The following is a 52133-nucleotide window of genomic DNA, read 5'->3' on the forward strand; positions in this document are numbered from 1 at the left end:
CTTGCCGCCTGCTCTTCACAGACAGCAAGCCCTTTCGGCTGCTTGAACAATTTTTACTTCAGAATATTGTCTAACTTTTTGGGGTCACTTCAATATTCAGCCGGACGTTTTTTCACTTGTCATTTTAGCAGTTCGTCGATCGCGCGGTAAAGCTCGGAGAGCGTCTCCTCGTCATTTTGCTGGATGGCGGCGGTGACGCAGGTCTCCATGTGGTTGCGCAAAATCTGGCGGCTGGTTGAGCGGATGGCGGACTCCACCGCGGCGAGCTGGATCAGCACCTCGGAGCAGTCACGGTCGTCCTCCACCATCTTTTTGATGGATTCGAGGTGCCCGATGGCGCGCGCAAGGCGGTTGCTGATCTTTTTCGTCTGCTCGGGGTCATGGACATGCCCGTGCACATGGGGGTGCCCGTGGCTGTGCTCATGGACGTGTTCGTGCTCGATCATGGCATTCTCCTTTAGAACTTCAGCGCGCCGACGCTCGCTTCCACGGTTCGGATATACGCGCGGTCGATGATCTGCTGGGCGACGGCCTCGAGATATGGCGTGAGGGGCATGTCGTTGTCCATCTCGGGCACCTTGCTGCGGAGCAGGTCGTAGATAGCCTGCGTGCCCTTGGCGCAGCGCTTATCCTCATAGCAGTCGAGCGCCTGACCGTCGCAGATGAGCTCGGCGGCGAGGATATACTTGGCGAGGTGCATCGAGTCATAGGCCTTCTTGGCGGCGTTGTAGCCCATGTTGACATAGTCCTCCTGGTTGGCGCAGGTGGTCAGGTTGTCGACCACGGCGGGGTGCGCAAGGATGAGCAGCTCGCCCTGAAGACCCGCGGAGGCGTACTGGATCATCATAAGGCCATTGTTGAAGTCGGCGTTCTTGTTGAGGAACGCCGGCAGCTCGCTCACCAAGCTGTTGAGCAGGCGGTCGATGCGGCTGTTGCTCATTTTGCACAGATCCGTGATCGCGATGCAGAGATTGTCGGACGCCATACCAGCATAGGTGCCGTCGGCATTGCAGCCCATCAGCGCGACCGCACCGCCGTCCTCTTCATCGAAGATGAGCGGGTTGTCGACGGACGAGTTGAGCTCGATAGCGAGCGTCGCCTGCGCGTCATAGATCGCAAGCGACGCGAACGCGGTGACGGACGTGGTGCCGGAGAGCAGGATAAGGCCTTCTTTGGAAGAAAGCACGACGGGCTTGAGGCCCGCGCGCTTGAGCGCCTCTGCGCCGTCAAGCGTTTCACCCTGATAGGTGGCCCTGCCCTCGCCGATCATCACCATGCCGATGTGGCCCTCGAGCGTCAGATAGCCGACGGAGCCATGACCGGGGACGATGGGGCTGATGCCCGCGTTGAGCATGTCGCGGATCAGCGCGAGCGTTTCAAGACGGATGCCCGTATGGCCGGAGCCGAAGTGGCAGAGCATGACAAACATCATCGCGCGCGTGCACTCCTCGGCGATGGGCTCGCCGACGGCGCAAGTGTGGGCGTAGATGTTGTTGCGCTGGATCGTTTCGCGGTCCTCTTCGGGGATGAACTTCTTCCAGTTGTCGCCAAGGCCCGTGGTCAGGCCATAGATGGCCTTGCCTTCGTGGCTGAAGCGGTCGACATGGGCGCGGCAGTGGTTGACGCGCTCTTCATATTCTTTGGAAAACGCGACCTTCGCGCCAAAGCGCGCGACACTGACGAGGTCGTTGATGGTGGCGGTGCCGCCAAGTGTAACAGTGTTCATATCGGATCGTACCTCTTGAAATGTGGGTTTCGCTCTCTTACAGGGAGTTGTCAGTCTTGTAGCCGTCTGCCTCGATGGCGATGTAGCGCACCTTTTTGCCCATCTCCATCTCGCCGTAGAACGCGACGTAGTACGGGCGGTAGAAGGGACGGTAGGATGCGACCTCCATCGAGGTGATGATGTGGCCCGAGTGGCGGCGCATGATGCGCATGGCGACGCGCTTGGCCTGGGCGATGATCTTCTCTTTGTCGAAGGTGGAATCCTGGCACATGTCGGGATCGAGGTCGGCTTCGTAAAGCGGGAGCGGCTGCTCGTGATAGCTCGCCGTGCAGCGCGTGCCCTCGACGATCATGCAGATCTTCTGCGAGTTGCCGCCCATCTGGCCCTTGCGGGTGAAAAAGCGCTCCACAAGGCCGGGCTTGAAATAGGCGTCGAACACGACTTCAAAGCTCTGCAAATAGAGCTGCTTCATCGTGATCTTGCCGCCGCCGTACATGGCCTTGCCAATCAGGTTGCCGCCGCCGCTGGCCTTGACAAAGGCCTCGGAGGCGGTCATTTTCTTTTGGGTGATTAAAACGTCCACTGTGCGGGAACTTCCTTGAAACGGAATGGGAGAGTAAAAAAAGCAAATACGAGAAAGACAGATTCCGCGGGGGAATCAGCCTACCTTTTCATCATACGCCAACGCTGGGGGAATGACAAGCCGCTTTTAGCGCGTTTTGTGGCAAAAACGAAAGAGTTTACACCTTTTTTCGGCAAGCGGAAACTGAAAAGCCGCTTTTTTGCGAAAGAAACAGCCACTTGCCGGTTCATGCCACTTTTGTGCATAACGCAGAAACGCATGACCGTTTGGCGTGAAAAGATTATACTAAGTTACCGTTGAAAAAAGCGTTGAATCCGTTGGGCGGCCCGCATGGCGAAGCGGGCGGCGATGCGCCGCGGATTCAACGATAATTCGTCGGCGAAGCATTATGATAAAATAAGAATGCTTCATAGCATCGTTGTATCAGTAGCTGCCAAACTCACTTACACGCTCTTCTTTCTCCAGAATGTGGCAGCCGAGCGGCACGGTAAGCGACGCGTCGTTGTCAACGTACTCGCTGCGCACAATAGGTTTTTCGAGGTTGCGGCTTGCTGTCCACATCTGCGTCCTCACAGGCCGCTGCTCTACGCTCTCCTTGGTGACGTAGCGGGCAAGCTGCTCGTAGTCATACGTCCCGATATACTCGAAGTCTACAACGTCGCCATACGGCCACAAACTACGTACCGTCTCCATATCGTCACCGGCAGCGTTTATCACGATATGGTGATGCAGCCGCCCTCCGCCGTGCTTGTCTTCGGTGGTGTATATGTACTTGAGTGTCTGCCCTCGCGCCTTCCTGTGCTCCCGCAAGTGCTTAAGAAAGTTGCGTACGTTCTTGATCGCACCGGCGCGCTTGGCTGGTAGATTCTCGTCACGGTAAGTCAGCGTCACAAAGAGATCGCGCGGGCCGAAGTTCGCGGCCAGTAGCATTTCCAGCTTCACGCGCGCCGCCTTGTCGTTCATGGCCTTCTGTGCTGCGGTCGTCATGCGTGACTTGACTGCACGCACGCGCAGGCCGTCCTGCGGCTCCGGCGCGGTGTATATGATCGTTTTGACGAGCCGCCCTGCGATGATCGTCTTTTTTCGTTTCGCCATATATGCCCTTTCAATGGAGATGGGAACGCCTCCGGCTGTTCGCCGGAGGCTTTTTCTATGCTGTTAAATCATCAATTTTCAATGCTGAACTCAGGCATTGCCTCGGAAGGAATACAAAAATCCTGCATCATGTCCGGCCCTCCTGCTGCGTCTTTGCGGGATGCTATTAAGTACGCTTGTGCAAGCACGGAGGGCGAAAACGACCACCCAAGAGCATCTGAGACCATCCGTGCATTTTCACCGTCGACTGTCTGCGGGCTATCCATGCCGCCAATGAAGAATCCCCACGGTTCGCCTGCTGGCAGATTGCGGCGGAACGCCGCGACTTTACGCGGGTCAAACGGCTTGTGACTGCCATAGGTCAAAACAGTATCCTCATAGGCGAAAACCGTGCGGTTGCGCTGCCATACGAAGCACAAGAGCTTTTCCATGCATGAGCTGACGAGGTTTGCGCCCTTTTCCGGTAGCTCGCTGGTCTCTGGCTCGCTCTTGGCTTTCTCGTGTTTCTTAAGCTGCGAGAGCAAGGCCTGCCGCTCCTTGTCGGTCATCTTCTCAATATATGCCATGATCTGTTCCGCGCGGCTGCTCATGCTGCGTTGCTCTCTTTCTCGGCGGCACATAGTGCCTGATATGCTATGTCGCCAAAGTCTGTGATCTCGTTCAGCAGCTTGCTGGCTGCGCGCATCAAGTTTTCAAGTCTGTGTACGTCGCCTTCGTAAAAGTCGGCATAGCAGCCCATCATCTCGCGCTTGATCGGGCTCAGCACCATTTCCGCGCGCATACAGTCCAGCAGCGTTTGCAGCGTCTCAGCGTTGGCGATGATCTCATCGACGGCGGACGACGCGCTGGTCTTCTTTTCAATCATGCCCCTACGCCTCCCTTCGCCTGCTGCGCGACCCACTCGCGCAGCCCTTCGGCCGAAATCACCGTGCGGTTACCGCACTTGAAGGCAGGAAACGACGGGGTACGGGACAGTTCATACACGCGCGAGGGGCAAAGACCCAGCAGCTCCGCCGCCTCCGGTACAGACAAAGCGAGCTTTTCCATTATCCTCGTGCCTCCTTTTCGCGCTGGCAGAACAGCAGAAAATCAAGATACTCACGAAATTTCTTTTTGTTCTCTGGCGTTAACTTGTCGTACATTCGCAGAATGTACTCGGTCGTTGTGTCTTTATTGGTATTCGTCATTGGGAACTCTCCTTTTGTTTTGATTTCGGCGGCGGTTATGCGCTGCGCGCGGGCGTGCCGCCTACGCCCCTGTGTGCCCGAATCGGGCACGGCCCGTGTTACTGCTGCACGAGATCGGCGACGGCGACGCCGAGGCCCGCCGCGAGCTTCTTCGCGGTATCGTTTGCACAACTCTTGCCGCTTTTGATCGCTGAAATGGTTACTCTGGATACGCCTGTGCGAATGGCTAACTCCTTTACACTTACATCTGCACGTGCAAGCTCTGTAGCAAACTTCACTTTATCGATTCTCATATCTTCCCTCCTTTTAATTAGCGCTCGCTATATTTATAAAATAGCTTAAGCTAATTCAAATGTCAATACTGTTTTCAGCTTTTGCTTGTTTTTTTCTTTTGCGTGTGCTATTGTAAAGACAATTCTAAGGATGAGGAGGGGTATTTTGACAGTAGGTGATAGGATCAAGGAACTTCGACGAGACAACGGCTTGACCCAAAAAGAACTTGCTAACGCTATGGGAGTTACCGCCTCAATGATAGGACAGTATGAAACTGGAATTAGAACTCCCAAATATGAAACTCTTGAGCGAATTGCTAAAGCATTATCTGTCTCTGTTCCTATGCTGATGGGTGAAGATACTACGGTAGATATATGTCTAATTGCTATCAATCTGTCGGAAAAGTACGGATTGTCTACCGGGGATGCTGAGAATATTGTCAACGACTGTATTCATTCCCTAAAGCCTCTTTTCAGAGGCGAAGACGGCGCAAGGTTTAATGCTCTGCTCAGCTATCTTAATGCTGAGGGCCGGAAAGTTGCCTACGAGCGAGTTCGAGAACTTACAGAAATCCCACGTTATCAAAAGCAACCCGTGCAAGAAGAATAAAAAATACCCGCCGAGGTACTGCGAATACCTCGGCGGGCGAATGCAAAGTTCCCAATGACGAATAAGGCGCTCTGCGTGTTTATTATAGCACGCAGGGCCGAAAAAGAAAAGAGGTTTTTTCATGGCAAAGCGTGCAAACGGCACCGGCACGGTGCGAAAGGTCACCCGCATGATCGGCGGGAAGAAATACGAATATTGGGAGGCCCGCTATACGGACGGAGTGGACCTCGGTACCGGCAAACAGCGGCGGCGCTCTATCTACGGCAAAACTCAGAAGGAGGTTATGCAGAAGCTCAAGGCCGCGACTGCCGCCATTGACAACGGCACCTATATCCAGCCGAACAAGCAGACGCTCGGTCAATGGCTCGATATCTGGGAAAAGACCTATCTCGGCGGCGTCAAGCCCCGCACGCGGGAGATTTACGCGGATAACATCCGGCTGCACATCAAGCCCGCGCCCGGCGCTGTGCGCCTTGAGGCGCTGAACACGCACGAGATACAGCAGTTCTATAATGCCCTCGGCGAGCCGAGCAAGACGCGCAGCATAGGCCTTTCCCCAAAGACAATCAAGGACATTCACGGCGTGCTGCACAAGGCGCTGCAGCAGGCCGTCGAGATCGGCTATCTACGATTTAACCCCGCTGACGCCTGCAAGCTGCCGCGTGTGGAGCGCAAGGAGCTTGCACCGTTGGACGATGCGCAGATTACCGCCTTTTTGCAGGAGATCCACGGCGCGCGCTTTGAAACGTTGCTGACGGTGACGCTTTTCACCGGCATGCGCAAGGGTGAAGTGCTCGGCCTGACGTGGGACAGCGTGGACTTCAAGTCCGGTACCATCACGATCAACAAGCAGGCGCTCCTTCACGAGCGCGACACGGGCGGCGGCTTCCGGCTCGGTAGTACGAAGAACGGCAAAAGCCGCACCATCGCGCCCGCCTCGGCGGTCATGGCGCTCCTGAAGCAGCACAAGACCGCGCAGGCCCAACAGCGTCTAAAGGTGGGGAGAATGTGGGAGAATACCGCCCTCGTCTTTACCGACGAGATCGGACGCCCGCTGACAAAAGCCACCGTATACCGCGCTTTCAAGCAGGCTGCGGCAGCAATCGGGCGGCCTGAAGCCCGCTTTCACGATCTCCGGCACTCCTACGCCGTCGCTGCCATCCGCTCCGGCGACGATATCAAGACGGTGCAGGGCAATCTGGGCCATGCCACAGCAGCCTTTACGCTTGATGTATACGGCCATGTCACCGAGCAGATGAAGCAGGCGAGCGCTGCACATATGGACGCTTATATCAAGACTGTTTCTAAATAAAGCAGCGCCCAGACGGTGTCCGATTCGGACATCCTCTGGGCGTTGCTATGCGAAGCCGAAAAGCGGCTTGCTTTTTGTCGGCTCTCATGTTATCCTGTCGGTGGCGCTGCACGAACGGCAGGCGGTTAGCACTTCCCTGAAGGGAGGTGATGTCTATGGTTACTTACGGTGAGCTTTTTGCTTACACGATGGTATTGATAGGCGTTGCAACTCTGGTTTTCCAGATTTGCAAAAGAAAATGACCGCCCCCGGCCAAGGTAAGCGGTCAAAATCTTTGACTAATTCCTGAGGCTAACCGCTTGTCGCAGCGCCTCTTTCTACGCTCATTATAGCAGGTCATACCGCCTTGTCAAGTCTCGGTTTACACCGAGGCTTTTTCTCTGCGCTCAGCGGCCGTTGTCGCGCTCCAGCGTCTCCGTAATTGCACGGTTGATAAAGGCGTTGACGCTTTCACCCCGCGCCTGTGCGTGGGCTTTCAGCTCCTCCTTGCGGCCCTTTGGAAACGTAACGTTGACGCGATCATAGTTTGCCTTGACATATTTATTTACAGCGCGCTGCTGCGCCTTGCTGACCTTGCTCTCCTCGCTCATGCGGCGGTTTCCTCCTTTGCGGGGGGCCGCAAAATATCGCGGCACCTCTCCTATTATGGCTAAATTATAGCGCATTATCTATTGGTGTCAATATATAATATGTACAAATATATTGATGCAAATATGTTTGCTCTGTCAATTGATATTGGTGTAAATATATGCTATATTATAATCACAGCAAGGGAGAAGAGATCAAGCGAAAGCGGACGGGAGTACCGAGAGGGAAAGCAAGAACGCGACGCAAGAGCCGGGACGGATTTGGAAGTAGCAGCGCAAAGCGCAGACGCCACAAAGCCACCGGCCGCTCGATCTCCACCAGAAAAAGGAGGAAACAAACATGAGCACCAACGAAATGGAATGCAAGGCCCGCGAGCTGCGGCAGCTTCAAGCCCTCATCGACGAGGCGACCGCCGAAGCCGAGGCCATCAAGGACGCGCTCAAGGCCGCGATGGGCGACGCTGAGAGCGTTCAGGCTGGCGAATACAAAATCACGTGGAAGGCCGTCACGAGCGCGAGAATTGACACAGGTGCGCTGCGTAAGGCGCTGCCGGACGTCGCCGCAGCTTTCACCAAGGAAAGCACCGTGCGCCGCTTCTGTGTGGCGTAGAACGCGCCGAGAGCGCACAGCGGGTAAATCCCCTCATCCCTCTCCTGCCGACGCGCTGCGAACGTTTCGGCGGGCTATGCAAGGCTCCCAATGACGAACACGGGCAAAGGACTGCAACACGAATTGTTAAAATCTTGGCAATCTCCGCCGAGGTGTGGGCGCATATACGCGCCCCGCTCGGCGGCTTTTTCGGCCCTCCGGCGTGCTGATTTTCCCCACCGTCGAGCGCGTAGGGGAAAAAATAGGGGAAAAAGGCATTTGCAGGGGAATAGGAAAAGCCTTGCAACCCTTGAGATTGCAAGACTTTTGCTCTGGAGGTGACACCCAGATTTGAACTGGGGAATGAGGGTTTTGCAGACCCTTGCCTTACCACTTGGCTATGTCACCGTATGGAAAAAGGAGCAAAATCATTGCTCCTTTTTCATTTGTGGAGCGGGCGACGAGGCTCGAACTCGCTACCTCCACCTTGGCAAGGTGGCGCTCTACCAGATGAGCTACGCCCGCGAATGGTGCCTCAGGCCAGAATCGAACTGGCGACACGCGGATTTTCAGTCCGCTGCTCTACCAACTGAGCTACCGAGGCATATCAAGCCGCTATTGCAGCCTGATGAATGGCGACCAGGAAGGGGTTCGAACCCTCGACCTCCGGCGTGACAGGCCGGCGTTCTAACCAGCTGAACTACCTGGCCGAATTTATGGTGGGAACAACAGGGCTCGAACCTGTGACCCTCTGCTTGTAAGGCAGATGCTCTCCCAGCTGAGCTATGCTCCCCACTCGAAATAATCGCTTCGGCGAACGACAAGGATTATTATACAGAATAACCCCTGCCGTGTCAACCTTATTTTTTGATTTTTTCAAAAAATTTTTTGAAAAGGGAAATGCATTACTTTCCCTGCTTTTTCAGATCGGCGATCATGGCGGTCAGATCCTCTTTTGTAAAGTTCTGCACCCTGTCACAGAACTGGCAGGTGAGTTCAGCAGAGCCCTGCTCGTCCACGATCTTTTCAAGCTCCTTTGACCCCAGCGACAGCAGCGCGCGCTCCGTGCGCTCGCGCGAGCAGTAGCAGCGGTATTCGATCGGATCGACGGAGAGGATCTCCATGTCAAAATCAGACAGCACCGTTTTGAGCAGCACCGCAGGATCAGGATTCTCCTTTAAGAGATTCGTCACGCTGGGAGCTGCGTAGATGCCGCCCTCGACCTTGGTGATGACGTCCTCGCCCGCGCCGGGGAGGAGCTGGATGAGATAGCCGCCCGCGGTGAGCACGCTGCGGTCGCGGTCGATGAGCACGCCCAGGCCGCAGGCCGACGGCACCTGCTCGGATTCGACATAGTAGGCGGCCACGTCCTCGGCAATCTCGCCGCCAAGCAGGTCGACCGTGCCGACGTAGGGCTCGCGCATGTTGAGGTCCTTGATGACCGTCAGCGTGCCGCTGCGGCCGACGGCGGTGCCGACGTCCAGCTTGCCGTCCTCGCGCAGGGCGAGATCGACGGCGGGGTTCTGCACGTAGCCGCGCACATTGCCCTCAGAGTCCGAAACGGTCAGGATGGTGCCGAGCGGGCCGTCGCCCTTGATCTGCATCGTGACGCTTGCGCCGTTATCCTTGAGTGCGTTGCCCATCATCGAACAGGCCGCGAGCGCGCGGCCAAGCGCCGCCGTGGCGACGGGAGAGGTGTGGTGGATCTGGCGGGCGCGTTCGGTCAGACCGCGCGTGTAGACCGCGACAGCGTTGACAAAGCCATCTTTCGAGATGGCGCGGACCAGACAGTCCTTCTGTGCTTCCATATATGGTTCCTCACTTTCTGATACAACTGAAGTAAATGCGGCCGTCGCGCTCGTTCGCGCGGCGCAGCTTGAGCTCGCCATGCGTGCGGATGGCCGTGAAACCGGCCTCTTCGAGCCACGCGGTCAATTCTTCGACCGTGTAGGCGCGCTGGTGGTGCTCTTCAAAGTCGCGCTCCCACGCGCCGTCCGGCTGGAGGCGGAAGAGGTCGACCTCGTAGTCGAGCATTTTGACGTTTTTGCGGTAGCGCGTGCGCCAGAGGCAGAACACGTCCTCGCGCTCGTCGAGCAGCACCTCGCCGTCGAGTTTTTCCATTTTCGAGACGGCGTGGATGTCGAACACCAGCGACCCGCCGGGGGCGATGGTGTCGTGCAGGCGGTTGAATGTGCGCTGCACGTCGCGCGGACGCGTCAAATAGTTGATGCTGTCGAGGCAGCAGATCGCGGCGTCGACGCTGTCAAGCAGTCGCAGCTGCGGCATCGACTGGCACAAAAGCAGCGGCGGGGAATTGATCGCGGCGAGCTTCTGCTGTGCCTGCGCGAGCATCTCGGGCGAATAGTCGACGCCCGTGACCGTGTAGCCGCGTCGGGCGAAGAGCACGGTCATCGTACCCGTGCCGCAGGCGAGGTCGAGCAGCGACTTGACAGGACGCTTTGCGCGCAGAAAGAGCTTTTCGACAAAGCTTGCGCGCTTTTCGTATTCCACGTCCTCGGTCAGCTCGTCGTAGGACGCGGCGAGAGCTTCGTAGCTGTCCATGCCCGTCGCCTTCCTTTCTGCAAATATCCCATATAGTTTAGCAGAGAGTGCGAAATTAGTAAAGTGCCGCGCCCGCATTTTCTCGCGCCGCACCGCTTTGGCCGCAGCGGCATAGACTGCCCCAAATGAAAAAACGGGGAGGAAGCGCATGAAGGAGCATCCGCGTTTGACGCTGGGAGAAGATTTTGCCCAGGAAAAAAGCTGGCAGTGGGAGGACATCACCGTCCTGACCGCCCGCTTGACGCTGCCGCAGACAAAAGGGGAGAGCCGGCGCGAGAAGCGCTTCGACCGCTATTACCGCGCACTCGCTGATGCCTATTTTGCCCGCTGCGAGCAGAAATTGCTGCCAGATGCCGCAAAGACCTGCCGCGCGGCGATGGCGCGCTCCGCCCCATGGCAGATGACGGCGGTGACGCTTACCTACCGCGTAAGCGCGCAGACGGAGGATGCGGTCGTTTTTACCTTCGAGGTAAATGACGGAGAAAGTGTCCTGCGCCGCTGGGAGGAGGGGTGGGAATGCAGCGCGTTCCTGCCGCTTTTTAAAGCGGAACGTGGTTCCGCGCTTGCAACATAAGCGCGCGAGCGCGGTTTTGGGCACCCGGCGGGCGCGGAAGGGGGAGCAGCCCGAAGGGGCTGCGTCTTTGGTTCTCCCGCAGCGTGCGGGAGTGCGCAGTAAGGGGGCCATTCTCTCACGTGAGAGAATGGCCCCCTTGAACCCCCAAGAGAACGCGAGGGGAGTCCCCCTCGACCCCCGACATTGGCAGCCCCAATCTCGAAGAGCTGCACGCGCTGCGCAATCAGGTGCGGTGTACATGGCTTCGCCATGAATCTTCTGCGATTCGTTACGTCTTGCAACCGCGCCTTACTATCGTGAGGCGCGAGTGACGGTAGAACGGCGGCAGACTGCTTACCGAATGCGGCATTGCTGGCGCTCGCCGCATTGATTAGCACTCCGGTAGACGGTGATTACTGCGCACTTCTACAAGATAGGCAGAGCGGCAGCGGATGATAGGAGCACATCAAGTCGTATAGCAACACCCAACGCGGCAACGCCGCGCGCAGGCAGTTGCATTCCGGAGGCATAAAAGTCATTCAAGCCCGAGACTGCCAATCAAAAGCCTTTCTCTTGGGGTTCCAAAGGGGCCATTCTCTTTTGCGAAAGAGAATGGCCCCTTTGCCCCCGCCGCCCGCAGGCGGCATATCCCTCCGCGCTGTGCGCGGAAAATATTGTGTTCCTGCTATCGCAGGAACCTTATTTTTCCTCAGGATTGAGCTTTGCCAGCATATCGATCGCCATAGTATAGCTCTCGAACCCGTGTCCGCGGATCTGGGCGATGCAGGCGGGGGCGGTGACGGACAGGTGGCGGAACTCCTCGCGCTTCTGGATGTCGGACATGTGGACCTCGACGGCGGGGATGCTGACGGCCTTGAGTGCATCGTGGATGGCGTAGCTGTAATGCGTGTAAGCGCCGGGGTTGATGACGATGCCGTCGAACGCCGTGTCGGCCTCCTGAATGGCGTCGATGATCGCGCCCTCGTGGTTGGACTGGAAGCACTCCACGGCCACACCGCGGCTCTGTGCGTGCTCATAGATGCGGGCGCAGAGGGCGGCGTAGTCCTCCTTGCCGTAGATGTCTGGCTCGCGGCGGCCGAGCATGTTCATGTTTGCGCCGTTGATGACTAAGATTTTCATATGAGTATTCCTCCTGTGCTTGCTTTACGCCTGTTTGGCGGCGTGGGCGCGGTATTCCTTGCTTTTTTCAAGATAGAGCGCGGCGTTGGCCAGAATGCTCGCCTTTTCCTTCTCCGTCAGCTCGCGCACGACCTTGGCCGGGGAGCCGAGGATCATCGAGCCGTCCGGCGCGTTCATCTTGCCCGTGACAAGAGCGCCCGCGCCGATGATGCAGTCGTTGCCGATGACAGCACCGTCGAGCACCGTCGCGCCCATGCCGACGATCACGCGGTCGCCGATGGTCGCGCCGTGGACGGTGGCGCAGTGGCCGACGGACACATCGTCGCCGATGGTGACCTTGTTGTGGATCAGGGCGAGGTCCTGAATGTTGCAGCGCTTGCCGATGCGCACGCTCTGCATCTCGCCGCGGCAAACACTGTTGTACCAGAACGCCGTGCCTTCACCCGCGACGACATCGCCGAGCACCTGCGCGCCCTCCATGATGAGAATTTTGTCATCGGTGGAAAGACGGTTAAAATTCATAGACATGGTTTTTCTCCTTTGTGAGCGGGCAAGCGCCCGCAGTATCATTTTTTACAGGGCAAAGTTGCCGTTGACGAACACGGGAATCTCGCGCCCGTCTTTCGTCGTGCCGATGATGGAAAGGTCAGCGGTGCCAACCATGAAGTCAACATGCGTGTTGGAATCATTCAGGCCCGCGGCCTTGAGCTCTTCCTTGCTCATGGCCTCGCCGCCCTTGACGCACTCGGGGTACGCCTCACCGAAGGCGAGGTGGCAGGCCGCGTTTTCGTCGAAGAGCGTGTTGTAGAAGAGAATCTTCTGGTTTGAAATGGGGCTGTCGTAGGGCACGAGCGCGACCTCGCCGAAGTACGACGCGCCCTCGTCCTCGGCGATGGCGGCTTTTAGGATGTCCTCGCCCTTTTCCGCGTGCGCCTCGACGATTTTGCCGTCCTTGATGACGAAGTGGAAGTTTTCAATGATGTTGCCGTTGTGCACGAGCGGCAGGGCTGCGTAAACGACGCCGTCGATGCCGTCTCTGAGCGGGGCGGTGAAGACCTCCTCCGTCGGCATATTGGCGACGAACGGAAAGCCTGTGCGGCTGGTGTTGTCGCCGCCGGCCCAGACGTGCGTCTCGGGAAGCTTGATGTTGAGGCTCGTGCCGAGGGAGTTCTGGTAATAGAGCGAGGTGAAGTGCAGATCGTTGAGCTTTGCGATGCGGCTTTTGAGCAGCGCCACATGCTCATGCCAGCGCGCGACGGCGTCACCCTTGCCGCTGATGCGGACGGAGGTGAAGATCGCGTCCCAGAGCTTGTCCATCGCCTCCTGCTCGGGGAGGCCGGGGAAGACCTTCTTCGCCCAGCTCGGAATGGGGACGGATGCGACGCACCAGGGGCAGGCATTGGACATTACGGCGCTTACGTAAGGCTGGATGGCCGTCTCGCTGCGGCTCGCGCGCGTCAGGCGGTCGGGGTCTACGCCGAGCAGCGCCTCAGGATCACGGGCGGAGATATTGAGAAATGCTGCGCCCTCGTCAGCATAGCCGTTGAGCATTTCTGCCTGCCAGGCGGGAAAGACGTCGAACACGGAGTCATCCGCGCGCAGAAAGCGCTCGCGTTCAAGAAAATCATCCGACCAGCGCATCACGACTTCGCGGCAGCCGACGTTATAGGCAGCGGCGGCGCACAGGCGTGCAAAATACGCGCACTCGACCGGGCAGCGGATCACGACGGCCTGGCCCTTCTGCACATTCAGACCGACTTCGATGAGGAGTTTTGCATATTCTCTGAGCTTTTCTTCCATGAATGACCTCCAAAAAAGAAGGCGGCTGTGCGTGGCACAGCCGCCTTTTCCTATCGTACGATGCCATACAACATGCATCATAACACAGTTCATGCGCGATTGAAAAGAGTTTTTCGTATTTTTATCAGATTCCGAGAAGAAGCGAGGCAAAGTTGAAGTAGATCATCAGCGAGATGGCGTCCACGACCGTCGTGATGAACGGCGAAGCCATGACCGCGGGGTCGAAGCCGATCGTCTTGGCGAGCAGCGGCAGCGTGCAGCCCACGACCTTGGCCGCAAACACCGTGACCACGAGCGTCAGGCAGATGACGAGCGCGACCGTGATGGTGATGGGATTGCCGAAGATCATCTTGTCGACGAGCATGAGCTTGACGAAATTCGCTGCGGCAAGCGTGGCGCCGCAGACGACCGCCACGCGGATCTCCTTCCAGATGACGCGGAAGAGGTCGGAAAATTCGATCTCGTCGAGCGAGATACCGCGGATGACCGTGACGCTCGCCTGTGAGCCGCAGTTACCGCCCGTGTCCATCAACATCGGGATATAAGCCGTCAGAATGGCGAACGCGCTGAGCGCGTCTTCAAAGCGGGCGATGATCTGGCCGGTGAATGTGGCCGAGACCATCAGAAGCAGCAGCCAGGGGATACGGGACTTGTACGTCTCCCAGACGCTCGTCTTGAGGTATGGCTTATCCGTCGGCAGCATAGCCGCCATCTTTTCGATATCCTCGGTCGTCTCCTCTTCCATGACGTCGATGGCGTCGTCGACCGTGATGATGCCGACGAGGCGGTCTTCCTTGTCGACGACCGGAAGGGCGATGAAGTTGTACTTCGAGAAGGTCTGCGCAACGTCCTCTTTATCCTCGAGCGTGGAGACAGAGATGACGTGCGTCTCCATGATCTCGTCGATGGTGTCGTCCTCGTCGGAGAGGAGAATCGTTCGCAGCGAGACGATACCCTGCAGCTTGCGCGCCGGATCGACGACATAGCAGACGTTGATGGTCTCTTTGTCCGTACCGGTGCGGCGGATACGCTTGAGCGCGTCCTCGACGGTCATATCGCGCTTTAAGTCGACAAACTCCGTCGTCATCAGTGCGCCCGCGCTGTCGTCGGGGTATTTGAGAATTTCATTGATGCTCTTGCGCGTGTCGGGGTCCGCGTGCTTTAAGATGCGCTTGACGACGTTCGCGGGCATTTCCTCCACGATGTCGACCGCATCGTCCAGATACAGCTCGTCAAGGACCTCTTTGAGCTCGGTGTTCGAAAAGCCGCGGATCAGCATCTCCTGCGCGTCGGGATCGAGCTCGACGAACACCTCTGCCGCGGGCTCTTTGGGAAGGAGCCGGAACAAAAGGGGAATGCTGTCCTCGTCCAAATCTTCAAAAAGCGAGGCGATATCCGCGGGCTCCAGGTCTGCAAGCAGGTCGCGCAGCGCGGTATATTGTTTTCGCTTGAGCAGATCCTCGATTCTTTCCAGCAGTTCGTCGCGCATTTCTTCAAAGCCGACCATACCGACTCCTCCTTTCTGAAGATAGTGCCAAATCAAAGTGTTCAGGTGAATTTTGCGATAAAAAAATCCCCCATATCCTGCGTCCGGCGACGCGGCTATGGGAGCGACAATCAAGAAACACCCGCCCCTGGCGAGAAGTTTCCTTACCGTTCAAGCTTTAGCATCACGAGGCGGTGAAACTGCATTAGATGGCACCTTGCTTTCGATGCAACCTGTTCAAACCCTCTCATAGTGTCTCCACTACTCCGCGGCAGCAGTCCGTATCCTTGTGGTAGCCTTACCTACCGGACGATGTATGAACTTAACGGTACTATATTATGCACATTTTCCCGTGCTGTCAACCCCTTTTCCGGCTTTATTTCTGTAAAAAGTATGTCATGGTGCGCTTTTGTGCTTCCCTTTCGTAATGGGCTGTGCTATACTACATAAATTAAAGAGAAATCGACTTTTGAGGAGGTGAGCATCGCCCTTGCAGCAGTATCTTGACCGGCACCGCTTTTTGAAAGGCATCTACCTGATGGTCAGGCGGTACTTCGATCATCATGTCGGCCGCGATAGTGCGGCGCTCACATACTACCTTTTGTTTGCGCTTTTCCCGCTTTTGATCTTTTTGAGCAACTTAGTCGGCATCATGTCCGTGGATATCAGCGGCTTTCTGTATGAAATTCGCGCATTCATCCCGCAGGAGGCGCTCGAGATCATCGAGCAGTATTTCACTTATGTCAGCCGCGATTCAAGTCCACGGCTTTTGTGGTTCTCACTGATTTTTTCCATTTACTTTCCTTACCGCGCGGCAAGCTCGCTTCTGGGCTCTGTCCGTCGGGCCTACGGCGAGCACCGGCCCACGCAGTTTTTGCGCTATCAGTTCAAGCTCCTGCTTTATACGCTGAGCCTGATTTTAATGGTCGTTTTGTCCATCGGACTGTCCGTTGTCGGCGGGCGGGTGCTGAACTACGTGTCGAGCCACCTGTCGGCCTATATCACGCTGAGCGACGGCTTCATCCACCTGTGGTCGAGCCTGCGCTTTGTTATCATCGGCGGCATCGTATTCTTCCCCATCGCGATGATGTACGGCCTTGCGCAGGAGTCGCACCGGATGAACCGCATCTGGCCGGGCGCGGTGTTCTCGCTCCTGATGTGGCTCGTATTGTCATTCCTTTTTTCGTATTATGTTGAAAACATCGCGCGCTACTCCGTCATTTACGGCACGCTCGGCGCGGTGATCGTATTGCTTTTGTGGCTGTATCTCGCCTCGGTCATGCTGATCATGGGGGCGGAATTCAACAGCGTTTTGATGGTGCTGCGTAAGCAGCACACGGCGGAAGCTGAAGAGAATTTAGGAGAAACACAGAGATGAAAATCATCATTGTCGGTATCGGTAAGGTCGGCTACGCCATCGCCGAGCAGATGACGGGCGAAAACCACGATCTGGTCGTCATCGACCGCAACAGCGCCGTGCTCGACCACGTTGACTCCATGCTCGACGTCATGTGTGTGGAGGGCAACGGCGCGAGCGCCAGCGCCCTTTTGGAGGCGGGCGTGCGCGAGGCGGACCTTCTCATCGCCGTTTCGGAAAACGACGAGGTCAACCTCATCTGCTGCCTGATGGCGAAAAAGCTCGGCGCGAAGCACACGGTCGCCCGCGTACGCAACCCCGAGTATTTCCGCGATGCACAGATCCTGCGCCGCGAGATCGGGCTTGATATGATCATCAACCCCGAAAATGCCGCCGCGCAGGAAATTTCGCGCATTCTGCGCGTGCCGTCTGCGTTCAGCGTGGAGACGTTTGCCAGCGGACTTGTCGAGCTCATCGGCTTTCAGACCGAAGAGAGCGACAGCCTTGTCGGCAAGTCCCTCATCGACTACAACCGCGAAAATCCCAACAGCATCCTCATGTGCGCGGCCAAGCGCGGGGAAGAGGTCATCGTGCCGAACGGCTCGTTCGTCCCGCAGACGGGAGACCGCGTGTACGTCATCGGCACGCCCGCGGAGACGACGCGCGTGCTGCGCTCGATGGGCAGGGCCATGGCGCCCATCCGCCGCGTGAGCATCCTTGGCGGCAGCCGCATCGCACAGTACCTTGCCTGGGTGCTCACCGATGTCGGCACGCACGTGACGATCGTGGAAAAGGACGAGGCCAAATGTCTCACGCTCGCGGAAAAGCTGCCGAAAGTCACCGTCATCCACGGCGACGGCACGAATCACGACCTGCTTGAGTCCGAGGGCATTTTCCACTGCGACGCGTTCATCGCCGTGACGGACCGCGATGAGGAAAACCTCCTTATGGCGCTCACGGCGAAGCGCTACGGCGTGAAGAAGGTCGTGCCGAAGATGTCGCGCATGGGGTATCTCGACATCGTGAACCTCACGGGACTCGACACGGTCATTTCGCCCAAGGCCATCATTGCAAGCCAGATCTCAAGTTACGTCCGCGGCCTTGCCAACTCGCAGGGCAGCGCGGTGGAAAGCCTGCACTATATCCTCGGCGGCGCGATCGAGGCCGTCGAGTTCACCGCGACGAGTGCCACGCACTTTCTCGACCGGCCGCTCAGCGACCTGCATTTTCGAAACGGCCTGCTCGTTGCGGCCATCGTGCACAACGGCCGGATGGAGATCCCGAACGGCCATTCCCAGATCCATGCGGGCGACCGCGTGATCGTGGTGGCGAAAAAGCTCTTTTTGCAGGACCTCAACGATATTCTCGGTTGATGTGACGGCTGCTTGCGGCAAGGAAGTTTCATTATGAACCAAAATCTTATTCTCAGAATCGTGGGCGTTATCCTCTGCATTGAGGCGCTTTGTATGATCCCGCCGCTGCTGTTGAGCGTGTTCGGCGGAGGGCCGGATCAGCGGGCGTTCCTGTATGCGCTGCTGATCTGTGGCGGCGTGGGAGTGCTGCTTTCGCTCATCCGCGCGGACAACACAAGACTTCAGACGCGCGACGGCTTTGTCTGCGTGGCGCTGTGCTGGATCGCGCTGAGCGTGTTCGGCGCGCTGCCGTACTTTTTCAGCGGCAGTTGTAGCTTTATCGACGCCATTTTCGAGACCGTCTCCGGCCTGACGACGACGGGCGCGTCCATTTTCGCTTCGCCTGCGTCGCTGCCGCGGGGCATCCAATTCTGGCGCGCGCTCACGCAGTGGATGGGCGGCATGGGCATCCTCGTTTTGATGCTGGCGCTGCTGCCCAAGCTCAGCGAGGGCAGCGTGAACCTGATGAAAGCGGAATCCCCAGGCCCCATCAGCACAAAGCTCCGCCCCCGCACGGGTGAGACGGCGCGCATCCTGTACCGCATCTACATCGCGCTCACCGTGGCGGAGGCGCTGTTGCTGCGCATTGCGGGCCTCCCGCTGTTCGATGCGATCACCACGGCGCTGACGACGATCTCTACCGGCGGCTTTTCCATCCGGGATGCGAGCATCGCGTATTATCAGTCGCATCTTGTCAACTGGATCCTCATTTTCTTCATGTTTGCCGCAAGCGTGAACTTTACGCTCCTCTACCTCTGCGTGACGCGCCGCTTCCGCGAGGCGCTCAAGAGCGAGGAGCTGCGCGTTTACTCGCTGGTCGTGGTCGGCGCGTCGGCGATGATCGCGGCGGACCTGATCGTGCGCACGGGGCGCGACATCGGCTCGGCCATCGAGAATGCAGCCTTTCAGGTAACAACGCTCATTTCAACGACCGGCTACTGCACGGAGGATTTTGACCTCTGGCCGCAGTTCTGCCGCTGTATCCTCGTGCTGGTGATGTTTTTCGGCGGCTGCGCGGGCTCTACGGCGGGCGGCGTCAAGGCCTCGCGCATCGTGCTTTTGTGCAAGGCGCTGCGGCGTGATCTGCGGCGCGTGATGCACTCGCGCGAGGTGCGCCCCATCACGCTCGACGGACATCGCGTGACGGAGGAGACTGTCTCGTCCGTTTCGGTCTTCTTCTTCGCCTATATCGCGATCATGCTGCTCGGCACGCTGATTTTGTCGCTTGACAACATCGACTTTACCGCGGCGTTCACCGCCTCGCTCACGGCCATCAGCAACGTGGGCCCGGGCCTTGGCGCAGTGGGACCGACGTGCAACTTCGGCTTCCTCTCCGGCATCAGCAAGCTCACGATGAGCGCCATCATGCTGCTCGGCCGTCTTGAGATCATGCCGCTGCTTGTCCTCTTAATGCCCTCTGTCTGGCGCAGAAAATAAAAGAAAATCAAAAAGAGTGGATCGCAATTTTGCAATCCACTCTTTTTGAAAAGGATTCGCTGCGCTTCGTGCTTTGCCGCCCGCAGCGCGGCTGCGACACACGCTCCGCGCAAAGAGTAAATTCCGACGCGCCTGTCGTCGGAATTTACGATCAAACAGATTTCGCGTCTGCGGACGCGAAACTCTGCGAGGCGGTTTGCCTCCATTTTAGCAGCAGGGCTGAGTTTGTGATGACAAGCACGCTGCCTGCGTTATGGACCAGCGCACCGACAACAGGGTTCAGTGTGCCGGTGATGGCGAGCACGATGGCGATGAAGTTGAGCGTGAGCGAGAATGTTATATTGAGCTTGATGGTGCGCATCATGCGCTTGGAGAGCGCGATGAGGTGCGGCAGCTCCTTGACTTCGTCGTCGACGAGCGCGATATCCGCGGCGTCCACGGCGATGTCGCTGCCCACGCCACCCATTGCGATGCCGACATCGGCGGCCTTGAGCGCGGGCGCGTCGTTCACGTCGTCGCCGATCATGCAGACCTTATCGCCCGCGGCCTGATAGGCGCGGATGTGGGCGAGTTTGTCCTCGGGCAGGCAGTTTGCGTGCACCTCGCCGATGTGGAGCTGCGCGGCAATGGCCGCGGCGGCGTTCGGATGGTCACCCGTGAGCAGCACGGGCTGGATCTGAAGCGCGGAGAGCTGGTCAATCATGTTTGCACTCTCCTCGCGAATCGTGTCGGACAGGGCGAGGAAGCCCGCGAATACGCCGTCCACGGCGGCGTAGGTGACGGTGCAGCCCTGCGAGAGCTGGACAACAGCGGCCTTAGCGGCCTCTTCGGGAATGGCGATGCGGTGCTCGGCGAGAAGCTCCGCGTTACCCGCGAGGATGGCTCTGCCGTCAACGCGGGCGGAGACGCCGCGCCCAGGGACCATCCGGAAATCTTCGGCCTCGACCGGTATTTCGCCCATCTCCTGCTGGCAGCAGCGGGTGATGGCCTTGCCGAGCGGGTGCTAGAAATAGTGCTCCGCCGCGGCGCAGAGGCGGTAGAGCTCGTTATCGGAGAGGGAGGGCAGCGCGCTGTGCACCAGAACGACCCTCGGCGTGCCGTAGGTCAGCGTGCCGGTCTTGTCGAAGGCGATCTTCTTCACGGCGGCGAGACGCTCAAGCGCGTCGCCCTCGCGGACGAGAAAGCTGTGCTTCGTCGCGTTGCCGATGGCGGCCATGATGGCGGTCGGCGTGGCCAGCACGAGCGTGCAGGGGCAGAAGACGACCAGGATCGTCACCGCGCGGATGATCTCACCGGAGATGAGCTACGTCAACGCCGCGGCAGTCAGCGCGATGACGACGATCCATGCCGCCCAGCGGTCGGCAAGGCGGACGATTTTGGCTTTGCCCGCGTCGGCGGACTGGACAAGGCGGATCATGCGCTGGATGGAGCTGTTCTCGCCGACCTTTGTGGCCTTCATCTCGAAAGCGCCGAACTGGTTGACCGTGCCGGAGGAGACTTCGTCGCCGACGCCCTTGTCGACCGGCAGCGATTCAACCGTCATGACGGACTGATTCACGGACGTCTGGCCCGATACGATCTCGCCGTCGACAGGGATGGTCTCGCCGGGCAGCACGCGCAGCAGGTCGCCGACCCTGACGGCCTCGGCGGGGACGGCCGTTTCCTCTCCGCCCAAGATGACGCGCGCGGTCTGCGGCGTCAGGTGGACGAGCTTTTCGATGCCCGCGCGGGCGCGGGCGACGGTCAGCTCTTCGAGAAGACCGCCGAACTGCATGATGAACGCGACCTCGCCCGCGGCGAAGTCTTCGCCGATGCAGACCGACGCGATCAGCGCGAGCGAGACGAGCACGTCTGCCTTGATGTCGAACGCCGTGATAAGGCCGATGACGGCCTCTAAAATGATGGGGATGCCGCAGAGGATGATCGCGGCCCACGAGGCGTCGAACGGCAAGGGGACGAGATCAAAAATGCTGACGATCAGCGCGATGCCGGAGATCACGAGCAGTGTGATATCTTTTTTCGTGCCGCCCAGCTCTAAAAAATGCTCCAGCTTTTCCATTGCCAGTTTCACGGAAGTGACTCTTTTCTGTACCATAGGGGGTATTGGCTTATTATACATATGGAGGTATAGGTTGTTAAGCGCGCAAAAAGAAGAGAAGCAGCACAAAGCTGCTTCTCTTCTTTCGTGTAATTCTACTGAAAACGGGCAGATAGAAGGGAGAAGTCCCTACTCAGCCCATGTTCGAAAAACGCTCGACCGCCTTCGTAAAGTTCTCGATCGTTTTGTCCGCGTCGCCGTGCTCGATGCCGTCACGCACGCAGTGCTTGATGTGCCCCTCGAGAACGACCTTGCCGCAGCCGTGCAGCGCGGATTTGGCCGCGTTGATCTGCGCAAGAATATCCTCGCAGGGGACGTCCTCGTCCACCATGCGGTCAATGGCCTGCACCTGACCGATGATCTTTTTGAGCCGACGGTGCAGATTGTCGGCGTCCATACACTGTTTCATCGTTTGAGCTCCATACCTGTTGGGGTATCTGCATTGTACACTCTGCGCCGCGATTTTGTCAATATGCGCTGCCGCGCCGGTTTTGTGCGCCTTTGGCGAAAAAATGGCATTTTGCGGCAATTTTCTCTTCCTCCGCGGTGTTGCAGAGCATAAAAAAGTGTGATAGGATATATTAGAAATAGTATGACTGGCGGCCATATTGCCGCCGGAACAATTTTGAGGTATCCGAATGAAAAAAAGCGACAAAACACCAAAGCAGACCCACCGCCGCGCGGACCCGAACGTCATGGGCCTCCACGCGGACGTGGTGGAGCAGAATATCACAGAGACACTCGAAACGAACTACATGCCTTACGCGATGTCCGTCATCGTCTCGCGTGCCATTCCGGAGATTGACGGCTTCAAGCCCTCGCACCGAAAGCTCCTTTACACCATGTACAAGATGGGGCTTCTTACCGGCGCGCGCACGAAGAGTGCGAACATCGTCGGACAGACGATGCGATTGAATCCCCACGGAGACGCCGCCATCTACGACACGATGGTGCGCCTTTCCAAGGGCTACGGCGCGCTGCTGCACCCGTTTGTCGACTCGAAGGGCAACTTCGGTAAGGTCTATTCGCGCGACATGGCGTGGGCGGCCAGCCGATACACCGAGGCGAAGCTCGCGCCCATCTGCGCCGAGCTCTTCCGCGATATCGACTCTGACACCGTTGATTTTGTCGACAACTACGATAACTCAATGAAAGAGCCGGCGCTGCTGCCAACAACGTTCCCGAATATCCTGGTCTCGGCCAACCAGGGCATCGCGGTCGGCATGGCGAGCCAGCTGTGCGGCTTTAACTTGGGCGAGGTCTGCGAGACGACGATCGCCTTTTTGAAAAATCCTGAGGTGCGCATCAGCGAAACGCTGCTCGCGCCCGACTTCCCGACCGGCGGCGAGGTCCTGTACGACCCGCGCGCCATTGAGGACATTTACAACACCGGCCGCGGCGGCGTAAAGGTACGCGCCCGCTGGCGCTACGACAAAAAAGAAAATCTCATTGAGATTTACGAGATCCCCTATACCACCACGACCGAGGCCATCATGGACAAGGTCGCCGAGCTCATCAAGGCGGGCAAGGTCAAGGAAATTTCCGACATGCGCGACGAGACCGACCTTTCCGGTCTCAAGCTGACGATCGACCTAAAGCGCGGGGCCGACCCCGACAAGCTGATGCAGAAGCTCTTCAAGGCGACGACGCTGCAGGACACGGCCTCGTGCAACTTCAACGTCCTGATCGGCGGCATGCCGCGCGTGATGGGCGTGCGCGAGCTTTTAGACGAGTGGTGCGCGTGGCGCACCGAGAGCGTCAAGCGCCGCGTGTACTTTGTGCTCAAAAAGCGGCAGGACAAGCTGCACCTCTTAAAGGGCCTTAAACGCATCCTGCTCGACATCGACAAGGCCATCAAGATCATCCGTGAGACGGAAAAGGAGGCCGACGTCGTGCCGAACCTGATGATCGGCTTCGGCATCGACCAGATCCAGGCGGAATACGTCGCCGAGATCAAGCTGCGCAACATCAACCGCGAGTATATCCTAAAGCGCGTGGAGGAGACGGCATCGCTCGAGGCGGAGATCGAAGACCTCGAGGATACGCTTGCGCGCCCGTCGCGCATCCGCAAGATCATCGTCAGCGAGCTTGAGGATGTGCGCAAAAAGTACGCCGAGCCCCGCCGCACCGGCATCCTCTACGACTATGCCGAGGACGCTGAGAGCGAGGAGGACGCCATCGAGGACTATCCCGTGACGCTGTTTTTGTCGCAGCACGGGTACTTCAAAAAGATCACGCCGCAGTCGCTGCGCATGTCCGGCGAGCAGAAGTTCAAGGAGGACGACGCGCTCAGCATGAGCGTGGAGAGCTCCAATGCCGCCGAGCTGATGTTCTTCACCGATAAGGCGCAGGTCTACAAGACGCGCGCGAGCGACTTTGCCGACGGCAAGGCGAGCCAGCTGGGCGATTACCTGCCCGCCAAGCTCGGCATGGACGAGGGCGAGAGCGTCATGGGCATGGTGCTTCCCGGCGATTACAGCGGCTATATGATCTTCTTCTTCGAAAACGGTAAGGCCGCAAAGGTCGAGCTGTCCGCCTACAAGACGACCTCGAACCGCCGCCGCCTGACCGGCGCCTACAGCGACAAGAGCCCACTCAAAGCGCTGTTGCATCTCAAGGAAGACCGCGAAATCGCCGTCTATTCGACAGAGCCGCGCGTGCTGATCGTCAACACGGCGCTTCTTGTTGTGAAGACGACGCGCACGACGCAGGGCGTCGCGCTTTTGACGCTCAAAAAGAAGTACGTGCTCGACACGGTACGCTTCCCGGAGGAGACCGGCATCACCGACCTTGCCCGCTACCGCGGCCGCAGCATTCCCGCGACGGGCGCGCTGCTCAAGACGGAGGACAGCGACGACAAGCAGCTCTCGCTGATTTGACGTCGGAAGCCTGAGAGAAACATGTGAGGGGAGAAAATTTATGAAAAATAAAAAACTGCGCGAGCAGGTGAAAAGCTATATCATTGTCACGCTTGCCTGCGTGCTGTATGCCTTGTCGTTCGATTGGTTCTATGCACCGAATGGCTTTACGGTCGGCGGCTTTACGGGTATTTCGCAGATCATTAACTTTTTTGCACCCATTCTGCCGGTCGGTACGATGGTCATCGTGCTCAATGTGCCGCTTTTTATCGTGGGACTTAAAAAATTCGGCTTCGCATTTTTGTGCAAGTCCATCTACACGATGACGCTGAGCTCCATTTTGATCGACGTTGTCGCGGCCATCCACGAGTTTGCGCCCATGGACCCGCTGCTTGCGTGCCTGTACGGCGGCGTGACGCTCGGTATCGCCTCAGGACTTTTATTCCGAGAGGAGACGACGACCGGCGGCTCAGAGCTCGGCGCGTGGATCGTAAGATCGCACGTTGAGCGGCTGTCAATCGGCAACATCTGCCTTGGCATCGACCTGACGATCATCCTGATCTACGCCGCGGTGTTCCGCAGTCTGAATAACGCCCTCTACGGTGCGCTGGCACTCTACATCACGACGAAGGTGCTCGATCTGGTCGTCTACGGTCAGAACACGGCGAAGGTCGCCTACATCATCAGCGACAAGTATGAGGAGATCATGCAGGAGATGCTGCGGCGCGACATGGGCGTCACGCTCCTGAACGGCAAGGGCGGCTACACGGGCGCGGAGCGTCCGCTGCTGTTCTGCGCCATCCGCAAGAAGGAAGCGGTTTCGATCAAGCGCTATATCAAGGAGCTCGACCCCGACGCCTTTTTCATCGTCTGCGACGCGAGCGAGGTGCTCGGTGAGGGCTTTGGCGAATACGACCCGCAGGGCCTCTAAGGATATCAGGATACAAGGAGGAAGCAGGAATGGATTTTACAACGGTGGAGAAGAATCTCAAAGAGCGCGGCTTCAAGGTGTCTGCCTTCGCGACGGCGAAGGAAGCGGCGGACTATTTGAACGCGCAGATCGACGGAGAGAGCGTGTCGTTCGGCGGCAGCATGACGCTCTCTCAGATGGGGCTTTTTGAAAGCCTCGGCAAGCACAACAAGATGTTCAGCCACTGGAACGTGCCCGACGGCATGAACGCTGCCGAGGTGCTCAAAAACGCCTCGACGTGCGACAACTACCTGCTCTCGGCCAACGGCCTTGCCGAAACGGGCGAGATCATCAATATCGATGGGACGGGCAACCGTGTGTCCTCGTCGCTCTACGGCCATAAGAAGGTGTGGTTTGTCGTCGGCAGCAACAAGATCGCGCCGACCTATGACGAAGCGCTCTGGCGCGCCCGCAACATTGCTGCACCGAAAAACGCGCAGCGCCTCGGCGTGAAGACGCCCTGCGCAGTGAACGGCGACCGCTGCTACGACTGCAAGAGCCCGCAGCGCATCTGCCGCGGCCTTGTCGTGCTGTGGGAGGCCATCCGCAGCTGCGAGACCGAGGTCGTGCTCGTCGACGAGCCGCTTGGCTACTGAGAAAGATAGATTTCGCCCAAAAGGAGGGAGCGCCGTGCGCAAAAAGTTCATTCCGCTTTCGCTGGCGCTCTGCCTGATGCTCTCGGGCTGCGGCGGCAACGTCGTGCTTGAGCGTTCCTACAGCGTCTCCGCGCCGCACAGCGAGGTCTACTGGGAAAACGAGGGTGCGGACACCCTGCGCGCCGACAGCTATCAGGACCTCGTCAATGCGCTGCTGCTGCTCCTTGGCGAGCATAGCGAGGAAGGCGTTGTGCGTATTTACAGCGAGGAAGACGCCGCGGCCATGGCCGAGCAGGCCTGTAAGGAGGTGCAGGAGGAGACGGCACTGGGCGCGTATCTTCTTGACTACATCAGCTACACCGACACGCAGGAGCGCGCCTTTTACGAGATGCACGTGCGCCTCGGCTACCGCCGCACGGCGGAGGAGCAGGCGGGCATTGTCACCGCGACGAGCACCGAGGCGCTGCCTGACCTTCTGCGCCTAACGGCGCGCGAGGGCGCGCTCAGCCGCATCGCCGTGCGCTTCACGTACTTCACCGCGGACCGTGACGGTATCCGCGACATGGTACGATCTGTGCAGGAGGAGGTCGACCCCGGCTTTACTGAGCCGTGGCAAGTGAACTTCTACCCCGATACCGACGATGTCGGCATTGTCGAGGTCGTGCTGCGGGAAGCGTAAAAAGGATAAGAAAAGAGCCTGAACAAAGCGTTCAGGCTCTTTTTGTGCTTTATAGGGGAGAGAAAACGTTAGGAGAGGATCGCGCGGTCATTGGCGAACTCGTCGCCGCTGGCCTTCGTGAACTGCTCAAGAAGATCGGGCACGGTCAGCTTCTTCTTCTCCTCGCCCGCAATGTCGAGGATGACGTGGCCGTCGTGCAGCATGATGAGGCGGTTGCCGTACTGAATGGCATCGCGCATGTTGTGCGTGATCATCAGCGTGGTGAGCTGGCCCTCGCGCACGATGCGGTCGGTGAGCTCCATGACCTTGGCGGCGGTCTTCGGGTCGAGGGCTGCGGTGTGCTCATCGAGCAGCAGCAGCTTGGGGCGCTTGAGCGTTGCCATCAGCAGCGTGAGCGCCTGGCGCTGGCCGCCGGAGAGCGTCGAGACCTTCGTGGTCAGGCGGGACTCAAGGCCGAGGCCGAGACCGCCGAGCAGCTCGCGGTACTGCTCCTTTTCCTCCTTCGTCACGCCCCAGGAAAGACCGCGGCGCTGGCCGCGGCGGGCGGCGAGGGCGAGGTTCTCTTCGATCCACATCGAGGGGGCGGTGCCCATCATCGGGTCCTGGAACACGCGGCCGATGAATGCCGCGCGCTTGTGCTCGGGCAGGTTCGTGACGTCAGCACCGTCGATGATGACCTTGCCGGAGTCGACAAAGAACGTGCCGGCGGTGGCGTTGAGCATCGTGGACTTGCCCGCGCCGTTGCCGCCGATGACGGTGACGAAGTCGCCGTCGTTCAGCGTCAGACTCAGGCCGCTCAGCGCGGTCTTGGCGTTGATGGTGCCGGGGTTGAAGGTCTTATAAAGTTCCTTGAGTTCAAGCATGGCCATTGCCTCCGTTCTTTGCGCTCTGGGGCTGCACCTTGCGGCGGAACATCTTGCTCTTCCAGTAGGGGATGGCGAGGAAGACCGCCACGATCAGCGCCGTGATGAGCTTTAAGTCGTTGGTGTTCAGACCGAGCTGCAGCACGATCTGGAGCACGATGTAGTAGATGATCGCGCCGATGGAAACGGCCAGCAGCGTGAGGCCGAAGTTCGTGAAGATCTTGCCGAAGATGACCTCACCGATGATGACGGCGGCAAGGCCGATGACGATGGCGCCGCGGCCCATGTTGATGTCGCTCGAGCCCTGATACTGCGCCAGCAGCGCGCCGGAGAGGGCGACAAGACCGTTCGAGACCATCAGGCCAAGCACGATATTCGAGTTCGTGTTGATGCCCTGTGCGCGCGCCATGTGGGGGTTTGCGCCGGTCGCGCGCAGCGAGCTGCCCTTCTCCGTGCCGAAGAACCAGTACAGGATGGCGATGACCGCGGCTGTGAAGAGAAGCAGCAGCGGCAGGGGATTGTTGATCGAGAGCTCGCGCACATAGCGCTGCGAAAGCAGCAGCGGATATTTATCAACGCTGAGTGCCTGGTTTGCCTTGCTGTCCATGATGCGCAGATTGATCGAATACAGCGCAAGCTGCGTCAGGATACCGGCGAGAATGGCCGGAATACCGCAGCGCGTGTGGAAAAGACCGGTGACGAGGCCTGCCAGCATACCGGCGAGCATCGCGCACAGCAGGGCGATCCAGGGATTGAAGCCGCCGCGGATCAGCATGACGCAGACAGCGCCGCCGGTTGCCAGCGAGCCGTCGACGGTCAGGTCCGCCACGTCCAGAATGCGGAAGGTGATGTAAACGCCGATGGCCATAATGCCCCAGGCGAGACCCTGTGCGGCAGCGCCGGGCAGGGCGTTCATCAGCGACGAAAGAAAACTCATGGGTTCTCTCCTCCTATCTCTTGTTGAGGCAGGAACGGGCTAAGCCCGTCCCTGCCTGCGGGGGGATGTGATCAGATTACTCTTCGATGGCAGTGTAGCCCTCGAGAGGCTCGATGCCGAGCGTCTCGCACATGGAGGCGTTGTACTTCGGGGTGGCCTCGGTGAACTCGATGGGCATCTCGGAGATGTCGGCCTCGCCGGTCAGGATCTTGGCGGCCATCTTACCGGTGGTCACGCCGAGGTCATAGTAGCTGATGGAGAGGGTCGCGACGCCGCAGCCCTTGCAGATGCCCTCTTCGCCGCAGATGGCAGGCACGCCTGCGGGAACGAGAACGTTTGCGATGGCCTCGGTGTTGGAAGCGGCGGTGTTATCGGTGGGGACGTAGACAACGTCGGAGTAGTCGGCGGCGGACTGGGTCACGGAAGCGACGTCGTTCGTGTCAGTGAAGGCGAACTCCTGGGTCTCAATGCCCTTGTCGGAGAGGTACTTGGCGACCTCTTCGATCTGGTAGCGGGAGTTGGGCTCGGCGGAGCAGAACAGCAGGCCGACCTTCTGAGCATCGGGGAACCATTCGGTGATCATGTTGGCCTGAGCCTCGAGGTCAGCGAGGTCGGAGGTGCCGGAGATGTTGCCGCCGACAGTGCCGTTGAAGTCGTCAATATCAAGAGCAACGCCGTAAGCGGTGATGGAAGTGCCGAGGATGGGGATGTCGCTCGTGGCGGCAGCCGCGGCGGTCAGCGCCGGAGTGGCGTTCGCCATGATGAGGTCAACACCGTCGGAGACAAAGCCGTTGACGATGGTAGAGCAGTTGGCGCTGTCGCCGGAAGCGTTCTTGTTCTGGAATTCGACCTGGCCGGGCAGCGCCTCATTCAGCGCGTCGATGAAGCCCTGGGTGGCAGCGTCGAGTGCCTCGTGCTGCACGAGCTGGCAGATGCCGACGGTGTACTTCGTGCCTTCGCCGTCGGTGCTGCCCTGATTGTCGTCCTGTGCGGCCTTATCGCCGCAGCCGGTCAGACCCACGCTCAGGCTGAGAACGAGGGCAAGAGAGGCAACAAGAGAAATGATGCGTTTGGTGTTCATGCTTTTTTTCCTCCAATTTTTATTTCTCGCTGATAACAATAAAACCCGCTGTAAGGACTTGTGGTCCATACGGCGGGTTCCTTGACTCAACTCTTTTTGAAGTGACCTTCAAGTGTTGGTTCGAAAGACCTTTCAGCTACGGGCATCACAAATCGCTCTTACCTTGTCCTTAAAGTAAAAGTAAGAGTAATAGTAAAAGCGATATGCAACGTTGCTTACAACAGTCTTCATCACTCAAGCTCCAAGTCCTTTCAAAAAGGATGGTAGTAATATAGCACACACAAAAATGACCGTCAATAGCATTTTTATCCAAAAAACACTATTTATGTAGGAATTTGGCAGGGCACAGCACCGAAAAGTATGCTATTTGCATTAGGAAACGGCATGGGTGTGTTCGCAAAGCTCATTGATCTTCTGCTGTAAGCCCTTGAAATCCTCAAACGACTCGGGCCTGCGGCGCGGATCGCGCAGCAGTGCCGCGGGGTGATACACGGCCATCATCTGAAAGCCGTTCTTTTCGAACCACTGCCCGTGCTCACGCGTGATCTTGAAGTCGGGCTTGATGATGCGCATGGCCGCGATGCGCCCGAGGCAGACGATGATCTTCGGCCGCAGCAGCGCGACCTGACGGCGAAGATACCCGATACAGGCGTCCTGCTCCACGCCGAGCGGGTCGCGGTTTTCCGGCGGGCGGCACTTGACGATGTTGGCGATATACACATCGTCGCGCTTGAGGCCGATGATCTCAAGCATGTCGTCGAGCAGATGACCGGCCCTGCCGACGAATGGCACGCCCTGCGCATCCTCGTTCGCGCCGGGGCCTTCGCCGATGAATAAAACTTCAGCATTCTGATTGCCGACGCCGAAGACGACGTTCGTGCGCGTCTCCCACAGCGAGCATTCGCGGCAATTTTTGCAGTCGTGTTCCAGAGTTTCCCAGGTATCAGGCATAGTCGTGTTCTCCTGTCGATTTTTTGTCATTTTACCATGATTCGCCGCGCTTTGCAACGCGCGCGGCACGCATTTTTCCATCTGCGCGGGCCATACTGAAAAAAACGGACGCGGAGGAAGAAATGGATCATATCTGGTACTGGTTTGCTTACAGCTTTTTGGGCTATTGCTTGGAAAAGCTCTTCGCCGCAGCGACGAGATCGAGCCACCGGCTGCGGCGGTGCTTCGTGTTCCTGCCGCTGTGTCCGGTGTACGGCTTTGCAATGGTCACGATTTTATTGCTGGGGGCGGAAAAGCTCCCCGGCGCGTGGGAGCAGATCTTGCTCGGTATGCTCGCGGCGACGGCGATAGAATACGCCGTGCACTGGGGCTATGAAAGGCTGTTTCAAGTGCAGTTCTGGGACTATTCTTCGACCAAATGCGACGTGAACGGCCGCATCTGCCTGCCGTTTTCCATCTGCTGGGGAATATTGTCGATGCTCGCCGTGCGGTATGTGCAGCCGGTTCTGGAGGGCTATGCCGCACTGCTTCCAGAGTGGGCCGCGGCGCTGGCGGTGTTCCTCGTCACGCTTGACGGCATCCTGACCGCGCGCGTCCTGCTCACGACGCACGATATCGACGCTTTGACGCCGCGAACGTTGCTCCGAAGTAAAAGAAGGCGAACCGCCTGACGGTTCGCCTTCCTGACTTTATTCATAAATGTTTTTCGATCCAGCTCCACAGGTCGTTATAGACCACGGCACGGCAGTCTTCGTTCAGAATCTCGTGCCGCAGGCCCTTGTAGAGCTTCAGCTCCACGTCGCGCACGCCGGCGCGGCGGAAGGCCTCGTATGCGCGCTTGACGCCCTTGCCCATCTCGCCGACAGGGTCCTTGTCGCCGGAGATGAAGAGAATGGGCGTGTTGCGGTTCATCGACGCGATGTTTTTCGGCGTGCTGATGAAGCGGATGCCGCCGAGCATCTCGTAGAAGAGACCGATGCTCGCCTTCTGACCGCAGAGGGGGTCGGCAATGTAGGCGTCAACATTGTTGTCGCTCGCGCTGAGCCAGTCGACCTCCGTGCGGTTGGGCGCGAACGCCTTGTTGTAAGCACCGAAAGCCAGCGCCTCCACGCGCGGAGAGTGCGCCTTGAAGCCGTGGCGCTTGCCCGCGGCCTTGGCGATGGCGCGCCCGCCCGCGACGATCGCGGGGGACTGGTGCCCCGTGCCCATGATGATGGCGGCGTCAACGGTGCCGGGATAGCGGATGAGATAGGTGCGCGTCAGGAACGAGCCCATCGAGTGGCCCATGAGAAAATAGGGAACATCGGGATATTTTTCCTTCGTGCGGCAGCGCAGGGCGTACATGTCGTCCACAACATGCTTCCAGCCGTCGCGCGGGCCGAAATAGAGCGTGTCGGCGTCCTTCTCGGCGGAAAGGCCGTGGCCGAGGTGGTCGTTCGCCACGACGGCAAAGCCGTGCTCGGTCATGAATTCGGCAAACGGCGCGTACCGCATGCCGTATTCCGCCACGCCGTGCGCGATCTGTAAAACGCCGATGATCTCACCGCTCTCGGGCATCCACTCTGCCGCGTGAATGCGCGAGGAGCCGTCCGACGAGGGGAAGTAAAATTCCCTGCAAATAGCCATGGCGCAAAACCCTCCTGCATGATATAATCTTATTCATTAGTATAGCATAAGGCGGTCCAAATGAACAAGGGGGTATCTTCATGCAGCGGTATATTTTGGCGCTCGATCAGGGGACGACCAGCTCGCGCGCCATTCTGTTCGGGCGCGATGGCAGTGTCGGCGGACACGCGCAGCAGCCGTTTCGGCAGTATTATCCGCAGCCCGGCTGGGTCGAGCACGACCCGAACGAGATCTGGGAGAGCGAGCGCGCCGTTGCCGCGCAGGCCTTGCGCGAATCGGGCCTTGGCCGCGCGGTCGCGGCGATCGGCATCACGAACCAGCGCGAGACGACGATTCTTTGGGATCGCGCGACGGGCGAGCCCATCCACAACGCCATCGTCTGGCAGTGCCGCCGCACGGCGGACATCGCGGATGCCCTTCGCGAAAAGCGCGGCGTGAGCGAGCTTGTGGCCGAGAAAACGGGATTGCACATCGACGCCTACTTTTCCGCGACGAAGATCAAGTGGCTGCTCGACCACGTCCCCAGCGCGCGGGAAAGGGCCGAGCGCGGCGAAATTTTATTCGGTACGGTGGAGACATGGCTCATCTGGAGGCTGACGGGCGGCAAGGTCCACGTGACGGACTACTCGAACGCCAGCCGCACGATGCTCTTCAACATCCACACGCTTTCGTGGGATGAAGAGCTCTGCGCGCTGCTGGACATTCCGATGAACATTCTGCCGCGTCCCGTGTCCAACTCCGAAGTCTACGGCACGGTGGCGGAGGGCATCGAAGGGCTCGAAGAGCTCGCGGGTGTGCCGATCTGCGGCGCGGCGGGTGACCAGCAGGCGGCGCTGTTCGGGCAGGGCTGCTTTACGCGCGGACAGGCGAAGAACACCTACGGCACGGGCTGCTTCACGCTGATGAACGTCGGCGGCGCGCCGGTGCGCTCGCGCGCGGGACTGGTGACGACGGTGGGCTGGAGCTTAAACGGCGAGACGACCTACGCGCTCGAGGGCAGCGTCTTCAACGCGGGCTCGGCCATTCAATGGCTGCGCGACGAGTTGCAAGTCATTTCGACCTCGCACGAGTGCGACATTCTGGCAGAATCCGTTCCCGACAGCGGCGGCATTTACTTAGTGCCCGCGTTTACGGGCCTCGGTGCGCCGTATTGGGACATGTATGCGCGCGGCTGCGTCGTGGGCATCACGCGCGGCACGACGAAGGCGCACTTCGCCCGCGCAGTGCTCGAATCCATCGCCTATCAGGTCACCGACCTGATGACCGCCATGCGGCAGGACGCCGGCTGCGAGATCTCCCTTCTGCGTGTCGACGGCGGCGCGAGCGTCAGCGATTTGATGATGCAGTTTCAGGCGGATTTGCTGCGCATTCCGGTCGACCGGCCCGCGATGGTCGAGACGACGGCGTTTGGCGCGGCATCGCTCGCGGGTCTGGCCGCGGGCGTGTGGAAGGACTTGGACGAGCTGAGCACTCTCCGGTGCAGCGAGCGCGTCTTCACCCCCGAGCGGGCGCAGTACGAGTGTGAGGAGCTGTACCGCGGCTGGAAGCGCGCCGTCGGCTGCGCGCAGGGCTGGGTCGAGAAAAAGTGAACGCTGTCACAAAAAATTTATACTTTTGTCGTAAATTATCCATTGAAATGAAAGCCCCGGTAGCTTATACTGTCAATAACAAACCCGAGGACACGGTTTGAAAGGAGAAAGTATTATGGCATTTTTCGATAACTTCAGCAAGAAGGTTCAGGACGTCGCGTTCGTGGCGACTGAGAAGGCACAGCAGGTCGCGGCCGTTGCCGGTGAAAAGGCAAATGCCGTTGCCGATAAGGCCAAGACCGAGTATGAGATGGCATCTGAGCGCCGCAGCATGGACAAGAACTACCGCGCCATCGGCGAGTGGTATGTCTCCACGCTCGAGGGTGACGCGCCCGAAGCGGTCGCCGATATCGTCGCGGCCATCAAGGCCTCTCAGGAGAAGCTCGCCGCTTACGAGGCCGCCAAGGCTGAGGCTGCCGCTGCCAAGAAGGCGCAGGAGCCCATCATCGAGGTGACCATCGAGAAGGACGCGGAAGAGAAAGCGCCCGCTGCGGAGGAACCCAAGGAGCCTTCCGAAGCCGAGGAGACCAAGGAGGACTAAATCCTTCCCAATGTGCGGCGCAGCTCTGGCTGCGCCGCTTTTTTCCAGCTTAGGGCAAATCTGGTCTGCATAATTTGTTTTGTTTTGACTATATGAATAATACCAGGACGGGATATAATACGGCCAACAACCAAAACAAAGGAGCACCCGATCATGAACGATAAAAAGATCAGAAAGCTTGTCCTTGCCGCACTGCTTGCGGCGCTTGTCTGCGTGGCGACGATGGTCGTGCAGATCCCCTCTCCGATGCAGGGCTATGTGAACCTGGGCGACTGCTTCGTGCTGCTGTCCGGCTGGCTGCTGGGCCCCTGGTATGGCTTTGCGGCGGGCGGCATCGGCTCGATGCTGGCAGACATTTTCCTCGGCTATGCGCACTACGCTCCGGGCACCCTGGTCATCAAGGGCGTGATGGCGCTGGTCGCTGCGCTGATGTATGAAAAGATGGGCCGCACTGCGACCTCCCGCATCGCCGGCGGCGTTGTGAGCGAGATCATCATGGTGCTCGGCTATTTCGGCTACGCTTCTCTCCTGCTGGGCAAGGGCCTTGCCGCTGCGGCAAGCATCCCCGGCAACATCTTCCAGGGTGCGGTCGGCCTCGTGGTCGGCGTGCTGCTGGTCACGGTGCTTGAGCGCGCCAAGGTGACGGAGAAGCTGGCATAATAAATTTCTAAAGAGGTGTCAGATCATGGCGGGAATCGTACATGAGGTAGAAAATCATCGTCTGGTGGAACAGGCGGAGCAGGAGGCGGCAGAGGCGGCGCGCGAGCTTGCGGAGATCGCACATCTGCGCCGCGGACAGATCGTCGTCATCGGCTGCAGCACGAGCGAGGTCGTGGGCCATCAGGTCGGCAGCTGGTCGACGCCGGAGGTGGCGGACGCCATCTTCCGAGGGCTCTCCAGCGTATTTTCGCCCATGGGCGTGTATCTTGCCGCCCAGTGCTGCGAGCATTTGAACCGCGCGCTGATCGTGGAGCACGAGGCTGTGCCGAACGGCGAGATCGTCAACGTCCTGCCTCAGCCCAAGGCGGGCAGCTCGTTTGCGACGGCCGCGTACAAAGCGTTCCGCCATCCCGTGGCGCTCGAAGAGATACACGCCGACGCCGGACTTGACATTGGCGGCACGCTGATCGGCATGCACCTCAAAAAGGTCGCCGTTCCCGTTCGCTTGAAGCAGAACCGCATCGGTCAGGCCATTGTGCTGGCCGCGCGGACGCGTCCCAAATTCATCGGCGGCGAGCGTGCGATCTACGATGAGTCTCTCAAAGACGGTTATCCTGATTTCACCGATTGAACCAACACAGCAACAGAAAAAGCGTGATGCCCGATCTCGGGCATCGCGCTTTTTCGTCGGTTCCTATCAAATTTTTCAGGCGAGGAAGCCCTTGAGAATCGTGTCTTCGGCCTCCTCCTCGGTGAGACCAAGGGTCTGGAGCTTTAAGAGCTGGTCGCCTGCGATCTTGCCGATGGCAGCCTCGTGGATGAGCTGCGCGTCGGTCGAATTCGCGGTGATGGCGGGGATGGATTCGATCGTGGCCTTGCCCATGATGATCGAGTCGCACTGCACATGGCCGAAGCACTTGCTGTTGCCGACGACCACGGGGTGGAAGATCTGCTTGGACTCATCCTGCGCGACGGAGCGGGAGATGACGCGGCCGCGCGCATCTTCGCCGTTGAGCTCGATCTCCATGTCGCTCTCGGCGTGCTGTTTGCCGTGAGTGAGAAGGCGCTCGGTGATGACGGCCTCGGCGTCCTTGCCGCAGACGATCTTCGTTTTGCGCACGGTGGAGTCGATGCCGCGGATCTGCACGGTCTCCATCTGGATGCTCGCGCCCTCGTCAAGGTAGACGATCGTGGTGGGGTTCATCACGCGAGAACCCTCGCCGTCGCCCTCGCCGTAGTGCTTTTCCACATAGCGTACGTGGGAGTTTTTGGAGACGTAGAACGTGTGGACGCCGTCGTGGCGGCTCTCGTTGCAGCCGGAGTTGTGGATGCCGCAGCCTGCGACGATGTCGACGTCGCAGTTTTCGCCGACGTAGAAGTCGTTGTAGACCATTTCGGTCACGCCGCTCTTGCTGATGATGACGGGGATGTGGCACTGCTCACCCTTCGTACCGTCCTTGATGCGGATGATGATGCCGCTTTTACCCTCGGGCTGCGGGTCGATGGCGATGTGCTCGGTGGACTGGCGCGCCTCGCATCCGCTGTCCTTTCGAATGTTGAACGCGCCGACGGGCTTGCCCGTCAGGTCGGCGATCTTTTCAAGCAGGGAAGCGTCGATTTCGGTGATCATATTGTGTACTACCTCCTTACTTGTTCAGCACCGGGCAGGAGCCCAGCGTGTCCGCCATGATGAGCGGGAAAATTTCTTCTGTGCTGCCGCGGTGCTTGAGCTCGCCGCCGCCCACGACGACGATCTCGTCGGCGAGCTGGATGATGCGCTCCTGATGCGAGATGATGATCATCGTCGCAAGCTCGCGCTGGCGCAGCTGCTCGAACGTCTCAGTCAGGCGGGCGAAGCTCCACAGGTCGATGCCGGCCTCAGGCTCGTCGAAGATCATCAGCTCGCTGCCGCGGGCAAGGAGCGTTGCGATCTCGATGCGCTTGACCTCGCCGCCGGAGAGGGAGACGTCGACCTCGCGGTCGAGATAGTCGTTGGCGCAGAGGCCTACCTGCGTGAGGTACTTGCAGCACTTGTCCTTGCTGAGGTTTGCATCGCCCGAGGCGATGGTCAGAAGGTTGCGCACCGTGATGCCCTTGAAGCGCGGCGGCTGCTGAAAGCCGTAGCTGATGCCGAGTTTTGCGCGCTCGGTGATGCCAAGGTGCGTGATGTCCTGACCGTTGAAGAGGATCTGGCCGCCCGTCGGCGTGACAAGGCCCATGATGACCTTGGCGAGCGTCGTCTTGCCGCCGCCGTTGGGGCCGGTGAAGACGATGAGCTTGCGGTCAGGAATGTCGATGGAAATGTCGTTTAAGATCGTCTGCTCTCCCTCAGGGGTGGAGACGGTATAGGTGATGTGCTTCAGTTCCAGCATGAAAAGAAGACCTCCTTACAGAAACTGCCATTGCTTGTCTTTAGTATGGACCAGATGGCAGAGAATGAAAAGTTGCAAATGCAACAAAATGCGCAAAAATACAAAACAAATGTAGTTTACCAAAAAAAATGGAAAAAATCAACGAGAGAGGTGCGATTTTCAAGATTTTCTTTTTCCATGCGGGAAATAGAGAAATATCGGCTCTGCACGCCTGAAAAATGCACGCATAGGATAGAGACGAGAACCGTTCCGGAAAGGGGAAGAAGAACATGACGGAAATGAAAAAGCCTTGCGCCTGCGACTATGAAGCGTGCCGCGAGGTGTGGAAGCGCGTCGCGCCGGGGGAGGACCCGTACCCGATGGGGGACAATGCAAACACACAGATGAGCGCACAGGATAGCGAGCTCACGCTCCCAGGCGCGGAGGCGGACCCTTGCTGCATGGGCAGCGAGGCAAGCGTATCGGTCGAGGTGCTGCAGGGCTTTCTGCGCGAGGAGCTCGGCGACGCGCAGGTGTATGCCTATCTCGCCTCCTGCACGCCGCGGCGCGAGTTGGCGCGAGCGTTCCGCGCGCTGAGCGAGGACGAGAAGCGCCACGCGCGCGATCTGGCTGCCGCGATCTACTTAATCACCGGCAAGGCCTACTGCCCGCGCGTGTGCGTGGAGCAGCCGGATACGTGCGACCTCTGCGCGCTGCTGCGCAGCCTCTACCATGCGGAGGCCTGTGCGGGCTACAATTACGCCCGCGCGGGAGAGGAGACGCTGGACCTGTGCCTCAGCAAGCTGTTTGCGACGATGAGCGAAGACGAATACCGCCACGCAGAGCTTTTGATGAAGCTCCTCGGGCGGAAGATGAACGTCTGACGGGCAGAAAAAAGCGGAGCAGGAGAAATCCTGCTCCGCTTTGCTGTGCTTGGGTCATTCGATCGAGATGATATAGTAATAGACCGGTTGGCCGCCGCAGATCAGATTGACCTCGGCATCCGGGCACTTGCGGGTGAAGGCGTCGCACGCCTTGTGCGCGTCCTCTTCATTCACATCCTCGCCGTAGAAGACGGTGATGAACTCCGCTTCGCGGGACGCTGCCTCGTCGGAGAGCTCGTCGAGCAGCGCGGAGACGTCGCGGTCGGTGCCGAGCAGCTTGCCGTCCAGAAGTGCCAGATAATCGCCCTCGTGGATGTCGAAGCCGTCAAAATCGGAATTGCGCGCGGCGTAGGTGATCTGCGCGGTGGAGACGCACTGCGCGGCGTCCGTCATCGCCTTGGCGATGGCGTCTGCGTCGATCATGTCGGGATCGACGGCCATCATCGCGCTCACGCCCTGCGGGATGGAGGCGGTTGGGATGACCACGACAGTCTTCTCCGTCAGGCCGATGCACTGCTGTGCGGCCATGATGATGTTCTTGTTGTTCGGCAGCACGAAAACGGTGTGCGCGGGGACCTTTTTGATCTCCTTGAGGATGCTCTCGGTCGAGGGATTCATGGTTTGTCCGCCGCTGATGACGCCGTCGGCGCCAAGGTCGGTGAAGACGTTCGCAAGGCCCTCACCCGCGCAGACCGCGAGGAAGCCAAAGTCCTTTTCGGGCTCGGCTTCACCGGCATTTTCGTGCTCGGCGGCTTCGAGCTCCTGCTCGATGGCCTCAAGGTCGTCGGTGGACTGGGCCTTGCCGCCGGCGGCGAGCTGCTGGGCCTGCGTGCGCATGTTCTCGATCTTCGCGAGCTCGAGCGTGCCGTACTTCTGCGCCTCGGTCAGCGCCTCGCCCGGAATGTCGGTGTGAACGTGGACTTTGAAAGCCTCGTCGTCCTCGCCGATGACGAGCGAATCGCCGATGCCGTCGAGGAAGCGGCGGAACGGCTCAATGCTGCGTCCGCTCTTGCGGACGATGAACACGGTGTCGAACGTGAAGGTGATGTCCTCTTCGTTGAGCATGGCAAAATCGGCCTTCTCCTGTGCATTCTCTTCGGTGAGCTCGGGGCGCTCCTCGCCGCGCAGCGCGCTGAGCATACCGCCGAGAATCAGCAGGAAGCCCTTGCCGCCCGCGTCGACGACGCCGGCCTTTTTGAGAACGGGGTTCATGTCAGTCGTCTGCGCGAGCGTGATCTCGCCCTGGGCGATGGCCTGCTCGATGACGTACTCGACGCTGTTGTGCTCCTCGGCCGCGTTCACGGCGCGCTCGGCAGCGAGACGCGAAACGGTCAGGATCGTGCCCTCGGCGGGCTTCATCACGGCGTTATACGCCGCGGCGACACCCTCCTGAAGCGCGGCGGCAAACGCCGCGCCGTCGGCCTCCTTGCAGCCCTTGAGCTCCTTGGCGATGCCGCGGAAGAGAAGCGACAGAATGACGCCGGAATTGCCGCGCGCGCCGCGCAGCAGCGCAGACGCCGTGACAGAGGCGGCCTGATCGACCGTCGCGGGCTCGATCTTCTTGAGCTCCTGCGCCGCGGTCTGGATGGTAAGACTCATGTTCGTGCCCGTGTCGCCGTCGGGAACGGGGAATACATTCAAATCATTGATAGCTTGCTGTGCCTGTGCGATGGAGACGGTGCCGAAGAGCAGCATCTCCTTGAACATGGCACCATTGATGGTATCGTGCATAGGATGATGTCCTCCTCGGTTTTTACATATTCATGCTGTCGACGCAAACGTCGATGCTGCGGATGCTTGCGCCGGTGTTTTCGCTGACCATATAGCGCACCTGATTGATGATGGAGCGGCAGACGGCGGCGATGTTCACGCCGTGCTCCACAACGATGTGCAGCTCGATGGAAATGTCCCCTTCTTCGTGGGGAATGATGCGCACGCCCTTGCTCATCGCCTCGCGGCGCAGCAGGTGGACGAGCCCGTCGGTCATCGAGCGGTAGGCCATGCCCTTGACACCAAAGCAGCTCGTGGCCGCGGCGCCGGTGATATTAGACAGGGCAGCGTCGGAAATGCTGACTTCGCCCTTTTCGGTTTGTAGCCTGATCATGGAAGATACTCCTTTCTCCCTGGTCGATATGATATGACCATATCATTATATACGAAGCGGTGCAGAATAACAAGAGAAAATATTTTGCGTAAAATGCGGGAAAATGTCAAGGACTCTATTGAAAATAAACGGAAATTCACGTATTATGGAAACTAACGAGTTCATTGCGCCCGCTTTGGGCGCTGCGGAGGGATAAACATGAGAGTCATCACAGGCTCGGCGCGCGGACGGCGGCTGGGCGATCTCAAGGGCATGGAGACCCGCCCGACGACCGACAAGGTCAAGGAAAGCATTTTTAATTGTATCCAGTTCGACGTGGAGGATGCGCGCGTGCTCGATCTTTTTGCGGGCACGGGGCAGCTCGGCATCGAGGCGCTCTCGCGTGGGGCAAAAAGCGCGCTTTTTGTTGACAAGCGTGCAGACGCGGTCAAGCTCGTGCGCGAAAATCTCGCGCTGTGCCATCTGGAAGAAAACGCGCAGGTCATCTGCGGTGATTCACTCGCCGCGCTCGGCACGCAGAGCGGGAGGTTCGACATCATCTTCCTCGATCCGCCGTACGAAAGCGGACTTTTGGAGCAGGCGATGGAAAAGATCGCGCAGTTTGACATTTTATCACCCCATGGTATAATGGTCGCGGAAAGTCCGCAGAACCAGACGCTTCCCGAGCTTCCCGCGCCGTACGGACTGTATCGCGAGTACCGCTACGGCAAGATCAAGGTGAGCATCTATCACCGCGCGGTGGAGGAAGAGGCATGAGAATCGCAGTGTTTCCCGGCTCGTTCGACCCTGTGACGATCGGGCATCAGGACATTATCGCGCGCACGTCAAAGCTCTTTGACCGCGTGTACGTGTCTATCGTGCCGAACGGGACGAAGACGCACCCGATGTTCACCGACGAGCAGAAGCTCGCGCTCATGCGCGCGAGCGTCGAGGAGTTCCCCAATGTGGAAGCTGAGCTCGGCGGCGGACTTCTGACCGACTACGCGCTGCGTAAAAATGCGCAGTTTCTCGTGCGCGGTGTGCGCAACAGCGTGGATTTTGACGCCGAGCAGCAGCTCTCGCTCATCTATCGCGACGTGTCGGACGGCGCGCTCGAAACGGTGCTGCTGATCGCGGAACCGAAGTATCAGCACATCAGTTCCACGATGGTGCGCGAGATGATCAAATACGGACAAGACCTTGAAAAATATATGCCGCTGCGCGCGGCGGAGCTTGTGAAAGGATGGAGAGAAGACCATGGCGAACAATGATGTGCAGCATCTTTTGGATATGCTTTACGAGATGATCGACGGCGCGAAGAACGCGCCGCTGACGAGCGACAAGTGCATTCTGAACCGCGACGAGGCGCTCGACCTGCTCGACGAGATTCGCGCCCAGCTCCCGGTGGAGCTTTCCCGCGCGCAGGAGCTCATCCGCGCAAAGGAGGACTATGTCAAGGCCGCCAAGCGCGACGTCGAGCGCATGATGCAGCAGGCCGAGCAGGACGCGAAGAACAAGGTCTCCGAGACCGAGGTGCTCGGTATCGCCCGCGAAAAGAGCCACGAGATCATCAAAAAGGCCGAGGACCGCTCGCGCGAAATGTACCGCGTGGCCAACGAGTACACCGAGGATGCGCTGCGCCGCACCGAGGAGGCCATCCAGATGGCGCTCGAGGAGGTCAAGCAGTCCCGCGTGCGCTTCCGCGCCGCCTCTGCCGAGCAGATGCAGAAGCGCCGCGAGGAGCTGGCACAGTCAGCTGAAAAGCAGACGCAGAACGGATAAAATTTTGTCAAAAGTGACAAAAACCGACATGATCGGTAGACATAATCTATATTTGGGCATAGCATAAAGGGCCGCCACAAGATATTGTGGCGGCCCTTTTTTAACCAAAACCAAAGTAGAACATGCGTTTTAAAAATACGGTGCACTGGCCGAATTTTCACAGGAAAAAGCGGTAAAAGGCTTGAAATCTCAGGGAAATTTCTGCTTGCATTTTTTATGTGAATCTCGTATACTCAAAACAAAGGTGGGGGAAAGTGGTGTATCATACCATGAAAATGGCTTACTTTCCCACATAAGCATCAGATCGGACGCGGTACGGCTTTTTCCAAAATGAAGAAAAGGCCGCGCTTTCGTGCCCTCTGTATGCGAAAATGCACAGAAAAAGGGGGTCAGCCGCCGTGACGGGTCAGTATCAGCACACGATCGACGCCAAGGGGCGGCTCTTTATCCCCGCGAAGCTGCGCGAGGAGCTCGGCGACACGTTTTATGTCACCATGGGCATGGACTCCTGCCTGAGCATCTATTCCGACGCCTCCTGGGCGCGCTTCACCGAAAAGTTTGAAAGCCTGCCTTACACGAAGACCAAGGCCATGCGCCCGCTCTTCGCCAACGCCGCCAAGTGCGAGCCCGACGCGCAGGGGCGCATCGTGCTGCCGCAGAAGCTCAGAGCCTACGCCCACCTTGAAAAAGACGTGGTCGTGATCGGTGTTTCGAACCGCGCCGAGATCTGGAATGCGGAGAAGTGGGCAGAGATCGAGGCCGAGGAGCTCAATCCCGAGAATCTGGCCGCCGTGATGGAAGAGCTGGGATTCTGATATGGAAGAGAACTACGGCCATAAGCCGGTACTGCTGCACGAGTGCCTCGGCGCGCTCGCCATCAAGCCCGACGGCATCTATGTGGACGGCACGCTCGGTCGCGCCGGACACTCGCTCGAGATCGTGCGCCGCCTGACGACGGGCCGTCTCATTGCGCTTGACCGTGACGAGACCGCGATCGAAGCGGCAAACCGCCGCCTCGGCGATTATTTGGACAAGGTCACGCTCGTCCACAGCAATTTCAGCGCGCTCGACGCTGTGCTGCACGAGCTGGGCGTCCACGGCGTGGACGGGATGCTTTTTGACCTCGGTGTTTCCTCCCCGCAGCTCGACGAAGCGCAGCGCGGGTTTTCCTACAAGCAGGACGCGCCGCTCGATATGCGCATGGACGAATCCGCCGCACTGACCGCGCGCGAGGTCATGAATACCTATTCTTATGAAGAGCTGCGCCGCATCCTCTTTGAATACGGCGAGGAGCGCTATGCGCCCGCCATCGCGAAGAGGATTTGCCAGCACCGCGAGCAAAAGCCCATCGAAACGACGCTTGAGCTCGCCGATATCATCCGTTCGGCCATGCCCGCGAGCGCGCTGCGCGAAAAGCAGCACCCTGCCAAGCGTAGCTTTCAGGCCATCCGCATTGCCGTGAACGACGAGCTGGGCGAGCTTCCGCCGATGCTCGACGCGGCGGAGAAAAATCTGAAACCGGGCGGACGGCTCGCGGTCATCACGTTCCACTCGCTCGAAGACCGCATCGTCAAGAAGAAGTTACAGGAGCTTGCACAGGGCTGCATCTGCCCGCCAGAATTTCCGGTGTGCGTGTGCGGACGAAAGCCAAAGGTCAAGCTCATCACAAGAAAGCCCATCGTTTCGGGCGAAGAAGAACTCGCAGAGAATCCCCGTGCCCGCAGCGCCAAGCTGCGCGTCGCGGAAAAGTGCTGACAACAGCCGAAAATACGCAAAAGAAAGGAGATCGCCATGGCCAGCCGCAGAGAGCAGAACATGAAATACCGCCGCTACAGCGGACGAGTCAATGGCAATCTCGCTTACGATCCCGCCTACGAAGAGCGCCAGCGCAGGCTGCGCCGCGAGCGTGAATACGAGCGTGAGCACGAGCGTCAGCGCGAGGAATTCATGCGTCCCCCGCAGCGGAAGGTGCAGAAAAAGGCTGCGCCCGTCCGCCGTCAACGCGAAAAGGTCTCGCTCGGCACGCTGTGCGGCTTTATGGCGCTGGCCGCAATGGTCGCGCTGATGATCATGTGCCGCGCACAGCTGACGGAAATATCCGCGCAGGTCGTCTCCGTGCAGAAGGAAATCTCCGCGCTCGAAGACGAGCATGTCGCGCTGCTCACGCGCTACGAAAAAACCTTTGACCTCACCACCATCAAGGAGGCGGCGGCCGCGGCCGGTATGGCCAAGCCCAGCGCCTCGCAGGTCTACTACATCGACCTGTCGGAGCCCGACAGCGTGGTCGTCTACCAGCAGAAGAGCCAGAACGTTTTGTCGCGGGTGCTCACGTCGCTCGGCAACGGCGTATGCGCAGTGGTGGAATATTTCAAATGAGCGAAGCTATACATAAGGAGTAAGGAGCTTCCTTACTCCTTTTCCATCTTTAAGGAGGATGAACGACTGTGGCACCACGCCCCCAGAACCAGAAAAGACGGCCCGAATCCGCGCGCCGCGCAAACCGCATCATTCAGACAAGAACGCTGCTGCTTCTGGGCGTGTTCGGCGTGCTGACGTTTGTGCTGCTCTTCACCCAACTCTATCACTGGCAGATCACCGAGCATGACGAGCTCCAGTCCGTCGCTGTGCGCCAGCAAACGCTGCGCACCACGGTGGAGGCGAGCCGCGGCACGATCTACGATCGAAACGGCACGATCCTCGCGATGTCCGCCTCGGCGGAGGATATTTTCATCTCTCCGAAGGAGATCATCGAAAACGATCAGGATCAAAACCTGATCGCCAACGGCCTTGCTGAAATTCTGGACCTTGACCCCGCTGGCATTCTCAAAAAGATGGAGAAGACGACCTCGCAGTACGAGATTCTTGTCAAAAAGGCGGACGATGAGCTCGCCGACAGGGTGCGCGAATTCATCAATGAGAACGACCTCAAGGGCGTTTTCATTCGTCCGACGAGCAAGAGGACCTATCCCAAGGGGACGCTCGCCTCACAGGTCATCGGCTTTGCCAATGAAAACGGCGGCGCGATGGGCCTTGAGGCGGCGTACAACGACGAGCTGACCGGTGAGAACGGTATGGTCGTCACCGCGCGCGACCGCGACGGCCGCTCCGTGCTCTACCAGTACGACCAGTATTTCGACGCGGAAAACGGCTGCGACCTGCACACGACGCTCGACACGACCATCCAGTATTACCTTGAGAAAGGTGTGCAGGAGCTCGAGGCGCGCTTCGGCACTGGCAAGGGCGCCGAGGGCATCGTCATGGATGTCAACACCGGCGCGGTGCTGGCGATGGCGTCGCTGCCGACCTACGACTTGAATTCCCCCGGCACGGTCTACAACGACTTTCTGACCTCTGGCATGACGGAGGAGCAGGTCCTCGAAAACATGAGTGACCTTCTCAACAAGCAGTGGCGCAGCAAGGCCATCAACGACACCTACGAGCCGGGCTCCACGTTCAAAACACTGACGCTCGCGATGGCGCTTGAGGAAAACGTTGTCGACCTGAACACGGGCTTCTATTGCAGCGGCAGCGTAAAGATCGAGGGCGAGACCATCAACTGCTCCAAGCGCGCGCCCGGTCACGGCCAGCAAAACCTGACGCAGGCGTTCGCCAACTCCTGCAACCCCGCGTTCATCAACATTGGCCTTCGCATCGGCAACGACAAGTTTTACCAGTACATGCTGGACTTTGGCCTGACGGAGAAGACCGGCGTCGACACCACGGGCGAGGCCAGCGGCTTCGTCAACAGCGAAATTAAATATTCGACGCTGGCGCTGGCGTGCTACGCCTTCGGCCAGAACTTCAACGTCACGCCTATCGCACTGCTGGCGGCGCAGTGCGCCTGCGTCAACGGCGGCTACCTCTACACGCCCTATCTTGTCGAAGAGATTACCGACCAGGACGGCAACGTCGTCTCCAAGCACGACTCCACGCCCATCCGTCAGGTCGTCTCCGAGGAGACGTCCGCGCTTGTGCGCGACATCATGGAGTATGAGGTCACAAGCGGCACGGGCAAGAACGGTCAGGTCGCGGGCTACCGCATCGGCGGCAAGACCGGCACGGCCGATAAGGTCGGCGGCGGCGTCATCGTCTCGTTCGTGTGCTTCGCCCCCGCGGATGACCCGCAGGTGATGATGCTCCTGACGCTCGACGAGCCGAGCAAGTGGACCGGTACCTACGTTTCCGGCGGTAACATGGTCGCCCCCGTGGCGAGTTCCGTCATGGGCGAGATCCTGCCGTATCTCGGCATTGAGCCGAGCTACACCGCTGAAGAGCTCGTCGGCGCGGATAAGACTGTGCCGAACGTCGTCGGCCTCAGCAAGGACGCGGCGGCCGAGCGCCTGAGCGCGAACGGCTTCAGCTTCCGCACCGTCGGCAGCGGCGATACCGTCACCGACCAGACGCCCGCAGGCGGCGCGATCGTACCGAACAGCGCGGAGATCATCCTCTACCTCGGCGCGGAGAAGTCGACTGACAAGTGCATCGTCCCGAACGTCGTGGGCGACAGCGCCGCGACCGCGAACCAGAAGATCGTGAACGCGGGGCTCATCATGGGCGTTTCCGGCGCGACGAACGCAAGCTCGTCCACGGTGCGCGCCATCTCGCAGAGCATCGCCGCGGGCACGGAGGTCGAGGCCGGTACGGTCGTGCGCGTCCAGTTCAGCGACAGCTCGGTGCGCGACTAAAGACAGCAAGACCCAATTCCGAAAGGAATTTTTCAAACGCAGTTATCTGAGCTTATTTCCGCATTAGAAGACAAAACGGTGCATGCGCCGCCTGACCTGATAGTCAGAGGCCTTGCGCTCGATTCCCGCAAGGTAGAAGAGGGATTCCTCTTCTTTGCCCTGCCGGGGGAGAAGGAGGACGGCGGCGAGTTTATCGCCGAAGCCAAAGCGCGCGGCGCGGCCTGCGCCGTGTGCGAGCATCCACCGGAGACGGAAATTCCCTATATCTTAGTGCCGGATGCGCACAAAGCGCTTGCGCTTTGCGCGGCGGTATGGTATGGTACTCCGGCGGGAAAACTCACCGTGGTCGGCGTGACCGGCACAAACGGCAAAACGACCACGACGTATCTCATCAAACAGCTTTTGGAGCGCACGAAGGGCGCAAAGGTCGGCCTGATCGGCACGAATCAGAATTTGATCAGTGACAAGACCATCCCGACCGACCGCACAACGCCCGACGCGCTGACCGTGCAGCGCCTGCTCGCCCAGATGGTCGATGCGGGCTGCACCTATGCCGTGATGGAGGTCTCGTCCCACGCGCTGATGCAGAGCAGGGTAGAAGGAATCCGATTCCGCGTCGGTGTTTTCACGAACCTGACGCAGGATCATCTTGACTACCACGGCACGATGGAGGCCTACTGCGACGCGAAGTCGAGGCTTTTCGACCAGTGTGACATCGCCTGCGTTAACGGTGACGATGCGTGGACGGAGCGCTTGCTCGCCCGCTTTACGAGCGAGCGGATCACATTCGGGCAGGGCATGACGAATGACCTTGTCGGCTGGCGTGCCCGCTACGAAAACGACTGTGTGCGCTTTACCGCCTGCACCGACTTCGACCACGAGGAGACGAAAATCGGCATCCCCGGCGGCTTTTCGCTCTATAACGCGCTCGCGGCGCTCTGCGCCGTGCAGGCGCTCGGCGTGCCGCTTTCCGACGCGGCAAAAGCGCTGACGGAATGTGTCGGCGTTAAGGGGCGGTGCGAGGTCGTACCGCTTGATGCACCGTTCACCGTCATCATTGACTATGCGCACACGCCCGACGGGCTCAAAAATATTCTCTCTACGGTCTGCGGCTTTGCTGACGGGCGCGTCATCGCGCTCTTTGGCTGCGGGGGAGACCGCGACAGGACAAAGCGACCCCGCATGGGCCGCATCGCCGCGGCGCTCTCGGACTTCGTTGTCCTCACGAGTGACAATCCCCGCACCGAAGACCCTTACACCATCCTGCGCGATGTGCTCCCCGCCATTTTGGAGAGCAGAACGCCGTTCGCCGTCATCGAGAACCGGCGCGAGGCCATCGGCTTTGCTCTGCGCGAGGCGAAAGCGCGCGACGTCGTCGTCCTCTGCGGCAAGGGGCACGAGACCTATCAGGAGATCGGAACGATAAAATACCACCTCGACGAGAGGGAGGTCGTGCGCGAGAGGTTCGCGCAAGTACAAAGGAAGGACGCCGCCGACGCGGCGAAGGAAAACGAACATGAAGATCATCATTGCCTGCATACTGAGCTTCGCGGTCTCCGCGATCACGGGAAAATTTCTGGTCCCTGAGCTGAGAAAGCTCAAGGCCGGACAGAGCATCCGCGAGGACGGCCCCACCTGGCACGCCGGAAAGGCCGGCACGCCGACAATGGGCGGCTTAATGTTCATCCTCGGCATCTTCGTCTCTATCCTGATCTGCGGCTGGAAGGGCATGATGGCGGGGAACTTTGAGCACCTCTACATCTTCTTTTTTGCGCTGATCTTCGGCGGCATCGGCTTTTTAGACGACTTTGAAAAGGTGAAGCACAAGCAGAACCTCGGCCTTACGGCCATCCAGAAGTTCCTGCTCCAGCTCGCCGCGGCGGTCGCGTTCCTCTGCCTGATGCGATTTGAGGGTATGCTGACGCCGAACCTCTACGTGCCGTTTTTCAACACGCAGATCGTCATGAGCTGGTGGGTGTACATGGTGTTTGCGGCGTTTGTCATCGTCGGCACGGTCAACGCCGTCAACATCACGGACGGCATCGACGGCTTGGCCGGCAGCGTGACGGTGCCGGTCGGCCTGTTTTTCACCGTGCTCGCCATCTGGTGGCAGGGCTATGAGCAGCTCGGCATTTATGCTGCGGCGCTCGTCGGGGGAATTCTCGGCTTCCTCATCTATAATTTCCACCCCGCCAAGGTCTTCATGGGCGACACAGGCTCGCTGTTTCTCGGCGGCACGGTGGCGGCGCTGGCCTTTGCCTACGATATGCCGCTCGTGCTGATCCCCGTCGGCTTTGTCTACATCTGCGAGACGCTGTCCGACATTTTGCAGGTCATCTACTTCAAGGCGACGCACGGCAAGCGCCTTTTCAAGATGGCGCCGCTGCACCACCACTTCGAGCTCTGCGGCTGGAGCGAAGGAAAGCTCGTCGCCGTGTTCACCAGCGTGAGTGCGCTGTGCTGTCTGGCGGCGCTGTTCGGAGTACTCAACAGATTTCATTTTTGAGAAACGGCAAGCCGATTCTCAAAAATGAGAGGGGATGCGCGGCGCTCTGTGCCTCGCCGCCCTTGGCGGCTCGACACTCACTCTGCGAGAAGTATTTTTCGCCACGCACCGGTCGCGGCGAAAAATGATTAAAAATATTTCGCGCCTGCGGGCGCGAAAGCCTGCGACGCTTGGTTGCAAAATGGAGGCAAACTCGCGCAGAGCGCGAGTTTGCAATCAGTATGAAAGGGGGAAGACTGCATGACCAAGGAAGAACGCTTGCTGCGGCAGGAGCAGCGCGAGCGGGCGAAGGCCATCGAGGCGGCGGCGCGCGAAGCGGGCCGCGGACCGCTGGACCTTCCGTATCTTCTGCTGGTGCTTACGCTCGTGGGCGTGGGTCTGATCATGCTGTTTTCCGCAAGTTTCCCCTCGGCCTACTATGAAGAGGGTAACCCCGCGCACTACCTCATCCGTCAGGGCATTTTTGCGATCCTCGGTATCACGGCGATGTTTATTGTCGGCAAGATCAATTACGAGCGCTATCGCGCGGTGGCGAAGATGCTGCTGATCTTTTCCATCATCCTGCTGGTGCTCGTTCTGATCCCGGGCATCGGCACGGGCAGACTGACGCACGGCGCGCAGCGCTGGATCCGTCTCGGACCCATCCAGTTCCAGCCGTCTGAGATCACCAAGGTCGGCATCATCCTCTATTTTGCCGACAGCATTTCGAAGAAGAAAGACAAAATGGCCACGCTGCGCTACGGCATCGTGCCCTATGCTGCCATCCTCGGCGTGATTGCGGCGCTGATGGCGAAGGAGCCGCACTTTTCCGGTATGGTGCTGCTGCTCGGCATCGGTGCTGTGATGATGTATGTCGGCGGCATCCGCAACTACTGGGTCGGTCTCGGCTTTGCGCTGGTGCTGCTGGTGATCTACGCTTTTGCGACCGGCATCATCACCTACAACTCGAGTCGAATCGACATCTGGCTCGACCCGTTCAACGAAGAGTGGATGCGCGATAAGGGCTATCAGATCCGGCAGAGCTTGCTCTCCATCGGTTCGGGCGGATTGTTCGGATTGGGCCTTGGCAAGAGCCGGCAGAAGTTTCTGTTCCTGCCCGAAGAGCACAACGACTTTATTTTCGCCATCATCTGCGAGGAGCTCGGCCTTGTCGGCGCGACGATCATCATGGTCATGTTCGCGCTGCTCATCATCCGCGGCTACTGGATCGCCCTGCACGCGCGCGACCGCTTCGGAAGCCTTCTTGCCGTCGGCGTGACGACGCAGATCGCCTTGCAGGTATTCCTGAACATCGCGGTCGTGACGAATCTGATCCCGAACACGGGCATTTCGTTGCCATTTTTCAGCTACGGCGGCACGGCGCTTGTGATTCAGCTGGCCGAGGTCGGCATCGTACTGAGCGTTTCGCGCCAGATGCGCTGACGCGGGAAGGAGAAAACGGCTATGAAGGTCATCTTTACCTGCGGCGGCACGGCAGGACACGTCAACCCCGCGCTCGCGCTCGCGGGCTATATGCGGGAAAAGGACGCGGGCACGCAGATCTTATTCGTCGGCGCGGAGCGCGGACTGGAGCGCGATTTGATCGCGCACACGGACTATCCGTTCCGTACGGTGAACATTTCATCGTTCCACCGCTCGTTCAAGCCCGCGGAGATCAGGCACAACCTTGTTTCACTCAAAAATCTCGCCCACGCCGAGCGTGAGGCGAACGCGATCTTAAATGATTTTCACCCCGACCTGATCGTCGGCACCGGCGGCTACGCGAGCTATCCACTCGTGCGCTACGGCGCAAAGGCGGGCATCCCCACGGCGGTGCACGAGTCGAACATCGTGCCGGGGCTGACGACGCGACAGCTGGAGCCCCACTGCGACCGCATCATGGTTGGCTTTGAGGACTGCCGCGCGCACTACAAGCACCCCGAAAAGGTGGTCGTGACCGGTACGCCCGTGCGCGGTGACTTTTTCACAGTGACAAAGCAGCAGGCGAAGGAAAAGCTCGGCATGAACGACGGGCGCAAGCTCATCGTCTCGTTCTGGGGCAGCCTCGGGTCGAACGCGATGAACCGCGCGATGGCGGAGTTTTTGGCGCTTGAGAGCGCGAAGGAGCCCTTTTACCATATCCACGGCGTCGGCGAGATCTGCTGGAAGCCGATGCAGCAGTGGATGCACGATGACGGGTTGGAGATCACCGAGCATCCCGCGCTCGACGTGCGCGAGTACATCTACGACATGGCGACTGTCATGCGCGCCGCCGACCTCGTTATCTGCCGCGCGGGCGCGTCCACGCTCAGCGAGCTGACGGTGCTCGGCGTTCCGGCGATACTTGTGCCGTCGCCCAACGTGACGAATCACCATCAGGAAAAGAACGCGGCGCTGCTCGGCGACCACGGCGCGGCGCTCGTGCTGCCGGAAGAGGGCCTTGACGGCAAGAAGCTCTTCGCCGCCGCGGCGGGCGTTCTGAACGATCCGCAGCGGATGGAGACGATGTCCCAGAACATGGCGGCGCTCGGCATCCCCGACGCGACCAAGCGCATCTACGACACAGTGATGACGCTTCTCAAGTGAAAGAGAATAAAAAGGAAGCGAGCCGTGAGGTGAAGTGACCCCAAAAAGTTAGACAATATTCTGAAGTAAAAATTGTTCAAGCAGCTGAAAGGGCTTGCTGTCTGTGAATTGCAGGCGGCA

The 52133-nt window shown here is 59.1% G+C and carries 54 protein-coding genes, 5 tRNA genes, 1 pseudogene and 1 riboswitch; of the genes and pseudogenes, 28 read left to right on the forward strand and 32 right to left on the reverse strand.

The genetic code is table 11. From position 1 onward, the window contains the following. Positions 1 to 119 precede the first annotated feature (119 nt). The 9 genes from NI20_RS0108465 to NI20_RS0108500 form a co-directional block, all read right to left on the reverse strand. A complete protein-coding gene (locus NI20_RS0108465; RefSeq protein WP_033120979.1) occupies positions 120 to 446 on the reverse strand; it encodes a metal-sensing transcriptional repressor in 327 nt (108 codons plus the stop codon). Between the two features lie 11 nt (positions 447 to 457). Then, positions 458 to 1726, reverse strand: a complete 1269-nt coding sequence (gene hutH / locus NI20_RS0108470) for a histidine ammonia-lyase (protein ID WP_033120980.1) — start codon at positions 1724 to 1726, stop codon at positions 458 to 460. 37 nt (positions 1727 to 1763) lie between these two features. Beyond that, positions 1764 to 2309 (reverse strand): hypothetical protein, encoded by a 546-nt coding sequence (locus NI20_RS0108475; protein ID WP_033120981.1) that lies wholly within the window; start codon positions 2307 to 2309, stop codon positions 1764 to 1766. Between the two features lie 423 nt (positions 2310 to 2732). Next, entirely contained in the window at positions 2733 to 3404 is a 672-nt protein-coding gene (locus NI20_RS0108480) for a hypothetical protein (protein WP_033120982.1), read from the reverse strand. A 71-nt stretch (positions 3405 to 3475) separates the two neighbouring features. Further along, positions 3476 to 3994, reverse strand: a complete 519-nt coding sequence (locus tag NI20_RS0108485; RefSeq protein ID WP_033120983.1) for a hypothetical protein — start codon at positions 3992 to 3994, stop codon at positions 3476 to 3478. Continuing rightward, positions 3991 to 4269, reverse strand: coding sequence for a hypothetical protein (locus tag NI20_RS0108490; RefSeq protein WP_033120984.1), 279 nt, complete (start codon positions 4267 to 4269; stop codon positions 3991 to 3993). Before NI20_RS0108490 ends, NI20_RS0108485 begins: the two co-directional genes overlap by 4 nt. Then, positions 4266 to 4451, reverse strand: a complete 186-nt coding sequence (locus tag NI20_RS0108495; protein ID WP_033120985.1) for a helix-turn-helix domain-containing protein — start codon at positions 4449 to 4451, stop codon at positions 4266 to 4268. Before NI20_RS0108495 ends, NI20_RS0108490 begins: the two co-directional genes overlap by 4 nt. Then, complete coding sequence (locus tag NI20_RS15070; RefSeq protein WP_156108594.1) at positions 4451 to 4591, reverse strand: hypothetical protein; 141 nt, start codon at positions 4589 to 4591, stop codon at positions 4451 to 4453. Before NI20_RS15070 ends, NI20_RS0108495 begins: the two co-directional genes overlap by 1 nt. A gap of 98 nt (positions 4592 to 4689) precedes the next feature. Further along, positions 4690 to 4884, reverse strand: coding sequence for a helix-turn-helix transcriptional regulator (locus tag NI20_RS0108500; protein WP_033120986.1), 195 nt, complete (start codon positions 4882 to 4884; stop codon positions 4690 to 4692). Between the two features lie 145 nt (positions 4885 to 5029). Between NI20_RS0108500 and NI20_RS14205 the strand changes: the two genes are divergently transcribed. Both NI20_RS14205 and NI20_RS0108510 read left to right on the forward strand, forming a co-directional pair. After that, positions 5030 to 5473 carry a helix-turn-helix domain-containing protein gene (locus NI20_RS14205; RefSeq protein WP_052084537.1) on the forward strand — a complete coding sequence of 148 codons (444 nt, stop codon included), beginning with the start codon at positions 5030 to 5032 and terminating at the stop codon, positions 5471 to 5473. A gap of 121 nt (positions 5474 to 5594) precedes the next feature. Further along, positions 5595 to 6785 carry a site-specific integrase gene (locus NI20_RS0108510; RefSeq protein WP_033120987.1) on the forward strand — a complete coding sequence of 397 codons (1191 nt, stop codon included), beginning with the start codon at positions 5595 to 5597 and terminating at the stop codon, positions 6783 to 6785. Positions 6786 to 7171: 386 nt separating this feature from the next. Here the strand turns inward: NI20_RS0108510 and NI20_RS0108515 are convergent, their stop codons facing one another. After that, entirely contained in the window at positions 7172 to 7375 is a 204-nt protein-coding gene (locus NI20_RS0108515; RefSeq protein ID WP_033120988.1) for a hypothetical protein, read from the reverse strand. A gap of 337 nt (positions 7376 to 7712) precedes the next feature. On the opposite strand from NI20_RS0108515, the gene NI20_RS0108520 reads away from it, so the two are divergent. Beyond that, a complete protein-coding gene (locus NI20_RS0108520) occupies positions 7713 to 7982 on the forward strand; it encodes a hypothetical protein (RefSeq protein WP_033120989.1) in 270 nt (89 codons plus the stop codon). Positions 7983 to 8294: 312 nt separating this feature from the next. On the opposite strand, the gene NI20_RS0108525 is transcribed toward NI20_RS0108520, so the two are convergent. From NI20_RS0108525 to NI20_RS0108555, 7 genes are all read right to left on the reverse strand, one after another. After that, positions 8295 to 8369: transfer RNA gene (locus tag NI20_RS0108525), tRNA-Cys, on the reverse strand. A 41-nt stretch (positions 8370 to 8410) separates the two neighbouring features. Next, positions 8411 to 8486: transfer RNA gene (locus NI20_RS0108530), tRNA-Gly, on the reverse strand. Positions 8487 to 8489: 3 nt separating this feature from the next. Then, positions 8490 to 8565, reverse strand: a tRNA-Phe gene (locus NI20_RS0108535). 29 nt (positions 8566 to 8594) lie between these two features. Next, a tRNA-Asp gene (locus tag NI20_RS0108540) sits at positions 8595 to 8671 on the reverse strand. A 7-nt stretch (positions 8672 to 8678) separates the two neighbouring features. Then, positions 8679 to 8754, reverse strand: a tRNA-Val gene (locus NI20_RS0108545). A 112-nt stretch (positions 8755 to 8866) separates the two neighbouring features. After that, positions 8867 to 9769, reverse strand: coding sequence for an Hsp33 family molecular chaperone HslO (gene hslO / locus NI20_RS0108550; RefSeq protein ID WP_033120990.1), 903 nt, complete (start codon positions 9767 to 9769; stop codon positions 8867 to 8869). Positions 9770 to 9779: 10 nt separating this feature from the next. Next, positions 9780 to 10523 carry a class I SAM-dependent methyltransferase gene (locus tag NI20_RS0108555; protein WP_033120991.1) on the reverse strand — a complete coding sequence of 248 codons (744 nt, stop codon included), beginning with the start codon at positions 10521 to 10523 and terminating at the stop codon, positions 9780 to 9782. A gap of 148 nt (positions 10524 to 10671) precedes the next feature. Here NI20_RS0108555 and NI20_RS0108560 point away from each other — a divergent pair, with 148 nt between their 5' ends. Further along, entirely contained in the window at positions 10672 to 11097 is a 426-nt protein-coding gene (locus NI20_RS0108560) for a hypothetical protein (protein ID WP_033120992.1), read from the forward strand. 678 nt (positions 11098 to 11775) lie between these two features. On the opposite strand, the gene aroQ is transcribed toward NI20_RS0108560, so the two are convergent. The 4 genes from aroQ to mgtE form a co-directional block, all read right to left on the reverse strand. Next, a complete protein-coding gene (gene aroQ / locus NI20_RS0108565; RefSeq protein WP_033120993.1) occupies positions 11776 to 12216 on the reverse strand; it encodes a type II 3-dehydroquinate dehydratase in 441 nt (146 codons plus the stop codon). Positions 12217 to 12240: 24 nt separating this feature from the next. Continuing rightward, positions 12241 to 12744, reverse strand: a complete 504-nt coding sequence (locus tag NI20_RS0108570; RefSeq protein ID WP_242842966.1) for a gamma carbonic anhydrase family protein — start codon at positions 12742 to 12744, stop codon at positions 12241 to 12243. Positions 12745 to 12789: 45 nt separating this feature from the next. Further along, positions 12790 to 14016: an aminopeptidase gene (locus NI20_RS0108575; RefSeq protein ID WP_033120994.1), complete on the reverse strand. Its 1227-nt coding sequence runs from the start codon at positions 14014 to 14016 to the stop codon at positions 12790 to 12792. 124 nt (positions 14017 to 14140) lie between these two features. Then, positions 14141 to 15523 carry a magnesium transporter gene (gene mgtE, locus NI20_RS0108580; RefSeq protein WP_033120995.1) on the reverse strand — a complete coding sequence of 461 codons (1383 nt, stop codon included), beginning with the start codon at positions 15521 to 15523 and terminating at the stop codon, positions 14141 to 14143. A gap of 134 nt (positions 15524 to 15657) precedes the next feature. Next, a riboswitch (M-box (ykoK) riboswitch) is annotated at positions 15658 to 15819 on the reverse strand. Between the two features lie 173 nt (positions 15820 to 15992). Here mgtE and NI20_RS0108585 point away from each other — a divergent pair. Genes NI20_RS0108585 through NI20_RS0108595 form a run of 3 tightly spaced genes read left to right on the forward strand, consistent with a single transcriptional unit; the run spans position 15993 to position 19708 of the window. Further along, on the forward strand, positions 15993 to 16880 hold the full coding sequence (locus NI20_RS0108585) for a YihY/virulence factor BrkB family protein (protein ID WP_052084538.1): 888 nt from the start codon (positions 15993 to 15995) through the stop codon (positions 16878 to 16880). Beyond that, positions 16877 to 18232, forward strand: a complete 1356-nt coding sequence (trkA, locus tag NI20_RS0108590; RefSeq protein WP_033120996.1) for a Trk system potassium transporter TrkA — start codon at positions 16877 to 16879, stop codon at positions 18230 to 18232. The genes NI20_RS0108585 and trkA overlap by 4 nt, the downstream gene beginning before the upstream one ends. 33 nt (positions 18233 to 18265) lie before the next feature. Further along, a complete protein-coding gene (locus NI20_RS0108595; protein WP_033120997.1) occupies positions 18266 to 19708 on the forward strand; it encodes a TrkH family potassium uptake protein in 1443 nt (480 codons plus the stop codon). A gap of 151 nt (positions 19709 to 19859) precedes the next feature. Here the strand turns inward: NI20_RS0108595 and NI20_RS13850 are convergent. Further along, positions 19860 to 21767, reverse strand: a pseudogene (locus NI20_RS13850) (heavy metal translocating P-type ATPase). A gap of 172 nt (positions 21768 to 21939) precedes the next feature. Beyond that, positions 21940 to 22215: a metal-sensing transcriptional repressor gene (locus NI20_RS0108605; RefSeq protein ID WP_033120998.1), complete on the reverse strand. Its 276-nt coding sequence runs from the start codon at positions 22213 to 22215 to the stop codon at positions 21940 to 21942. 229 nt (positions 22216 to 22444) lie between these two features. Between NI20_RS0108605 and NI20_RS0108610 the strand changes: the two genes are divergently transcribed. The 4 genes from NI20_RS0108610 to NI20_RS0108625 are packed head-to-tail and all read left to right on the forward strand — an operon-like array spanning position 22445 to position 26909. Continuing rightward, the gene (locus NI20_RS0108610; protein ID WP_033120999.1) at positions 22445 to 24685 is read left to right on the forward strand and encodes a DNA topoisomerase (ATP-hydrolyzing) subunit A; all 2241 of its coding nucleotides are present in this window, start codon (positions 22445 to 22447) and stop codon (positions 24683 to 24685) included. Between the two features lie 40 nt (positions 24686 to 24725). Further along, positions 24726 to 25595, forward strand: a complete 870-nt coding sequence (locus NI20_RS0108615; RefSeq protein WP_033121000.1) for a YitT family protein — start codon at positions 24726 to 24728, stop codon at positions 25593 to 25595. Between the two features lie 29 nt (positions 25596 to 25624). Beyond that, positions 25625 to 26230 carry a lactate utilization protein gene (locus NI20_RS0108620; protein ID WP_033121001.1) on the forward strand — a complete coding sequence of 202 codons (606 nt, stop codon included), beginning with the start codon at positions 25625 to 25627 and terminating at the stop codon, positions 26228 to 26230. A gap of 34 nt (positions 26231 to 26264) precedes the next feature. Beyond that, on the forward strand, positions 26265 to 26909 hold the full coding sequence (locus NI20_RS0108625; protein WP_052084539.1) for a hypothetical protein: 645 nt from the start codon (positions 26265 to 26267) through the stop codon (positions 26907 to 26909). 68 nt (positions 26910 to 26977) lie between these two features. Here NI20_RS0108625 and NI20_RS0108630 read toward each other — a convergent pair whose 3' ends face one another. The 4 genes from NI20_RS0108630 to NI20_RS0108645 all read right to left on the reverse strand — a co-directional run bounded on the left by NI20_RS0108630 (position 26978) and on the right by NI20_RS0108645 (position 30741). Continuing rightward, positions 26978 to 27772 carry an ABC transporter ATP-binding protein gene (locus tag NI20_RS0108630; RefSeq protein WP_033121002.1) on the reverse strand — a complete coding sequence of 265 codons (795 nt, stop codon included), beginning with the start codon at positions 27770 to 27772 and terminating at the stop codon, positions 26978 to 26980. Next, on the reverse strand, positions 27765 to 28709 hold the full coding sequence (locus tag NI20_RS0108635) for an ABC transporter permease (protein WP_033121003.1): 945 nt from the start codon (positions 28707 to 28709) through the stop codon (positions 27765 to 27767). The genes NI20_RS0108630 and NI20_RS0108635 overlap by 8 nt, the downstream gene beginning before the upstream one ends. A gap of 76 nt (positions 28710 to 28785) precedes the next feature. Next, positions 28786 to 29790, reverse strand: a complete 1005-nt coding sequence (locus NI20_RS0108640; RefSeq protein ID WP_033121004.1) for an ABC transporter substrate-binding protein — start codon at positions 29788 to 29790, stop codon at positions 28786 to 28788. A 372-nt stretch (positions 29791 to 30162) separates the two neighbouring features. Next, on the reverse strand, positions 30163 to 30741 hold the full coding sequence (locus tag NI20_RS0108645) for a uracil-DNA glycosylase family protein (protein ID WP_033121005.1): 579 nt from the start codon (positions 30739 to 30741) through the stop codon (positions 30163 to 30165). Between the two features lie 122 nt (positions 30742 to 30863). Between NI20_RS0108645 and NI20_RS0108650 the strand changes: the two genes are divergently transcribed. Further along, positions 30864 to 31412, forward strand: coding sequence for a putative ABC transporter permease (locus NI20_RS0108650; protein ID WP_033121006.1), 549 nt, complete (start codon positions 30864 to 30866; stop codon positions 31410 to 31412). 22 nt (positions 31413 to 31434) lie between these two features. Here NI20_RS0108650 and NI20_RS0108655 read toward each other — a convergent pair whose 3' ends face one another. Further along, positions 31435 to 32367, reverse strand: coding sequence for an alpha/beta fold hydrolase (locus tag NI20_RS0108655; RefSeq protein WP_033121007.1), 933 nt, complete (start codon positions 32365 to 32367; stop codon positions 31435 to 31437). Between the two features lie 80 nt (positions 32368 to 32447). Between NI20_RS0108655 and glpK the strand changes: the two genes are divergently transcribed. The 4 genes from glpK to NI20_RS0108675 all read left to right on the forward strand — a co-directional run bounded on the left by glpK (position 32448) and on the right by NI20_RS0108675 (position 35788). Continuing rightward, positions 32448 to 33956: a glycerol kinase GlpK gene (gene glpK, locus NI20_RS0108660; RefSeq protein WP_033121008.1), complete on the forward strand. Its 1509-nt coding sequence runs from the start codon at positions 32448 to 32450 to the stop codon at positions 33954 to 33956. A 115-nt stretch (positions 33957 to 34071) separates the two neighbouring features. Further along, a complete protein-coding gene (locus NI20_RS0108665; protein ID WP_052084540.1) occupies positions 34072 to 34497 on the forward strand; it encodes a hypothetical protein in 426 nt (141 codons plus the stop codon). 153 nt (positions 34498 to 34650) lie between these two features. Continuing rightward, positions 34651 to 35157 carry an ECF transporter S component gene (locus tag NI20_RS0108670; RefSeq protein WP_033121009.1) on the forward strand — a complete coding sequence of 169 codons (507 nt, stop codon included), beginning with the start codon at positions 34651 to 34653 and terminating at the stop codon, positions 35155 to 35157. A 25-nt stretch (positions 35158 to 35182) separates the two neighbouring features. Then, the gene (locus NI20_RS0108675) at positions 35183 to 35788 is read left to right on the forward strand and encodes a TIGR01440 family protein (protein ID WP_033121010.1); all 606 of its coding nucleotides are present in this window, start codon (positions 35183 to 35185) and stop codon (positions 35786 to 35788) included. A 75-nt stretch (positions 35789 to 35863) separates the two neighbouring features. Here NI20_RS0108675 and NI20_RS0108680 read toward each other — a convergent pair whose 3' ends face one another. Both NI20_RS0108680 and NI20_RS0108685 read right to left on the reverse strand, forming a co-directional pair. Beyond that, on the reverse strand, positions 35864 to 36787 hold the full coding sequence (locus NI20_RS0108680; protein WP_118603886.1) for a SufD family Fe-S cluster assembly protein: 924 nt from the start codon (positions 36785 to 36787) through the stop codon (positions 35864 to 35866). Between the two features lie 16 nt (positions 36788 to 36803). Continuing rightward, positions 36804 to 37529 (reverse strand): ABC transporter ATP-binding protein, encoded by a 726-nt coding sequence (locus NI20_RS0108685; protein WP_033121011.1) that lies wholly within the window; start codon positions 37527 to 37529, stop codon positions 36804 to 36806. Between the two features lie 269 nt (positions 37530 to 37798). On the opposite strand from NI20_RS0108685, the gene NI20_RS0108690 reads away from it, so the two are divergent. Further along, a complete protein-coding gene (locus tag NI20_RS0108690) occupies positions 37799 to 38392 on the forward strand; it encodes a ferritin-like domain-containing protein (protein WP_052084542.1) in 594 nt (197 codons plus the stop codon). Positions 38393 to 38446: 54 nt separating this feature from the next. Here NI20_RS0108690 and NI20_RS0108695 read toward each other — a convergent pair whose 3' ends face one another. Both NI20_RS0108695 and NI20_RS0108700 read right to left on the reverse strand, forming a co-directional pair. Further along, positions 38447 to 40123 carry a DAK2 domain-containing protein gene (locus NI20_RS0108695; RefSeq protein ID WP_033121012.1) on the reverse strand — a complete coding sequence of 559 codons (1677 nt, stop codon included), beginning with the start codon at positions 40121 to 40123 and terminating at the stop codon, positions 38447 to 38449. A gap of 22 nt (positions 40124 to 40145) precedes the next feature. After that, entirely contained in the window at positions 40146 to 40496 is a 351-nt protein-coding gene (locus tag NI20_RS0108700; protein WP_242842967.1) for an Asp23/Gls24 family envelope stress response protein, read from the reverse strand. 198 nt (positions 40497 to 40694) lie between these two features. Here NI20_RS0108700 and rsmD point away from each other — a divergent pair, with 198 nt between their 5' ends. From rsmD to murG, 11 genes are all read left to right on the forward strand, one after another. Beyond that, complete coding sequence (gene rsmD / locus NI20_RS0108705) at positions 40695 to 41252, forward strand: 16S rRNA (guanine(966)-N(2))-methyltransferase RsmD (RefSeq protein WP_033121013.1); 558 nt, start codon at positions 40695 to 40697, stop codon at positions 41250 to 41252. Next, the gene (coaD, locus tag NI20_RS0108710; protein WP_033121014.1) at positions 41249 to 41746 is read left to right on the forward strand and encodes a pantetheine-phosphate adenylyltransferase; all 498 of its coding nucleotides are present in this window, start codon (positions 41249 to 41251) and stop codon (positions 41744 to 41746) included. Before rsmD ends, coaD begins: the two co-directional genes overlap by 4 nt. Then, positions 41733 to 42257 carry a hypothetical protein gene (locus NI20_RS0108715; protein ID WP_033121015.1) on the forward strand — a complete coding sequence of 175 codons (525 nt, stop codon included), beginning with the start codon at positions 41733 to 41735 and terminating at the stop codon, positions 42255 to 42257. The genes coaD and NI20_RS0108715 overlap by 14 nt, the downstream gene beginning before the upstream one ends. A 398-nt stretch (positions 42258 to 42655) precedes the next feature. Continuing rightward, positions 42656 to 43072 (forward strand): division/cell wall cluster transcriptional repressor MraZ, encoded by a 417-nt coding sequence (gene mraZ, locus NI20_RS0108720; RefSeq protein ID WP_033121016.1) that lies wholly within the window; start codon positions 42656 to 42658, stop codon positions 43070 to 43072. 1 nt (position 43073) lies between these two features. Further along, the gene (rsmH, locus tag NI20_RS0108725) at positions 43074 to 44012 is read left to right on the forward strand and encodes a 16S rRNA (cytosine(1402)-N(4))-methyltransferase RsmH (RefSeq protein ID WP_033121017.1); all 939 of its coding nucleotides are present in this window, start codon (positions 43074 to 43076) and stop codon (positions 44010 to 44012) included. A 36-nt stretch (positions 44013 to 44048) separates the two neighbouring features. Further along, the gene (locus NI20_RS0108730; protein WP_033121018.1) at positions 44049 to 44633 is read left to right on the forward strand and encodes a hypothetical protein; all 585 of its coding nucleotides are present in this window, start codon (positions 44049 to 44051) and stop codon (positions 44631 to 44633) included. A gap of 68 nt (positions 44634 to 44701) precedes the next feature. After that, positions 44702 to 46942 (forward strand): penicillin-binding transpeptidase domain-containing protein, encoded by a 2241-nt coding sequence (locus NI20_RS0108735; protein WP_033121019.1) that lies wholly within the window; start codon positions 44702 to 44704, stop codon positions 46940 to 46942. Positions 46943 to 46969: 27 nt separating this feature from the next. Beyond that, the gene (locus NI20_RS0108740) at positions 46970 to 48529 is read left to right on the forward strand and encodes a UDP-N-acetylmuramoyl-L-alanyl-D-glutamate--2,6-diaminopimelate ligase (RefSeq protein WP_081958440.1); all 1560 of its coding nucleotides are present in this window, start codon (positions 46970 to 46972) and stop codon (positions 48527 to 48529) included. Then, positions 48459 to 49448, forward strand: coding sequence for a phospho-N-acetylmuramoyl-pentapeptide-transferase (mraY, locus tag NI20_RS0108745; protein WP_033121020.1), 990 nt, complete (start codon positions 48459 to 48461; stop codon positions 49446 to 49448). Before NI20_RS0108740 ends, mraY begins: the two co-directional genes overlap by 71 nt. A gap of 240 nt (positions 49449 to 49688) precedes the next feature. After that, positions 49689 to 50870 carry a putative lipid II flippase FtsW gene (gene ftsW / locus NI20_RS0108750; protein WP_197055373.1) on the forward strand — a complete coding sequence of 394 codons (1182 nt, stop codon included), beginning with the start codon at positions 49689 to 49691 and terminating at the stop codon, positions 50868 to 50870. Positions 50871 to 50891: 21 nt separating this feature from the next. Then, a complete protein-coding gene (gene murG / locus NI20_RS0108755; RefSeq protein WP_033121021.1) occupies positions 50892 to 52013 on the forward strand; it encodes an undecaprenyldiphospho-muramoylpentapeptide beta-N-acetylglucosaminyltransferase in 1122 nt (373 codons plus the stop codon). Positions 52014 to 52133: the final 120 nt, after the last annotated feature.

It is taken from the genome of Oscillibacter sp. ER4 (assembly GCF_000765235.1).
Classification (GTDB): Bacteria; Bacillota; Clostridia; order Oscillospirales; family Oscillospiraceae; genus Hominicoprocola; species Hominicoprocola fusiformis.

Coding starts and splice junctions, on each gene's coding strand:
- NI20_RS0108485 (WP_033120983.1), bottom strand. CDS start 3,994: ATGAGCAGCCGCGCGGAACAGATCATGGCATATATTGAGAAGATGACC.
- NI20_RS0108595 (WP_033120997.1), top strand. CDS start 18,266: ATGAACCAAAATCTTATTCTCAGAATCGTGGGCGTTATCCTCTGCATT.
- NI20_RS0108610 (WP_033120999.1), top strand. CDS start 22,445: ATGAAAAAAAGCGACAAAACACCAAAGCAGACCCACCGCCGCGCGGAC.
- NI20_RS0108685 (WP_033121011.1), bottom strand. CDS start 37,529: ATGCTGGAACTGAAGCACATCACCTATACCGTCTCCACCCCTGAGGGA.
- rsmD (WP_033121013.1), top strand. CDS start 40,695: ATGAGAGTCATCACAGGCTCGGCGCGCGGACGGCGGCTGGGCGATCTC.
- murG (WP_033121021.1), top strand. CDS start 50,892: ATGAAGGTCATCTTTACCTGCGGCGGCACGGCAGGACACGTCAACCCC.
- NI20_RS0108675 (WP_033121010.1), top strand. CDS start 35,183: ATGGCGGGAATCGTACATGAGGTAGAAAATCATCGTCTGGTGGAACAG.
- NI20_RS0108605 (WP_033120998.1), bottom strand. CDS start 22,215: ATGAAACAGTGTATGGACGCCGACAATCTGCACCGTCGGCTCAAAAAG.
- NI20_RS0108480 (WP_033120982.1), bottom strand. CDS start 3,404: ATGGCGAAACGAAAAAAGACGATCATCGCAGGGCGGCTCGTCAAAACG.
- hutH (WP_033120980.1), bottom strand. CDS start 1,726: ATGAACACTGTTACACTTGGCGGCACCGCCACCATCAACGACCTCGTC.
- NI20_RS0108465 (WP_033120979.1), bottom strand. CDS start 446: ATGATCGAGCACGAACACGTCCATGAGCACAGCCACGGGCACCCCCAT.
- NI20_RS0108575 (WP_033120994.1), bottom strand. CDS start 14,016: ATGGAAGAAAAGCTCAGAGAATATGCAAAACTCCTCATCGAAGTCGGT.
- NI20_RS0108655 (WP_033121007.1), bottom strand. CDS start 32,367: ATGGCTATTTGCAGGGAATTTTACTTCCCCTCGTCGGACGGCTCCTCG.
- NI20_RS0108665 (WP_052084540.1), top strand. CDS start 34,072: ATGGCATTTTTCGATAACTTCAGCAAGAAGGTTCAGGACGTCGCGTTC.
- NI20_RS0108695 (WP_033121012.1), bottom strand. CDS start 40,123: ATGCACGATACCATCAATGGTGCCATGTTCAAGGAGATGCTGCTCTTC.
- NI20_RS0108680 (WP_118603886.1), bottom strand. CDS start 36,787: ATGATCACCGAAATCGACGCTTCCCTGCTTGAAAAGATCGCCGACCTG.
- NI20_RS0108520 (WP_033120989.1), top strand. CDS start 7,713: ATGAGCACCAACGAAATGGAATGCAAGGCCCGCGAGCTGCGGCAGCTT.
- NI20_RS0108640 (WP_033121004.1), bottom strand. CDS start 29,790: ATGAACACCAAACGCATCATTTCTCTTGTTGCCTCTCTTGCCCTCGTT.
- NI20_RS0108730 (WP_033121018.1), top strand. CDS start 44,049: ATGGCCAGCCGCAGAGAGCAGAACATGAAATACCGCCGCTACAGCGGA.
- coaD (WP_033121014.1), top strand. CDS start 41,249: ATGAGAATCGCAGTGTTTCCCGGCTCGTTCGACCCTGTGACGATCGGG.
- NI20_RS0108620 (WP_033121001.1), top strand. CDS start 25,625: ATGGATTTTACAACGGTGGAGAAGAATCTCAAAGAGCGCGGCTTCAAG.
- NI20_RS0108555 (WP_033120991.1), bottom strand. CDS start 10,523: ATGGACAGCTACGAAGCTCTCGCCGCGTCCTACGACGAGCTGACCGAG.
- NI20_RS0108510 (WP_033120987.1), top strand. CDS start 5,595: ATGGCAAAGCGTGCAAACGGCACCGGCACGGTGCGAAAGGTCACCCGC.
- hslO (WP_033120990.1), bottom strand. CDS start 9,769: ATGGAAGCACAGAAGGACTGTCTGGTCCGCGCCATCTCGAAAGATGGC.
- mraY (WP_033121020.1), top strand. CDS start 48,459: ATGAAGATCATCATTGCCTGCATACTGAGCTTCGCGGTCTCCGCGATC.
- NI20_RS0108560 (WP_033120992.1), top strand. CDS start 10,672: ATGAAGGAGCATCCGCGTTTGACGCTGGGAGAAGATTTTGCCCAGGAA.
- NI20_RS15070 (WP_156108594.1), bottom strand. CDS start 4,591: ATGACGAATACCAATAAAGACACAACGACCGAGTACATTCTGCGAATG.
- NI20_RS0108635 (WP_033121003.1), bottom strand. CDS start 28,709: ATGAGTTTTCTTTCGTCGCTGATGAACGCCCTGCCCGGCGCTGCCGCA.
- mgtE (WP_033120995.1), bottom strand. CDS start 15,523: ATGGTCGGCTTTGAAGAAATGCGCGACGAACTGCTGGAAAGAATCGAG.
- NI20_RS0108715 (WP_033121015.1), top strand. CDS start 41,733: ATGGCGAACAATGATGTGCAGCATCTTTTGGATATGCTTTACGAGATG.
- glpK (WP_033121008.1), top strand. CDS start 32,448: ATGCAGCGGTATATTTTGGCGCTCGATCAGGGGACGACCAGCTCGCGC.
- NI20_RS0108700 (WP_242842967.1), bottom strand. CDS start 40,496: ATGATCAGGCTACAAACCGAAAAGGGCGAAGTCAGCATTTCCGACGCT.
- rsmH (WP_033121017.1), top strand. CDS start 43,074: ATGGAAGAGAACTACGGCCATAAGCCGGTACTGCTGCACGAGTGCCTC.
- NI20_RS0108500 (WP_033120986.1), bottom strand. CDS start 4,884: ATGAGAATCGATAAAGTGAAGTTTGCTACAGAGCTTGCACGTGCAGAT.
- NI20_RS0108650 (WP_033121006.1), top strand. CDS start 30,864: ATGGATCATATCTGGTACTGGTTTGCTTACAGCTTTTTGGGCTATTGC.
- NI20_RS0108490 (WP_033120984.1), bottom strand. CDS start 4,269: ATGATTGAAAAGAAGACCAGCGCGTCGTCCGCCGTCGATGAGATCATC.
- NI20_RS0108690 (WP_052084542.1), top strand. CDS start 37,799: ATGACGGAAATGAAAAAGCCTTGCGCCTGCGACTATGAAGCGTGCCGC.
- ftsW (WP_197055373.1), top strand. CDS start 49,689: ATGACCAAGGAAGAACGCTTGCTGCGGCAGGAGCAGCGCGAGCGGGCG.
- NI20_RS0108670 (WP_033121009.1), top strand. CDS start 34,651: ATGAACGATAAAAAGATCAGAAAGCTTGTCCTTGCCGCACTGCTTGCG.
- NI20_RS0108615 (WP_033121000.1), top strand. CDS start 24,726: ATGAAAAATAAAAAACTGCGCGAGCAGGTGAAAAGCTATATCATTGTC.
- aroQ (WP_033120993.1), bottom strand. CDS start 12,216: ATGAAAATCTTAGTCATCAACGGCGCAAACATGAACATGCTCGGCCGC.
- NI20_RS0108570 (WP_242842966.1), bottom strand. CDS start 12,744: ATGTCTATGAATTTTAACCGTCTTTCCACCGATGACAAAATTCTCATC.
- trkA (WP_033120996.1), top strand. CDS start 16,877: ATGAAAATCATCATTGTCGGTATCGGTAAGGTCGGCTACGCCATCGCC.
- NI20_RS0108495 (WP_033120985.1), bottom strand. CDS start 4,451: ATGGAAAAGCTCGCTTTGTCTGTACCGGAGGCGGCGGAGCTGCTGGGT.
- NI20_RS0108645 (WP_033121005.1), bottom strand. CDS start 30,741: ATGCCTGATACCTGGGAAACTCTGGAACACGACTGCAAAAATTGCCGC.
- NI20_RS0108630 (WP_033121002.1), bottom strand. CDS start 27,772: ATGCTTGAACTCAAGGAACTTTATAAGACCTTCAACCCCGGCACCATC.
- NI20_RS0108515 (WP_033120988.1), bottom strand. CDS start 7,375: ATGAGCGAGGAGAGCAAGGTCAGCAAGGCGCAGCAGCGCGCTGTAAAT.